At 70.7% G+C, this 57,671-nt stretch carries 44 protein-coding genes (1 of these 44 running past the window's edge); 22 read left to right on the top strand and 22 right to left on the bottom strand.

Annotated features, from left to right (window positions below; translation table 11 throughout):
* Positions 1 to 12: 12 nt before the first annotated feature.
* Positions 13 to 711: a PadR family transcriptional regulator gene (locus RM812_RS08935; RefSeq protein ID WP_311571870.1), complete on the bottom strand. Its 699-nt coding sequence runs from the start codon at positions 709 to 711 to the stop codon at positions 13 to 15.
* A gap of 68 nt (positions 712 to 779) precedes the next feature.
* Between RM812_RS08935 and RM812_RS08940 the strand changes: the two genes are divergently transcribed.
* The 4 genes from RM812_RS08940 to RM812_RS08955 all read left to right on the top strand — a co-directional run bounded on the left by RM812_RS08940 (position 780) and on the right by RM812_RS08955 (position 5,236).
* Positions 780 to 1,181: a nuclear transport factor 2 family protein gene (locus tag RM812_RS08940; protein ID WP_311571871.1), complete on the top strand. Its 402-nt coding sequence runs from the start codon at positions 780 to 782 to the stop codon at positions 1,179 to 1,181.
* 371 nt (positions 1,182 to 1,552) lie between these two features.
* Positions 1,553 to 2,692: a transcription termination factor Rho gene (gene rho, locus RM812_RS08945; RefSeq protein ID WP_311571872.1), complete on the top strand. Its 1,140-nt coding sequence runs from the start codon at positions 1,553 to 1,555 to the stop codon at positions 2,690 to 2,692.
* 119 nt (positions 2,693 to 2,811) lie between these two features.
* Positions 2,812 to 3,990 carry a D-alanyl-D-alanine carboxypeptidase family protein gene (locus RM812_RS08950; protein WP_311571873.1) on the top strand — a complete coding sequence of 393 codons (1,179 nt, stop codon included), beginning with the start codon at positions 2,812 to 2,814 and terminating at the stop codon, positions 3,988 to 3,990.
* Between the two features lie 187 nt (positions 3,991 to 4,177).
* Positions 4,178 to 5,236, top strand: coding sequence for a fatty acid desaturase family protein (locus RM812_RS08955; protein ID WP_311571874.1), 1,059 nt, complete (start codon positions 4,178 to 4,180; stop codon positions 5,234 to 5,236).
* Between the two features lie 39 nt (positions 5,237 to 5,275).
* On the opposite strand, the gene RM812_RS08960 is transcribed toward RM812_RS08955, so the two are convergent.
* From RM812_RS08960 to RM812_RS08985, 6 genes are all read right to left on the bottom strand, one after another.
* Positions 5,276 to 6,112 carry an undecaprenyl-diphosphate phosphatase gene (locus RM812_RS08960; RefSeq protein ID WP_311571875.1) on the bottom strand — a complete coding sequence of 279 codons (837 nt, stop codon included), beginning with the start codon at positions 6,110 to 6,112 and terminating at the stop codon, positions 5,276 to 5,278.
* Positions 6,113 to 6,219: 107 nt separating this feature from the next.
* A complete protein-coding gene (crcB, locus tag RM812_RS08965) occupies positions 6,220 to 6,594 on the bottom strand; it encodes a fluoride efflux transporter CrcB (protein ID WP_311571876.1) in 375 nt (124 codons plus the stop codon).
* Positions 6,591 to 6,980: a DUF190 domain-containing protein gene (locus RM812_RS08970; RefSeq protein WP_311571877.1), complete on the bottom strand. Its 390-nt coding sequence runs from the start codon at positions 6,978 to 6,980 to the stop codon at positions 6,591 to 6,593. Before RM812_RS08970 ends, crcB (RM812_RS08965) begins: the two co-directional genes overlap by 4 nt.
* Complete coding sequence (gene crcB, locus RM812_RS08975) at positions 6,977 to 7,441, bottom strand: fluoride efflux transporter CrcB (protein ID WP_311571878.1); 465 nt, start codon at positions 7,439 to 7,441, stop codon at positions 6,977 to 6,979. Before crcB (RM812_RS08975) ends, RM812_RS08970 begins: the two co-directional genes overlap by 4 nt.
* Positions 7,442 to 7,699: 258 nt before the next feature.
* The gene (locus RM812_RS08980) at positions 7,700 to 9,262 is read right to left on the bottom strand and encodes a glycosyl hydrolase 53 family protein (RefSeq protein WP_311571879.1); all 1,563 of its coding nucleotides are present in this window, start codon (positions 9,260 to 9,262) and stop codon (positions 7,700 to 7,702) included.
* A 55-nt stretch (positions 9,263 to 9,317) separates the two neighbouring features.
* The gene (locus tag RM812_RS08985; RefSeq protein ID WP_311571880.1) at positions 9,318 to 11,339 is read right to left on the bottom strand and encodes a beta-galactosidase; all 2,022 of its coding nucleotides are present in this window, start codon (positions 11,337 to 11,339) and stop codon (positions 9,318 to 9,320) included.
* A gap of 185 nt (positions 11,340 to 11,524) precedes the next feature.
* On the opposite strand from RM812_RS08985, the gene RM812_RS08990 reads away from it, so the two are divergent.
* The 5 genes from RM812_RS08990 (at position 11,525) to RM812_RS09010 (ending at position 16,232) form a co-directional block, all read left to right on the top strand.
* On the top strand, positions 11,525 to 12,844 hold the full coding sequence (locus tag RM812_RS08990; protein ID WP_311571881.1) for an ABC transporter substrate-binding protein: 1,320 nt from the start codon (positions 11,525 to 11,527) through the stop codon (positions 12,842 to 12,844).
* A complete protein-coding gene (locus tag RM812_RS08995) occupies positions 12,841 to 13,770 on the top strand; it encodes a carbohydrate ABC transporter permease (protein ID WP_311571882.1) in 930 nt (309 codons plus the stop codon). Before RM812_RS08990 ends, RM812_RS08995 begins: the two co-directional genes overlap by 4 nt.
* On the top strand, positions 13,767 to 14,672 hold the full coding sequence (locus RM812_RS09000) for a carbohydrate ABC transporter permease (protein ID WP_311571883.1): 906 nt from the start codon (positions 13,767 to 13,769) through the stop codon (positions 14,670 to 14,672). Before RM812_RS08995 ends, RM812_RS09000 begins: the two co-directional genes overlap by 4 nt.
* Positions 14,669 to 15,700, top strand: coding sequence for a LacI family DNA-binding transcriptional regulator (locus RM812_RS09005; protein ID WP_311571884.1), 1,032 nt, complete (start codon positions 14,669 to 14,671; stop codon positions 15,698 to 15,700). The genes RM812_RS09000 and RM812_RS09005 overlap by 4 nt, the downstream gene beginning before the upstream one ends.
* A gap of 112 nt (positions 15,701 to 15,812) precedes the next feature.
* Positions 15,813 to 16,232, top strand: coding sequence for a MarR family winged helix-turn-helix transcriptional regulator (locus tag RM812_RS09010; protein WP_311571885.1), 420 nt, complete (start codon positions 15,813 to 15,815; stop codon positions 16,230 to 16,232).
* Here the strand turns inward: RM812_RS09010 and RM812_RS09015 are convergent.
* Entirely contained in the window at positions 16,215 to 16,616 is a 402-nt protein-coding gene (locus RM812_RS09015; protein ID WP_311571886.1) for an SseB family protein, read from the bottom strand. The genes RM812_RS09010 and RM812_RS09015 overlap by 18 nt on opposite strands.
* 174 nt (positions 16,617 to 16,790) lie before the next feature.
* Here RM812_RS09015 and RM812_RS09020 point away from each other — a divergent pair, with 174 nt between their 5' ends.
* The 4 genes from RM812_RS09020 (at position 16,791) to RM812_RS09035 (ending at position 21,845) form a co-directional block, all read left to right on the top strand.
* Positions 16,791 to 17,117 carry a DUF2795 domain-containing protein gene (locus RM812_RS09020; protein ID WP_311571887.1) on the top strand — a complete coding sequence of 109 codons (327 nt, stop codon included), beginning with the start codon at positions 16,791 to 16,793 and terminating at the stop codon, positions 17,115 to 17,117.
* A 116-nt stretch (positions 17,118 to 17,233) separates the two neighbouring features.
* Positions 17,234 to 17,818 carry an AMIN-like domain-containing (lipo)protein gene (locus RM812_RS09025; RefSeq protein ID WP_311571888.1) on the top strand — a complete coding sequence of 195 codons (585 nt, stop codon included), beginning with the start codon at positions 17,234 to 17,236 and terminating at the stop codon, positions 17,816 to 17,818.
* Positions 17,819 to 17,959: 141 nt separating this feature from the next.
* Complete coding sequence (locus tag RM812_RS09030) at positions 17,960 to 19,414, top strand: glyceraldehyde-3-phosphate dehydrogenase (protein ID WP_311571889.1); 1,455 nt, start codon at positions 17,960 to 17,962, stop codon at positions 19,412 to 19,414.
* A gap of 178 nt (positions 19,415 to 19,592) precedes the next feature.
* On the top strand, positions 19,593 to 21,845 hold the full coding sequence (locus RM812_RS09035) for a PI-PLC domain-containing protein (protein ID WP_311571890.1): 2,253 nt from the start codon (positions 19,593 to 19,595) through the stop codon (positions 21,843 to 21,845).
* A 102-nt stretch (positions 21,846 to 21,947) separates the two neighbouring features.
* Here RM812_RS09035 and RM812_RS09040 read toward each other — a convergent pair whose 3' ends face one another.
* The 6 genes from RM812_RS09040 to RM812_RS09065 form a co-directional block, all read right to left on the bottom strand.
* Positions 21,948 to 25,331, bottom strand: coding sequence for a CARDB domain-containing protein (locus RM812_RS09040; RefSeq protein WP_311571891.1), 3,384 nt, complete (start codon positions 25,329 to 25,331; stop codon positions 21,948 to 21,950).
* Positions 25,332 to 25,743: 412 nt separating this feature from the next.
* Positions 25,744 to 27,189, bottom strand: coding sequence for an argininosuccinate synthase (gene argG / locus RM812_RS09045; protein WP_311572086.1), 1,446 nt, complete (start codon positions 27,187 to 27,189; stop codon positions 25,744 to 25,746).
* Between the two features lie 136 nt (positions 27,190 to 27,325).
* Complete coding sequence (locus RM812_RS09050) at positions 27,326 to 29,725, bottom strand: beta-xylosidase/alpha-l-arabinosidase (RefSeq protein ID WP_311571892.1); 2,400 nt, start codon at positions 29,723 to 29,725, stop codon at positions 27,326 to 27,328.
* Positions 29,722 to 30,540, bottom strand: coding sequence for a carbohydrate ABC transporter permease (locus RM812_RS09055; RefSeq protein WP_311571893.1), 819 nt, complete (start codon positions 30,538 to 30,540; stop codon positions 29,722 to 29,724). The genes RM812_RS09050 and RM812_RS09055 overlap by 4 nt, the downstream gene beginning before the upstream one ends.
* Positions 30,537 to 31,493 (bottom strand): carbohydrate ABC transporter permease, encoded by a 957-nt coding sequence (locus RM812_RS09060; protein WP_311571894.1) that lies wholly within the window; start codon positions 31,491 to 31,493, stop codon positions 30,537 to 30,539. Before RM812_RS09060 ends, RM812_RS09055 begins: the two co-directional genes overlap by 4 nt.
* Before the next feature lie 10 nt (positions 31,494 to 31,503).
* Positions 31,504 to 32,808, bottom strand: coding sequence for an ABC transporter substrate-binding protein (locus RM812_RS09065; RefSeq protein WP_311571895.1), 1,305 nt, complete (start codon positions 32,806 to 32,808; stop codon positions 31,504 to 31,506).
* Between the two features lie 180 nt (positions 32,809 to 32,988).
* Here RM812_RS09065 and RM812_RS09070 point away from each other — a divergent pair, with 180 nt between their 5' ends.
* Positions 32,989 to 34,071 (top strand): LacI family DNA-binding transcriptional regulator, encoded by a 1,083-nt coding sequence (locus RM812_RS09070; RefSeq protein WP_311571896.1) that lies wholly within the window; start codon positions 32,989 to 32,991, stop codon positions 34,069 to 34,071.
* A gap of 493 nt (positions 34,072 to 34,564) precedes the next feature.
* Positions 34,565 to 37,480, top strand: coding sequence for a glycoside hydrolase family 2 TIM barrel-domain containing protein (locus RM812_RS09075; protein WP_311571897.1), 2,916 nt, complete (start codon positions 34,565 to 34,567; stop codon positions 37,478 to 37,480).
* An 89-nt stretch (positions 37,481 to 37,569) separates the two neighbouring features.
* On the opposite strand, the gene RM812_RS09080 is transcribed toward RM812_RS09075, so the two are convergent.
* The 5 genes from RM812_RS09080 to RM812_RS09100 all read right to left on the bottom strand — a co-directional run bounded on the left by RM812_RS09080 (position 37,570) and on the right by RM812_RS09100 (position 43,396).
* Entirely contained in the window at positions 37,570 to 38,493 is a 924-nt protein-coding gene (locus RM812_RS09080) for a carbohydrate ABC transporter permease (protein WP_311571898.1), read from the bottom strand.
* Positions 38,493 to 39,377, bottom strand: coding sequence for a carbohydrate ABC transporter permease (locus RM812_RS09085; RefSeq protein ID WP_311571899.1), 885 nt, complete (start codon positions 39,375 to 39,377; stop codon positions 38,493 to 38,495). The genes RM812_RS09080 and RM812_RS09085 overlap by 1 nt, the downstream gene beginning before the upstream one ends.
* 19 nt (positions 39,378 to 39,396) lie before the next feature.
* Positions 39,397 to 40,737, bottom strand: a complete 1,341-nt coding sequence (locus tag RM812_RS09090) for an ABC transporter substrate-binding protein (RefSeq protein ID WP_311571900.1) — start codon at positions 40,735 to 40,737, stop codon at positions 39,397 to 39,399.
* A gap of 440 nt (positions 40,738 to 41,177) precedes the next feature.
* On the bottom strand, positions 41,178 to 42,266 hold the full coding sequence (locus RM812_RS09095) for a LacI family DNA-binding transcriptional regulator (RefSeq protein ID WP_311571901.1): 1,089 nt from the start codon (positions 42,264 to 42,266) through the stop codon (positions 41,178 to 41,180).
* Positions 42,267 to 42,382: 116 nt separating this feature from the next.
* On the bottom strand, positions 42,383 to 43,396 hold the full coding sequence (locus RM812_RS09100; RefSeq protein WP_311571902.1) for a hydroxyacid dehydrogenase: 1,014 nt from the start codon (positions 43,394 to 43,396) through the stop codon (positions 42,383 to 42,385).
* Between the two features lie 441 nt (positions 43,397 to 43,837).
* Between RM812_RS09100 and RM812_RS09105 the strand changes: the two genes are divergently transcribed.
* The 6 genes from RM812_RS09105 to RM812_RS09130 are packed head-to-tail and all read left to right on the top strand — an operon-like array spanning position 43,838 to position 53,258.
* Positions 43,838 to 45,184 (top strand): extracellular solute-binding protein, encoded by a 1,347-nt coding sequence (locus RM812_RS09105; RefSeq protein WP_311571903.1) that lies wholly within the window; start codon positions 43,838 to 43,840, stop codon positions 45,182 to 45,184.
* Positions 45,181 to 46,182 (top strand): carbohydrate ABC transporter permease, encoded by a 1,002-nt coding sequence (locus RM812_RS09110; protein WP_311571904.1) that lies wholly within the window; start codon positions 45,181 to 45,183, stop codon positions 46,180 to 46,182. Before RM812_RS09105 ends, RM812_RS09110 begins: the two co-directional genes overlap by 4 nt.
* A gap of 29 nt (positions 46,183 to 46,211) precedes the next feature.
* Positions 46,212 to 47,078 (top strand): carbohydrate ABC transporter permease, encoded by an 867-nt coding sequence (locus RM812_RS09115; RefSeq protein ID WP_394816436.1) that lies wholly within the window; start codon positions 46,212 to 46,214, stop codon positions 47,076 to 47,078.
* A 51-nt stretch (positions 47,079 to 47,129) separates the two neighbouring features.
* Positions 47,130 to 48,659 carry a glycosyl hydrolase family 28 protein gene (locus RM812_RS09120; RefSeq protein ID WP_311571906.1) on the top strand — a complete coding sequence of 510 codons (1,530 nt, stop codon included), beginning with the start codon at positions 47,130 to 47,132 and terminating at the stop codon, positions 48,657 to 48,659.
* Positions 48,656 to 51,991, top strand: coding sequence for an alginate lyase family protein (locus RM812_RS09125; protein ID WP_311571907.1), 3,336 nt, complete (start codon positions 48,656 to 48,658; stop codon positions 51,989 to 51,991). The genes RM812_RS09120 and RM812_RS09125 overlap by 4 nt, the downstream gene beginning before the upstream one ends.
* Positions 51,992 to 52,019: 28 nt before the next feature.
* Positions 52,020 to 53,258, top strand: a complete 1,239-nt coding sequence (locus tag RM812_RS09130) for an alginate lyase family protein (protein ID WP_311571908.1) — start codon at positions 52,020 to 52,022, stop codon at positions 53,256 to 53,258.
* A gap of 25 nt (positions 53,259 to 53,283) precedes the next feature.
* Here RM812_RS09130 and RM812_RS09135 read toward each other — a convergent pair whose 3' ends face one another.
* The 3 genes from RM812_RS09135 to RM812_RS09145 are packed head-to-tail and all read right to left on the bottom strand — an operon-like array spanning position 53,284 to position 56,353.
* On the bottom strand, positions 53,284 to 54,273 hold the full coding sequence (locus tag RM812_RS09135; RefSeq protein WP_311571909.1) for an aldo/keto reductase: 990 nt from the start codon (positions 54,271 to 54,273) through the stop codon (positions 53,284 to 53,286).
* Positions 54,274 to 54,278: 5 nt separating this feature from the next.
* Positions 54,279 to 55,040, bottom strand: a complete 762-nt coding sequence (locus RM812_RS09140; RefSeq protein WP_311571910.1) for an SDR family NAD(P)-dependent oxidoreductase — start codon at positions 55,038 to 55,040, stop codon at positions 54,279 to 54,281.
* Complete coding sequence (locus RM812_RS09145) at positions 55,037 to 56,353, bottom strand: enolase C-terminal domain-like protein (protein ID WP_311571911.1); 1,317 nt, start codon at positions 56,351 to 56,353, stop codon at positions 55,037 to 55,039. The genes RM812_RS09140 and RM812_RS09145 overlap by 4 nt, the downstream gene beginning before the upstream one ends.
* Before the next feature lie 1,140 nt (positions 56,354 to 57,493).
* Here RM812_RS09145 and RM812_RS09150 point away from each other — a divergent pair.
* Positions 57,494 to 57,671, top strand: the beginning of a protein-coding gene (locus tag RM812_RS09150; protein ID WP_311571912.1) for a zinc-binding dehydrogenase. Its footprint extends 866 nt past the window's final position; the window shows 178 of its 1,044 coding nt (coding positions 1–178); it begins with the start codon at positions 57,494 to 57,496; its stop codon lies off the right edge, out of view.

A 57,671-nucleotide genomic window follows, 5' to 3' on the forward strand; every position in this document is an offset into this window, starting at 1 on the left:
GTCAGCCGGGCATTACGGTGGGACACGAAGACCTCCGTGCGGTGCAGTCCTAGACAGCTCCACCACACCGGAGGTCTTCGCCATGATCAAGCACCGGCGAGTGTCAACAACGCTCGTGATCAATACACCTAGGGCCTGTCCGGTGGGCCCCGCCGGGGCGCGCCGCTGCTCCAGCACGGTGAGTACGCGCTCGCACCAGCGGGCGTTCTCCCGCTCGAACGTGATCCCGGCGAGCAGTGTGAGGTAGGGGCCGACGCGGTCGGCGGCGCGCAGGTGCTCCTCCTCCGTACGGCCGTCCAGCAGGCGCTCACGGACGCGCTCGTAGCGGGCGAGCTTGCCGAGGGCCCAGGCCCTGCGCTCCTCGACCAGCGCGTGGACCTGCTCCGGTTCCACGCCGTCCATGGCCTGGATCTTGATCAGGAACTCGTCGCGGATGGCGGTGGGACGCCGGGTCGGCTCGGCGGCGAAGGCGTCCAGCTGCTCCCGCCCGGCCTCCGTGAGCGAGAACAGCCGCTTGGTGGGCCGGCGCTCCTGCGGCACCGTCCGGGCCTCGATGAGTCCGTCCTGCGCGAGGCGCTCCAGCTCGCGGTAGAGCTGCTGCGGTGTGGCGGGCCAGAAGTTGGCCAGCGAGACGTCGAACACCTTGGACAGCTCGTAACCCGAGGCCTCGCCCTCCAGCAGGGCGGCCAGGACGGCGTACTTGAGAGACATGTCGACACGCTAGCAAGCAGACACTACTCTACTCCGCACCTATTCAATTAGTTTCATAAGGAGCCGCGATGCGGGCATTCCGCGCGGCGGTCGAGGCACACGACCTTGACGCCGTCGAAGCACTGCTGGCCGATGACGTGGTCTTCACCAGCCCGGTCGTGTTCAAGCCCTACCACGGCAGGGCCATCACGGCGGCGATCCTGCGCGGTGTCGCCCGCGTCTTCGAGGACTTCCGCTACGAGCGCGCCATCGGCGATGCCGAGGGCCGTGATCACGCGCTGGTCTTCCGAGCGCGGGTCGGCGACCGCGAGATCAGCGGCTGCGACTTCCTGCACCTCGACGAGTCGGGCCGGATCGACGAGCTCACGGTGATGGTGCGGCCGCTGTCGGGAGCGCAGGCCCTGCAGGCGGCCATGGCCGCGCAATTCGAGCGGATCGCCGAGGAGGCCCAGGCACGTTCGGGCGGCTGATCCGGCCCAGGCATGCGGATGACGGAACAAGCGCGGCGCGGGCCACGTTGACAGGGGCGGGACGTATCGACCGTGGCACGTGTCGACCGTCCCGCCCACCGTCGCTTCACCACCACTCGTGGTAGGCTTCGGTCAGCACTTGTGTAGGCCCCTTCATGGGCGCCGGTGCCAGTTCCCCTTCGGTCCGCCGACCCGCCCGTCCCCGTGCGAGCGGCGCGTCCGCTTCCCAGCACACCTCGTGAGCAGGGTTTTCCCCTCCGTACCCGAGGTGCTGTTCCCGCCGCCCGCAGGGCTGTCGTCCGAACCGTCGCGCGGCCTCTCTCCCTTCCTTCGTATGCCTCATGCCCGCGTCCGTGAAAGGACCGAACACCATGACCACCACACTCGAACACCCCCCTGTACAGCAGTCCCCGGCCGAGATCGCGAGCGGTGTCCTCGACATCGACGCGGGCGGGAAGGGGTACCTGCGGAGCGCGGGCCTCCTGCCCGAGCCGTCCGACCTCTCCGTCTCCCCCGCGCTGATCCGCCACCACGGCCTGCGCAAGGGCGACCTGGTCGAGGGCGTGCACGGCGACCGGCGCACCCTGACCGACGTGGTCCGGGTCAACGGCCGCACGCCCGACCGGCAGGGCGGCCGACGGCACTTCCACGACCTGACTCCCCTGCACCCGCACGAGCGGCTGCTTCTCGAACACCCGGCGGCCGGCCTGACCGGGCGGCTCACCGATCTGATCGCCCCGGTGGGCAAGGGCCAGCGCGGCCTGATCGTGGCCCCGCCGAAGACCGGCAAGACCGTCCTCCTGCAGCAGATCGCCGCCGCCGTCGCCGGCAACCACCCGGAGTCCCGGCTGATGGTGGTGCTGCTCGACGAACGGCCCGAGGAGGTCACCGACATGCGGCGTTCGGTGCGGGGCGAGGTCTACGCCTCGACCTTCGACCAGAGCGCCAAGCAGCACATCGCGCTCGCCGAGCTCGTCATCGAACGGGCCAAGCGTCTCGTCGAGGCCGGCGAGGACGTCGTCATCCTCCTCGACTCCCTCACCCGGCTCTGCCGGGCGCACAACAACGCCGCCTCCTCCGGCGGCCGCACCCTCAGCGGCGGCGTCGACGCCGGCGCGCTGCTCGGGCCCAAGCGGTTCTTCGGCGCCGCACGGCAGGCCGAGGAGGGCGGCTCCCTCACCATCCTCGCCACCGCCCTGGTGGAGACCGGCTCACGTGCCGACGACTTCTACTTCGAGGAGCTCAAGAGCACGGGCAACATGGAGCTGCGACTGAGCCGGGAACTCGCCTCCCGCCGGGTCTTCCCGGCCGTGGACATGACCGGCTCAGGCACCCGCCGCGAGGAACTCCTGCTGTCCTCCGCCGAGTCGACCGCCGTACGCGGGCTGCGGCGGGCCCTGCAGTCCCGGGACGGGCAGTCCGGTCTGGAGACGCTGCTGGAGCGGATGCGCGCGACACCGGACAACGCCACGTTCCTGCGGCGCGTCCAGCCGACACTGCCGGCCTGCTGACACTGCCGGCCTGCTGACTCCGCCCGTCGGGCGGGGTGCCCTACGGCATCCGAGTGCTTGCGAGCGCGACTCGGCCCGGGCAGCGTGGCGTTTCGGGGGCACCTTCCTAGCTTTGCGGTATGACTATCGGATTTGCATCCCGATCGGCTCGATCCACCTGCGTGCTGTGTGTGGCGGGGCTGCTGACGCTCATGCCCGCCGCGGCCGCCCGGTCCGGCCGGTCGGACCCCGGCCCACCCGACGGGACACGGACGGTGGCGCCGCAGCCGTCGCTGCTGTACCGCCCCGGTACGCAGGTCCGCCTCCACCGCGAGGCCCCGGAGGTTCCCGAAGTCTCGGCCCTGTCCTGGGTGGTGGCCGACGCCGACACGGGCGAGGTGCTGGCCGCCCACGACGCGCACCGCAAGCTGCCGCCCGCCAGCACGCTCAAGACCCTGTTCGCCCTCGCGGTCCTGCCGATCCTGCCGGGCGGCATCCGCCACGAGGTGAGTGCGGAGGAGCTGTCCGGGGTCGGTCCGGGCAGCAGCCTGGTCGGTGTCGTCGAGGGCGGCACGTACCGTGTCTCCGACCTGTGGAACGGCGTCTTCCTCAACTCCGGCAACGACGCCGTCCACATCCTGGCCGCGCTCACCGGCGGATGGAGCGCGGCGGTCGCCCGGATGCAGGCCGAGGCACACGCCCTCGGCGCCCGCGACACGCAGGTGCGCTCACCCGACGGCTACGACGCGCCGGGCCAGGTGTCGTCGGCGTACGACCTGGCGGTCTTCGGCCGGGCGGGGCTGCGCAACCCGGAGTTCGCGCGGTACTGCGCCAGGGTCGACGCGATGTTCCCCGGCCCGACCGGGGACTCGTACGGGATCATGAACACCAACCGGCTGCTCACCGGAGCGGACGGCGTGGAGCCGTACCCGGGACTGATCGGCATCAAGAACGGCTACACCAGCAACGCCGGCAACACCCTCGTGGCCGCTGCCCGCCGCGACGGGCGGACCCTGGTGGTGACGGTGATGAACCCCCAGGAGGGCGGCGGGCTCGCCGTGTACGAGGAGAGCCGCTCGCTGCTCGACTGGGGTTTCGAGGCGGCCGGGCGGGTCGATCCGGTGGGCTCGCTGGTGCCCGCGGGTCCGCGACCGCGGCAGGGCCCGCAGGCCCTGCCCACGGTGGCCGCGGCGGTGAAGCCGTCGAAGGACGCCCCGGGCTGGCCGGAGACCGCCGTGATCGTGTGCGCCGCCGGGCTCGGCGCGGGCGTCACGGCGCTGACCCTGCGACTCAAGCTCGTGCGGGACAACGCGAGTTGACGGCGACCGACCGCCCCACCAGAGGACCGACCAGTCCCCGTCGGCGTCGTGGAAGGGTCCCGGCGAGCACGGGGACGTGGTCGGCGGGCGGGGCAGGGACCCCCGGCTCCGAGGTGGTGCTAGCTCCACCCCTGTTCGGGGGCAGACGTCATTCCGCGGCAGGGGAAGCGTGCGCACACTGGAGTGCATGGCCAATCCAACGGTGCTCGTCGAAACCTCACCCACGCGCGGACAGACAAAGCGACGCGAAAAGGGGAGCGACTTTTCCGAACTGTCACGGCGCATAACCGACGCGGGGCTGCTTCGACGCCGCCCCCTCTATTACACGGTACGTTTCGGTGCCGTCGCCCTCGCGCTCGCGGGAGGCGTCGCGGCGTTCTACGCCCTGGGCGACAGCTGGAGCCAGCTGGTGGTCGCCGTGGCCCTGGCGGTCGTCTTCGGCCAGCTCGGTCTGGCGGCCCACGACCTCGCCCACCGACAGGTGTTCACCCGTCGGCGGCCCAGCGAGGCGGGCGGCCTGCTGGTGGCCAACCTGCTGCTCGGCATGAGCTACGGCTGGTGGATGAACAAGCACACCCGCCACCACGCGAACCCCAACCACGAGGAGAAGGACCCGGACGTCTCCCCCGACATCCTGGTGTGGTCACGGGGGCAGGCGAGCAGGGCGAAAGGACTTCCGCGTTTCATCGGAAAGCACCAGGCCGCCTTGTTCTTTCCGCTGCTGACGCTGGAAGGCCTCAATCTGAGTTTCAACAGCTTCAAGGCGCTGCGCAGCCCTTCCATGAAACGGCCCGTTCTGGAGGGGACGCTGCTCGTCGCCCATTTCGTCCTGTATTTCGGCGGCCTCTTCACCCTCCTCTCCCCCGGCAAGGCGCTCGCCTTCATCGCCGTCCACCAGGCCCTGTTCGGTGTCTACCTGGGTTCGGTCTTCGCCCCCAACCACAAGGGCATGCCGATGATCGAGGAGGGCACGCGGCTCGACTTTCTGCGCCGCCAGGTCCTCACCTCCCGCAACGTGCGGGGCGGCGCGTTCATCGACGCCTTCATGGGCGGCCTCAACTACCAGATCGAGCACCACCTGTTCCCCAGCATGCCGACACCGGCCCTCGGCAAGGCCCAGGTCATCACCGAGCGGTACTGCGCCGAGCTGGGCGTCCCGTACCACCAGACGGGGCTGCTCGCCTCGCACCGGGAGGCGCTGCGTCACATGCGCAGTGTCGGGGAGCCGCTGCGCGAGGCCCGCTGAGACGCACCCCCCGCTCGGAGCCCCTCGGGCGTGCGGCGGTCAGCTCTGCAGCACGCCCGTGCCCAACAGCCCGAAGAGCAGGACGCCGACCGCGAGCCGGTAGATCACGAAGGCGTTGAAGGAGTGCTTGGCGACGAACCTCAGCAGCCAGGCGATGGAGGCGTAGGCCACCAGGAAGGAGACGAGCGTGCCGACGGCCAGTGGCACCGCGCCCGCCCCCGTGCCCAGGGCGTCCTTCAGCTCGTACAGCCCGGCGCCGGTCAGGGCCGGGATGCCGAGGAAGAAGGAGAGCCGCGTGGCGGCCACCCGGTCGAGGTCGAGCATCAGCGCGGTGGACATGGTGGCGCCGGAGCGTGAGAAGCCCGGGAAGAGCAGGGCCAGGATCTGGGAGCCGCCGACCAGCATGGCGTCCTTGAACGAGGTGTCGTCCTCGCCCCGTTTGTGCCGGCCCGTCCGGTCCGCCACCCACATGACCCCGCTCCCGACGATCAGCGAGCCGGCGACCACCCACAGCGAGGCGAGGGGCCCCTTGATCAGCGGCTTGGCCGCGAGCCCCACCAGGACGATCGGGACCGTCGCGAGGATCACCCACCAGGCGAACTTGTAGTCGTGGTGGTAGCGCTCCTCCCGGTCGGTCAGACCGCGCAGCCACGCGGAGACGATCCGCACGATGTCCTTGGAGAAGTAGACGAGCACGGCGGCGATCGCGCCGACCTGGATGACGGCCGAGAACCCCACGACGGCGTCGTCGTCGACGGGGATGCCCATCAGCCCCTCGACGATCTTGAGGTGGCCTGTGGAGGAGACGGGCAGGAACTCGGTCACCCCCTCGACGGCTCCCAGGACGACGGCCTGACCGATGCTGATGACGCTCATGGGTTCCCGTTCTGCTCGGGGCGGGCGGGGCGTGAAGGCGACAGTCGTGCGCGAGGGCGACAGTCGCGGCGGGGCCAGTCCTACTACACGCAGGGCAGTGCCCCGTGTCACGCCCAGAGCGCGTCGGCCAGTGTCACTCCCGCGAACGCCGCCCCCAGGCCCGCCGCCACACTCGCCGCCACATTGACGACGGCCTGGAGGCGGGCGCCCGTCCCGGTCAGCCGGAGCGTCTCGTAGGAGAAGGTCGAGTACGTCGTGAGGGCGCCGCACAGCCCCGTCCCGAGCAGCAGCCGCAGGTCGGAGCCCACGGCCCCGGCCAGTGCCGCGCCGGTCAGCAGCCCCAGGACCAGACAGCCGACGACGTTCACCGTGAAGGTGCCCCAGGGGAAGACAGAGTCGTGCCGGGACTGCACCGCGCGGTCCGTGAGGTAGCGGAGCGGGGCGCCGACCATGCCGCCCACGACGACCAGCAGCCAGTTCACGACGGCCTCTCGCCCTTCGGGTCCGTTTCGCCGGCTGCGGTCGGTGTCGCGTTTCGACCGACGTACCTGATGACCTCGCAGTCGTCGAGGATCACCAGGCCCTCGGTGACGAGTTCGTCGAGCTGAGGCAGGAAGCCCCGTACGCGCTCCTCGGTGTCGACGATGACGACGGCCACCGGCAGGTCCTCGCTCAGGGACAGCAGCCGGGTGGTGTGGATCAACGAGGAGGCGCCGAAGCCCTCCACGCCGCGGAAGACGCTGGCACCCGCGAGGCCCGCCGCGTGGGCCCGGTGGACGATCTCCGAGTACAGGGGGCGGTGGTGCCAGGTGTCGTTCTCGCCGACGAAGACGGTGACGCGCAGGGCGCTGCCGGTCAGCCTTGTCATGGCTGCCTCCGCTTCAGGACGCGGCGCGTCGCCCACGCGGCGAGCCACACCGCCGTGAGTGCCGCGAGCGGGGTCGCCGCGAGGTGGACCAGGCCGGTGCGGACCTGTCCGGCGCCGAGCAGGTACCGGGTGTCGACGGCGTAGGTCGAGAAGGTGGTGAAGCCGCCGAGCACGCCGGTGCCGAAGAAGGGCCTGACCAGGCGGTGGGCGGCCCACACCTCGGTGATGACCACCATGAACACGCCGATCACGGCGCAGCCGACGACATTGACCCAGAAGGTCGTCCAGGGGAAACCGCCGGTCTGCGTCGGCCACCACAAGGAAGCCGCGTAGCGGGCGGCGGCGCCGGTGCCACCGCCGAGGGCCACGACCACGACGAGCGGTACCTGGGCGCGCCACCGCCGCGCCCTCGGGGTGGCGGGGCGGACATCGCCGAAACTCTCGGTCCTCGGGGCTGTCATGGTCGTGCGTCTCCTACTCGCCGGGCAGGGGGATGCCCCCGATTCGCAAGTAGGGACCGTTGGCGGCGTCCGTGCCGCGGTTCGGGTACGGCGGGCCCCACCGCCGCGCCGCGCGCACCGGCCGCGGCTGATGCTCAGCCTAACGCCGGGGCGGCACCCCGGTCACTTCGAGAGCGCCCCCTCGCGCCCAGCGCCCCGCGGACGCCGTGCGCGACGACGCCTGCGGGGTGCCGCGGCGGGAAGGGCTCACGTGCGCGGTCAGCGGTGGCGGAACCACGCCGTCGCCGGCAGCGCCCTGTCGTCGTAGCCGAACAGGGCCTGGTTCTCCCAGCCGTTGCCGGAGGACGGGTCGGTGGGGTCCCAGCCGTTGCCGTCGACGGCGGTCCAGGTCGCCTCCCAGTAGAAGACGCCGAGGCCGCGGCCGTTGGGAACGGCCTCCACGATGTCCGCCACCGTGTTCATCCACGCCGTCTGCCCGGCCGGGGTCGCCGGGTAGCCGGGAACGAGCTCACCGCCGACGTCGATGATGTTCTCGTGCGCGTCCTCGCTGTCCAGCCGGAACGGGTAGGCCGTCTCGGCGACGAAGACCGGCTTGCCGTAGCGGGCGGCCGCGTCGTCCAGGGTGGTCTGGAAGTCGGACAGCGGGCCGTGCCAGTAGCCGTAGTACGACAGGCCGATGGCGTCGAAGCGGACGCCGTGCCCGACGGCGTTGTCGAACCACCAGCGGGTGCCCGCCAGGTCGCCGCCCTTGGCGAGGTGCAGCGCGACGGGTGTGGCCACGTCGACCTTCTTGACCGCGTCGTAACCGCTGTTGATCAGCCCGGCGAGCTGCGGCCAGTTGTCCGTGGAGCCCTCGTTCCACAGCATGCCGCCGTTGATCTCGTTGCCGACCTGGACCATGTCGGCGCCGGTGCCCTGCTTCTTGAGCGCGCTCAGCACGTCGTGGGTGTGGCGGTACACGTCCGTCTTGAGCTGACCGTACGAGTGCCCCGACCAGGCGGCGGGCTTGCTCTGCGCGCCCGGGTCGGCCCAGATGTCCGAGTAGTGGAAGTCGACCAGCAGCTTCATGCCCTGCGCCTTGACGCGCTTGGCGGTCGCCAGAACCCGTGCCTTGTCGTTGTAGCCGTCGGCCGGGTTCACCCAGACCTTCAGGCGGGCGTAGTTCATGCCGGCGGACTTCAGGATGCCCAGCGCGTCGCCCGCGGATCCCGAACTCGTCCGGTAGGTGCCGCCCTTGGCCTCGCTCTTGGCGAGGGACGAGACATCGGCCCCCTTGACCGGCAGTCCGAAGGACGTGCCCGGCGTGAAGGTCAGGTCGTCGACATTGATCCAGTTGCCGGCGTTCGCGTCACTGTTGATGCTGACGGTGCACTGGTTGGCGGTCACGTCGACCGGCACGACGATCCGGACCCAACCACTGGCGGACACCGGAAGGTCGGTGCGCTGCTCGGCCGGGCCGCAGTTCTTCAGGGCTATCCAGGCGGCGTTCTGACCGCCGCCGGAGCGGACCCAGGCGGTCAGCCGGTAGCTGCCGTTGGTGAGTCCGGAAAGGTACTGGTACGTCTCGACCTTGTACGCGGACGACGACCAGTGGCTCAGCCGGTTGCTGCCGCCGTGGCCGCCCGCCTCGGTGTACGAGGCGCCGGTCGAGCCGTACTCCGACCAGCCGGCGGGCGTGGCCGTTCCTCCGCCGTCGGCCTCGAAGCCGCCGTTGGTGAGCGTGCTCGCCGCGTGGGCGCTCTGGGCCGGCAGCGCGGTGAGGGCGAGGCCGGCCACGAGAGGCGGCAGCAGGGCCTTGAGGGTGCGTCTGGGATGGAACATCGTCGTCCGTCGTCCCTTCGACTTGGGGGTGGGTAGGAAACAGCGAGAACGGCGGCTAGTCGTCGAGCCGTACGACCCGGACGGCGCCGGCCGGGACCGCGAGGCGGCCCGCGGCGCGTTCCCCGGTCAGCACTTCGGTGCCGTGTGCGTCCAGTGGCACCTTGGTGTCCGAAGCGGTGTGGTTGACGGCGAACAGGTAGGTGCCCGACTCGCCGGTGCGGCGCACCACTTCGACGTCGCGGGGCAGGTCGGCGCGGGGAGTGATGCGCGCGTCCTGAGCCGCCCGGCCGAGGACGGCGTCCAGGCCCTCGGCGCCGAGGCGGGTGGAGACGTACCAGGCGGTGCCCTCGCCGAGGCGGTGCCGGGTGACGGCCGGGCGGCCCGCGGTCAGACCGTCGGCGTACGTCCACACCGGCTCGGCGCCGCGCGGCACGACGAACTCCGTCCACACGTCGCCGGTCAACTCGTGGCCGTCCGGGCCGGTGATCCTCACCCGTTCGCCCGCCAGCAGGGGCGAGAACTCCTCGACGGTGAGGCCGAGCACGTCCCTGAGCGGGCCCGGGTAGGCGCCCTCGTGGACGGCGTCGTGCTCGTCGACGATGCCGGAGAAGTACGAGACGACGAGGGTGCCGCCCCTCTCCACGTACTCCCTGAGGTTGTTCCCGGCCGCCTGTGTCGTCAGGTACAGCGCGGGGACGACGACGAGGGGGTAGGCCGACAGGTCGGCTTCCGGGTGGGCGAAGTCGACCGTGAGGTGGCGGTCGTAGAGGGTCTCGTAGAAGGCGTCGGCGCGTTCACGGGGGTCGTGGTCCTCGCTGGGGCGCCACTGGAGGTTCTGCGCCCACCAGGAGTGCCAGTCCCAGACCATCGCGACGTCGGCCTCGGTGCGGGTGCCGCGGATCGGGGTCAACGAGTCGAGCGAGGCGCCGAGCCCGACCACCTCGCGCCACACGCGGGTGTCCGTGCCGCCGTGCGGCAGCATCGCCGAGTGGAACTTCTCGGCACCGCGCCGGGACTGGCGCCACTGGAAGAACATGGCGCCCTCGGAGCCGCGGGCCACGTGGGCGAGGGAGTTGCGGGCCATCTGACCGGGGGCCTTGGCCGGGTTGCGGGGCTGCCAGTTGACACCCGAGGTGGAGTGTTCGAGCAGCAGCCAGGGGGCGCCACCCGCGACGGAGCGGGTCAGGTCGGCGGCCATGGCGAGGTTGACGTGGGTGCGGCGGCCGTCGGTGATCAGGTAGTGGTCGTTGGTGACGAGGTCGACCTCGCGGCCCCAGGCCCAGTAGTCGACGGAGTCGCACTGGCTGAGCGCGGTCATGAAGTTGGTGGTGACCGGGACGCCGGGTGAGAGGCGGTGCAGGATGTCCCGCTCCGCCGTGAAGTTCTCGCGCATGGTGGCGTCGGCGAAGCGCCGGTAGTCCAGCGCCTGGGCCGGGTTGCCGACCGTCGGGGTCACGCGCGGCGGGTTGATCTGGTCGAAGCCGGCGTAGCGCTGGCCCCAGAAGGCGGTGCCCCAGGCCTCGTTGACGGCGTCGACCGTGCCGTACGTGGTCGCCAGCCAGCGGCGGAAGTGCGCGGCGCAGGACTCGCAGTAGCAGGCCGAGACGGGAACGCCGTACTCGTTGTGGACGTGCCACAGCGCCAGGGCCGGGTGGTTTCCGTAGCGCTCGGCGAGTCGCGTGGTGATGTTCGCCGCGGCGGCGCGGTAGTCGGCGTTGCTGTGGCAGATGGCGGCGCGGGAGCCGAACTCGTAGCGCACGCCCTCGGCGGTGACCGGGAGGGCCTCGGGGTGGGCCCGGTAGAACCAGGCGGGCGGGGCGACGGTGGGTGTGCCGAGGTCGACGCGAATGCCGTTCTCGTGCAGCAGGTCGAGGAGCCGGTCCAGCCAGCCGAAGTCGTAGGTGCCGGGGGCGGGCTCCAGCAGGGCCCAGGAGAAGATCCCGGCGCTCACCATCGTGACGCCGGCCTCGCGCATCAGCCGGACGTCCTCCTGCCAGACGCTCTCCGGCCACTGCTCGGGGTTGTAGTCCCCGCCGAAGGCGAGCCCGGTGAGGCCCCTGGGGGTGGTCTCCGGCATGGATGGTCTCCCGATGTGATCGATCAAATGGGAACGTGCACACACATGGTCGGTGGTGCAAGCCCAACATAACCGCACAGCAACAACCATTGACAAGTGTCCGGGATGTTTCTCTACTGTGAACGCTCACAGAAGCATGGCAGGTCTCCGCAGCAGGCGGAGACCCCAGGTCAGGGGAGAGATCCATGCCGTACACGAAGCGCCGCCGCCTGGTGACGTCCGCCGTCGCCGTCGCACTCGGTGCCACCGCCCTCGCCGCCTGCGGCTCGTCCGACGACGACAGTGACGCCCAGTCGGGCCCGGTCTCGCTGACGTACTGGACCTGGACGCCCGGCATGGACAAGGTCGTCGACCTGTGGAACAAGGGCCCGGGCAAGAAGGAGCAGATCACCGTCACGGTGAAGAAGCAGGCCTCCGGCGACACCCTGGTCACCAAGATCCTCACCGCGCACAAGGCCGGCAAGGCGCCCGACCTGGTCCAGGCCGAGTACCAGGCGCTGCCGACCCTGGTCAGCAACGACGCGCTCGCCGACATATCGGGCGAGGTCGGGGACGAGAAGGGCAGGTTCGCCGAGGGCGTGTGGCAGCAGACCACACTGGGCACGGACGCCGTCTACGCCGTCCCCCAGGACATCGGGCCGATGATGTTCTACTACCGCGAGGACCTGTTCAAGAAGTACGACCTGAAGGTCCCGGCCACCTGGGAGGAGTTCGCCGAGACCGCGCGCAAGCTGAAGAAGGCGGCCCCCGACAAGGACCTCACCACCTTCTCCGCCAACGACTCCGGCCTCTTCGCGGGCCTCGCCCAGCAGGCCGGCGCGCAGTGGTGGACCACCGAGGGCCAGAAGTGGAAGGTCGGCATCGACGACGCGGCGACGAAGAAGGTCGCCGAGTTCTGGGGCGGCCTCGTCAAGGAGGGCGCCGTCGACAACCAGCCGATGTACACCCCGGCCTGGAACAAGGCGCTCAACACCGGCGAGCAGATCGCCTGGGTCAGCGCCGTGTGGGCTCCCGGCACGCTGACCACCGCCGCGCCCGACACCAAGGGCAAGTGGGCCATGGCCCCGCTCCCCCAGTGGTCCGACAGCGAGAACCGCACCGGCAGCTGGGGCGGCTCCTCCACGGGTGTGACCACCGACTCGAAGCACAAGGACGCCGCCGCGAAGTTCGCCGCCTGGCTGAACACCGACCGCGACGCCCTGAACGCCCTGGCCAAGGAGGGCGGCATCTACCCGGCCTCCACCTCCGCCCAGCTCAGCGGCGCCTTCACCAACCCGCCGGCGTACTTCTCCAACCAGCCGGACTTCTACACCAAGGCCGCCGACATCGCGAAGACGACGGCGCCCGCCGCCTGGGGACCGAACGTCAACACCGCCTACACGACCTTCAAGGACGCGTTCGCCACCGCCGCCAAGAACAAGTCGGACTTCACCGCCGCCCTCGCCACCATGCAGGAGGAGACGGTCGCCGACCTGAAGAAGCAGGGCTTCGAGGTCGCTCAGTGACCAGCACGACGGCACGCCGGAGGTCGCACGGGGTCAAGGGCGCCCCCTATGCCTTCCTGGTCCCCGCGATCGCCCTGTTCCTGCTCTTCTTCGCGCTGCCCATCGGGTACGCGGTCTATCTCAGCTTCCGCAAGGTGGAGGTGTCCGGGCTGGGCCTCGGCGCCGGTGCGCGGGACGAGGTCTGGGCCGGCTTCCAGAACTACACCGACGCCCTGGGCGACAGCGAGCTGCTGGACGGCGCGCTGCGCGTCCTCGGCTACGGCTGCGTCGTCGTGCCCGTGATGCTGGGCCTCGCCCTGCTGTTCGCGCTGATGCTGGACTCCGACAAGGTGCGCTTCACCCCGGTCACCCGGCTCGCGATCTTCCTGCCGTACGCCATCCCCGGGGTGGTGGCGGCACTGCTGTGGGGCTTCCTGTACCTGCCGGACGTCAGCCCCTTCTACTTCGTGCTCGAAAAGCTCGGTCTGCCGCAGCCCGACCTGCTGGACGGCGGTCCGCTGTACCTCGCCCTGTCGAACATCGCGGTCTGGGGCGGCACCGGCTTCAACATGATCGTCATCTACACCTCGCTGCGGGCCATCCCGGCCGAGGTGTACGAGGCGGCGAAGCTGGACGGCGCCTCCCCGCTGCAGATCGCGCTGCGGATCAAGATCCCGATGGTGGCGTCGTCGCTGGTGCTGACCTTCTTCTTCTCGATCATCGCCACGCTCCAGGTGTTCAACGAGCCGACCACCCTCAAACCGCTCACCAACTCCGTTTCCACGACCTGGAGTCCGCTGATGAAGGTGTATCAGGACGCCTTCGGCAAGGGCGACATCCACGCCGCCGCGGCCCAGGCGGCCATCATCGCGCTCGTCACCCTGGCGCTGTCCTTCGGGTTCCTGCGGGTGGCGAACCGGCGCAACAAGCAGGAGGCAGCCCGATGAGTTCCCTTGCCGTCCGCAAGACGCAGCCGGCTGCGGGTACCACGCCCGGCACCGCGCAGGGGCCGCCGCTGCGCCGCCGTATCGCGCTGGTCCCCACGCTCACGCTGCTGCTCGGCGCGGCCTACTGCCTGCTGCCGGTGGCCTGGGTGGTGATCGCGGCCACCAAGTCGGGCAGTGAACTGTTCTCCACCTTCACCTTCCTGCCGGGCACCGGCTTCGCCGACAACGTGAGCGACCTGAGCGCCTACCGCGACGGCGTCTACTGGCAGTGGATGGCCAACTCGGCCCTCTACGCCGGTCTCGGCGCCCTGCTGTCCACGGTCGTGTCGGCGTTCAGCGGCTACGCGCTGGCGACCTACCGCTTCCGCGGCCGGGAGACGCTGTTCAACGTGCTGCTGGCGGGCGTGCTGATGCCGCCGGTGATCCTCGCGGTCCCGCAGTACCTGCTGCTGGCGAAGGCGGACCTGACGGACTCGTACCTGGCCGTGCTGCTCCCCCAGATCCTCTCCCCCTACGGCGTCTACCTGGCGCGGATCTACGCGGCGGCGGCCGTGCCCGCCGACGTGGTGGAGGCCGGGCGGATGGACGGGGCGGGCGAGTGGCGGATCTTCACCCGGGTCGCGCTGCCGATGATGGTGCCGGGGCTGGTGACGGTGTTCCTGTTCCAGTTCGTGGCGGTGTGGAACAACTTCCTGCTGCCGTACATCATGCTCAGCGACGACGAGAAGTTCCCGATCACGCTCGGTCTGTACACGCTGCTGGAGCAGGGCGCCAACACGCCGGCGCTCTACACCCTGGTGATCACCGGCGCCTTCCTCGCGGTGATTCCGCTGGTCGCCCTCTTCCTGGTCGTCCAGCGGTTCTGGAGCCTCGATCTGCTCTCCGGGGCCGTAAAGTCATGACCATGAGCAACACGGGGGGCCGGCGCCGACCGCCGACGATCCACGACGTGGCCCGCGAGGCAGGCGTCTCGCGGGGCACCGTCTCGCGGGTGCTCAACGGCGGGCACTACGTCAGCCCGGCCGCGCAGGAGGCCGTCAACGCGGCCATCCGCAAGACGGGTTACGTCGTCAACCGGCACGCCCGGTCGCTGATCACCGGGCGTTCGGACTCGGTGGGTTTCCTGCTCACCGAGCCGCAGGAGCGGTTCTTCGAGGACCCCAACTTCAACGTCCTGCTGCGCGGCTGCACCCAGGCACTGGCCGCGCACGACGTGCCGCTGCTGCTGATGCTCGCCGGGACGAAGGACGAACGGCGGCGCATAACGCGGTACATCACGGCGGGGCACGTGGACGGCGTGCTGCTGGTCTCCAGTCACTCCGGCGATCCGGTCGCCGAGGAGCTGCGCGCGGCGGGCGTGCCGCTGGTCGCCTGTGGCAAGCCGATCGGGCTGGGCTCGAAGGTGAGCTACGTGGCGGCCGACGACCGCGACGGCGCCCGGGACATGGTCCGGCATCTGCTGTCGCTGGGGCGGCGGCGCGTGGGCGTGGTCACCGGCCCGCAGGACACGCCGGGCGGCGTGGAGCGCCTCGCCGGTTACCGGGAGGTGCTCGCCGAGGCGGGCGTCGCCTTCGACGAGCGGCTCGTCGTCTCCGGCGACTACAGCCGGGCCAGCGGCGAGGCGGGCGCGGAGCGGCTGCTGGCGCAGGCTCCGGACGTGGACGCGGTGTTCGTGGCCTCCGACCTGATGGCGCAAGGTGTGCTGGCCGCGTTGCAGCGGGCCGGGCGGCGGGTGCCGGAGGACGTGGCGGTGGGCGGTTTCGACGACTCGCCCGCCGCCGTCGCGGCCAGCCCGGAGCTGACCACCATCCGGCAGCCCTGGGACCGGATCAGCGCGGAGATGGTCCGGGTGCTGCTGGCCCAGATCGGCGGGGAGGACCCGGCCACGGTGATCCTGCCGACGGAGCTGGTGAAGCGGGAGTCGGCGTAGCGGTCGCGACGGGCGGTGCCGGGATGGTGTCGGGTGGGGCGGCGGGGGAATTCGTTGCACGCGCACTAGTTGCGAGTTCAACGAATACTGGCTTCGGTGCTACCGTGCACGTATGGCAGTCATGACGGCCGGCGCGCGGCTCGAGGAACGGTGGCGGGGCATTCTCGCGGTGCACGCACGCACGATGTGCGAGATCGACCGCGTGCTGCACCCGCACGGTCTGGGCGCGAGCGACTTCGAGGTGCTCGACGTCCTCGCGACCGAGGGACCCGAGGAGGGCGCCCAGTGCCGGGTGCAGAACCTGGTCGGCAGGGTCCATCTGAGTCAGAGCGCGCTGTCCCGGCTCATCGCCCGCCTGGAGAAGGACGGGCTGGTGGAGCGCACCATGTGCGCGGAGGACCGGCGCGGCGTGTGGGTCACCCTGACCCGCCGGGGCCGCGACCTGCACGCCGAGGTGCTGCCCCTGCAGCGGGCCGTGCTGGCCCGCATGCTGGGCGACGACGACCAGCCGACCTCAGGGGCGGGCCAGTAGGGTGCGCACGCCGTCCGACGTGAGGGTGAGGCGGTGCTCCGAGCCGGCGTCGATGGACAGTGACAGGTCCTCGGCCGGCCACTGCGCGGCGAGGGCGCCCAGCGGCACCATCCGGTAGCGGGAGACGTAGGGCAGCAGGTCGGCCATCTCCAACTCCGAGGTGAACACGGGCACCACCTGCCCGCCGCCCTGCTGCTCCAGTACCGGCAGGGCCAGCGTCCCGGGGTCGGCGCCGTCCTGCTCGTTCGCGTCGTCGGGCACCGGGACGAGCACGTCGCTGCTAGCGAGCGTGTCGAGCGCCGCCGTGTCCCCGGTGTTCTCGGCGAGCGCGTCCAGCGCACGCTGGGCGGGCGAGACGGAGTTGTCGTTCGCGGGTGTTTCCATGGCAGATCCCTGGTAGCGGCGGTGGTGGGCCCGCCCCGATGATCGGCACGGGACGGTCCAACCTCGCGTACCCGATCAGCCGGGGCGCAATCCTGTTCGGGATGTGAGGACCGGGGCTCGTGCGGTTACCCGGGAGGTCCCCGGAAGTCGAGCCACGGACTGGGAGAAGTGCTCATGTCCCACACCACCAGCGCCCGCGAGGTGGTCGACGCCATCAAGGACGTCGACTTCCCCGCGGGCAAGGACGAACTGATCCAGGCGGCGCGCAAGGCGGGTGCCTCGCCCGACGCCGTCGCCGCGCTGCGCGGCATCCCGCCCGAGAGTTACGCCAACCGTGACGAGGTGGCCCGGTCGGTCCGCGTGGACCCCGCCTCCGACCTCGGCACCTCCCCCGCGCAGCGCGCCGAGCAGGCACGCGCGGGCGGCAAGCCCGGCCAGTCCCAGCATCTGCGCGAGGTACCCAAGCCGCCCGTGGAGGAGGAACTGGACCGGGACCGCTGACGACCGGGAGCGCGCCCTCCCCTCCTCGCTCCGGACACCCACCCCCGCACCGCAACCTTTCGGTCAATCCGTATGTCCCACCCGATAACGGAAACAGGCGCACTCCTGGGGACACCATGCGACGAAGCAGAGCGGTATGGGTGGCGGTCGTGCTCGCGGGCACCGCCTTGGCGACGGCCACGGTCACCGACGCACGGAGCACCGTGCGGAACACCGCGCACACCACGGCGTGTGCCACCGGCTGGAGCAGCCTCGACAAGACCCGCGCCGCGGGGACGACGACCCCGGTGACGAACGTCAAGGCCGGCCGCCACGCGTGCTTCGACCGGTTGGTCGTCGACGTGCCCGGCGCACGCGCCGGCCGTCTCGGCCACGTCGTCCGGTACGTCGACCGGCTCCACCAGGACGGCTCGGGCCGCCCGATCCCGGTCGGCGGCGGAGCCGTCCTGGAGGTCCGGATCGCCGCGCCCGGCTACCGCCCCGAGACCGGCGCCGCCACGTATCCCGGGCGGGCCGGCGGGCCTCTGCCGGGTGTGGACCTCACCGGGTACCGCACCTTCCGGGACACCCGGTTCGCCGGCAGCTTCGAGGGGGAGACGCAGTTCGGGCTCGGAGTCCGGGCCCGCCTGCCGTTCCGGGTGCTGGCGCAGGACGGCCGCGTCGTGGTGGACGTCGCCCACTCCTGGAGCGGCACCCGCTGACACCTGGGGCGAGACCCTCGCACCGAACAGTCGTCGACCATCACCGGCCACCGATCATCTGATCAGGGCGGGGCCCACTTGATCGATCAGAAGTGCGATCGGGTTAGCATATGAGCGCCGCCTAGCTCGAAAGATAGAGACGTGACTGTCAACGACGACTCGTTCACCAACTGGAAGCACCGCGAAGAGATCGCGGAATCGATGATCCCGATGATCGGGAAGCTGCACCGCGAGCAGGACGTCACGATCCTGCTGCACAGCCGTTCCCTGGTGAACAAGTCGGTGGTCAGCATCCTCAAGACCCACCGCTTCGCCCGCCAGATCGCCGGCGCGGAGCTGTCGGTCACCGAGACGATGCCCTTCCTGCGGGCCCTCACCACGCTCGACCTCGGCCCCTCCCAGATCGACATCGGCATGCTCGCCGCGACCTACCGCAGCGACGACCGCGGGCTGACGGTGGAGGAGTTCACCGCCGAGGCCGTCGCCGGGGCCACGGGCGCCAACAAGATCGACCGTCGCGAGCCCCGCGACGTCGTCCTCTACGGCTTCGGCCGCATCGGCCGCCTCGTCGCCCGCCTGCTCATCGAGAAGGCCGGTTCGGGCAACGGTCTGCGGCTGCGCGCCATCGTCGTGCGCGGTGGCGGTGAGCGGGCCGCCGAGGACATCGTGAAGCGCGCCTCGCTGCTGCGCCGCGACTCCGTGCACGGCCAGTTCCAGGGCACGATCACCGTCGACGAGGACACCAGCACGATCCTCGCCAACGGCAACGCGATCAAGGTGATCCACGCCGACGACCCGACGCAGGTCGACTACACGGCGTACGGCATCAAGAACGCCATCCTCATCGACAACACCGGCAAGTGGCGCGACCGCGAGGGCCTGTCGAAGCACCTGCGACCCGGCATCGACAAGGTCGTCCTGACCGCGCCGGGCAAGGGCGACGTCCCGAACATCGTGCACGGCGTCAACCACGAGACCGTCAAGCCGGACGAGCAGATCCTGTCCTGCGCCTCCTGCACCACCAACGCGATCGTCCCGCCACTGAAGGCCATGGCGGACGAGTACGGGGTGCTGCGCGGCCACGTGGAGACCGTCCACTCGTTCACCAACGACCAGAACCTGCTGGACAACTACCACAAGTCGGACCGCCGTGGCCGCAGCGCGCCGCTGAACATGGTCATCACGGAGACGGGTGCCGCCTCCGCCGTCGCCAAGGCGCTCCCCGACCTCGAGGCGAGGATCACCGGCAGCTCGATCCGCGTGCCGGTGCCGGACGTGTCGATCGCGATCCTCAACCTGCAGCTCGCCCGCGAGACCACCCGCGAGGACGTGCTCGACCACCTCCGTGAGGTGTCGCTGACCTCGCCGCTCAAGCGCCAGATCGACTTCATCAGCGCCCCCGACGCGGTCTCCAGCGACTTCATCGGCTCGCGACACGCCTCGATCGTCGACGCCGGCGCGCTCAAGGTCGAGGGCGACAACGCGATCCTCTACCTCTGGTACGACAACGAGTTCGGCTACTCCTGCCAGGTCGTCCGCGTCGTCCAGCACGTCTCCGGGGTGGAGTACCCGACGTACCCGGCCCCGGCGGTCTGATCCGGAGTTTCACGCGTAGGCGCGAGGGGCGGTGGGGCATGGTGTCCCACCGCCCCTCGCGCGTGCCCGGTCGGGACCAGAGGCCCGCATCGGCCGTACCGGCCGGGGCACGCGTGGGGTGGTGTTCGCCCCTCGGACGCCGTGTCGCGCGACGGTCGGCTGAAACGAGAATGGAGCCATGAACGGACTGGTTCGGCGCTCGCCCTGGGGCGAGGTGCTGATCTGGTGCGTGGCGGTGCTGAGCCTGACCGTCCTCGCCACGGCAGCCGTCGTGCGAAGCACCGTGCTCGACCCCGAGTTCTACGGCCAGGTACTGGAGGACGAGCGGGCCTACCAGCGGTTCTACGACGAGGTACTGGTCGACCCGGACAGTACGCCGCTGGCCCGCGATCTGCTGGACCGGCTGCCCGTTCCGCAGTCGACCATCACCTCCAACCTCAAGGTGGTGATCCCGCCGGAGACGCTGCGGGCCATGGGGGACCGACAGATCGCAGAGGTGGTCCACTACCTGGAGGGCGACAGCGACCGGCTGCGGGTCACGGTCGACCTCGAGCCCGTCGTCGCCAACGTCGAGCGGCTCAGCCGCGCCTACTTCGGCGATGCCGTCGCCGCGCTGCAGCAACGGTCCGAACCCGATTTCCAGGCCTTCGTACAACGCCTGTCCGAACTGGCGGCGCAGGTGGTGGCCGGCGAGGCGCCCCTCGAGGACCTGCCGTCGCTACCGCTCTCCCCCAGCCAGGCGGTCGCGGCCACGAACGCGCTGCTGCGTCTGGTGCCCACGGCCGCGCGCGCCGACCTCAGGCCCACCGTGCAGACCGCGCTCGACCGGGGCGACGTGGCCTCGGCGCTGGCCGCCCTCGCGCCGGTCGCCCTGACTGACCAGGTCCGGGCCGTCGCCGGGGAGCTGCTGCGGGAGGCGAACGCGGGGACGTGGGTCGTCACCGTCGAGCTGGACCCCTCGTACGAGGCGTTGGCTCCGGTGGACCGGGCGCGTTCCGTCACCCGCCTCTTCCAGGGGGTGGTGGAACCGGCGGCAGCGGTGCTCTGCGCCGCCGCGCTCACCCTGCTGTGGTTCTCCACGCCCTCCCCCGCCCGGCGCCGGCTGATGCCGCTGGGCTGGGTGCCCGCCGCGGCCGCCTCGCTGATGGCGCTGACGGTGTTCCTCCTGCGTCTCACGTCGGGCGGCGCCCTCTTCGGCCCGCCGGCGTCGTGGCCCCCGTCTGCGAGGACACTCCTCGGCGACATCCAGGGCGCCGCTCTCGACCGGCTCCTGACCACCGCGACGGTCGTCGCGGTGATCCTGCTCGCCGCCGGCGCCCTGCTGATCACGGTCGGCTGGGTCTGGCAGACCAGGCCCGGTGTGCCGGTCCTCACCGACCCCCGGCACGGCCCGGCCCTGACCTTCGCCGTCACGGCGTGCGCGCTCGTCGGCACGGTGGTGGCACCTGTGGCGATCACCGGGTCCGCGCCGCGCATCTGCCAGGGCAGCGCCGAGCTGTGCGACGCCCGCTACGACGAGATCGCCCAGCTCGCGGCGCACAACGCGATGGCCACGACGGCGGACCGGTTCATCGGCCCCCTGCAGGACCCCGACATCGTCGGCCAGCTGAACGCCGGGGTGCGCGTGCTGCTCCTCGACACGCACCGATGGGAACGGCCCGAGGAGGTCGCGGACCGGCTGAGCACCTCGGACTTCTCCCCGGAACTGCGCCGGCGGCTCACCCAGGTCCTGGAGCGGGTGAACCCTCCCCACCCGGGCCTGTGGCTGTGCCACTCGGTCTGCGGCGCCGGGGCCCTCGACCTGGTACCCACGCTGCGGCAGATCGGTGAGTGGCTGCGCGCGAACCCCACGGAGGTGGTCACCCTGGTGGTGCAGGACGGCGTCGACCCGGTGGAGACCCGGAACGCCTTCGAACGGGCCGGCCTCGCCGACCTGCTGTACGAGCCGGACGCGGACCCGGACCGCCCGTGGCCGAAGCTCAAGGACATGATCGACGGCGGCCGGCGTCTGGTCGTCTTCGCGGAGAAGGCGGACGGGCCGGCGCCCTGGTACCGCAACCTCTACCGGTACGGCATGGAGACGCCCTTCGCCTTCCGCAGCCCGGACGAGATGACCTGTCTGCCGAACCGGGGCGGTACGGACAAGCGGCTGTTCCTGATGAACCACTTCGTGACGGCCGGCGGCGGAGTACGGCTGGACGCCGGCGTCGTCAACTCCCGCGCGCGGGTGCTGGAGCGCGCCCGTGCCTGCGAGCGGCAGCGCGGCAGACCCGTCAACTTCGTCGCGGTGGACTACGCGACGGTCGGCGACGCGCTCGGCGCGGTGGAGCAGCTCAACGCCGAACGCCTCCAGGACGATTCCCGCTTCCCGGTGAGACGCTCACCGGACGGGCCGTCCGGCGCGCGGGGAGCGCGCGGGTCCCCGGGGTGAGCCGGCCCGGCGGACGACCGGCCCGCCCGGCGACGCGGAGGTGGTCCGTGCCGCCGGGCGGGCGGGGCGCCGCCGGCGGTCCGGGCGGACCGCCGGCCGGCGTCACCGGCTGATCGTGAACTGCGAGCCCGGTTCGATCAGTACGTCGCCCTGGGCCGAATCGGTGATCGTGACGTTCGTCAGGGTGGCGCTGCCGCGGGCACCGCTCATCGCGAGGATTCCCGAGCCGTTGTTCGACTTGTCGATGCGGACGTCGGTGATCCTGACGCCCGGCATCGCTCCCCCTCCCGTCTTGAACTGGATGCCGTCATAGGTCGAGTCGAGGATCTCGGTGTCCCGGATGGTCACGCCCGGGATGTCCTGCCCCTGCGCGAAGAGGGTGATGGCGCCGAACTCCTGCGCCTCGCCCCAGAACGCGCCACCCGTCCGGTGCAGGGCGTTGCCCGCGATGAGGGTCTGGCCGGAGAAGGGCAGCGGGTCGTGGTCGGTGGCGAGCATGATGCCCGGGTAGTTCATCGTGTCGGAGACGACGTTGTTCTCGATGGTGTTGCCGTGGCCGCCGTACACCGCGATGCCGTTGGCCCGCCACGGCAGCTGGATGGTGTTGTTGCGGAAGTGGTTGTCGTGACCGACGTCCACGGCGGTGTCCTTCACGTACTTGCTGGCCCACACCGCGAGCGAGTCGTCACCGGTGTTGCGGAAGGAGGAGTTGTGGACGGTGGAGTTGCGGGTGCCGTTGGCGAAGTTGATGCCGTCGGCGTAGGTGTTGCGAATGCGCATGCCGGTGAACTCCAGGCCGTCACCGGGCCCCCACAGCTCGGGGATGTTCGCGTAGTCGCGGCCGGCCCACACGCCGACGTTGGCGTGTTCGATCCACACATTGGTGATCCTGGTGTCCTTGCCGAAACGGCCGTTGAGCCCGACGCCGCCCTCGTGGTTCCCGTCGCCGCCGCGGATGGTGCCCGAGCCGAAGATGGCGATGTCGGAGATCTTGGTGTTGTCGTCGATGTCGAAGCCGAAGTTGCCCTCGTGCGGGTGGTTGATCCCGCCGGCCTCGTGCGGCGGGGTGAGGGTGTGCAGCTGAGAGTGCCACATGCCCGCGCCGCGGATGGTGACGTCGCGGATGCCGACCTGGTTGAACTGGCCGCGGTTCTGCGGGTCGTCGGTGAGGATCTTCTGCTCCTGGCGCCACTGCCCGGCCGGGATCCACACGCAGTCGATCCGGCCGTTCTGGTCGTCGGTGACGGCGCGCTGGATGGCGTCGGTGTCGTCGAGTCCGTCGCCGGGGACGGCGCCGTACTCGGTGATCGAGGTGCAGTTCGCCGGCTTGGCCGCCGGGGGTGCGACCTGCTCCAGGTCGATCAGGTCGATGACGTAGAAGGCGGCCGAGTCGCCCGCGTCGCGCTGGAGGCGGAACGTGGTGCCCTGCGGGTAGGTCTTCGACAGCAGCGCGTGGGACTCGTCGAAGAGTCGCCGCGCGTCGCCGCCCGGCCGGTTGGTGAGCCCTTCGGGGTCGTCGGTGTTCCCGTACAGCCAGCTGTGCTTGGAGGACAGGGTCAGCTTCCGCACGAAGGCGCCGTCGGCGTAGAGGCTGATCGTGGCCTGCGCTCCCCCGCCGCCGGGGGCGTCCGGGACGGAGTTGCGCACCACGACGGAGTTGGTGGGCGTGGTGGAGGTGAACTCGACGTACTGGCCGGTGGAGTTGAGCCGGACCGACCTGCGTCCGGAGGACTCGGTGGCGAAGTTGGTGTGGCCGAAGGTGCGCTTGGCGTCGGTGGTGAGCAGGGTGCCCTCGTAGCGGCCGTCCTCCGCCTCGTACTCGGTGTACGGCACGGCGGCGCCGCGGCCGACGACGAGGGACTTGGCGAGCACGTTGTTGTTCTCGTTGGTCTCGGTGACGACGCCGGTGGCGTCCGCGGTGGCGGTGAGTGTGACGCCGCCGTCGGTCGCCGTCCAGGTGCCGCTGATCGGGACGTTCACCGTGGCCCCGGGGGCCACCTGACCGGTCGTGCCGTTGAGCGTGCTGGAGCCGGCCTGGATCCGGGTCACCGATCCCGCCGCGGCGGCGCTGGTGCCGCGGTTGTGCACGGCGACGGTGAAGGAGACGGGTGCGCCGACGGCCGGGTTCGCCGGGTCGGTGGTGAGGGAGCGCACCTCCAGGTCGGGGCCGGGGGCCCGTTCGACGACCAGCCGGTCCGTGGCGGTGCGGCTGTTGTTGGAGTCGTCCAGTTCGGCGACCGTGTCACGCGGGTCGACCACGGCGGAGACCGCGTAGCTGCCGGCCGCGCGGTTGCCGGTGGAGACGGCGACCTCGGTGGACTGGCCGGGGTCGAGCGCGGGTACCTCCGCGCTGCCGGCGGCCGTGCCCTCCACGGTGACGTCGGTGGTCGTCGCGGCCGAGCGTGCGGTGCCGGCGTTGCGGACCGTGACGTTCACGGTGACCGGGTCCCGCTCGGAGGGAGCGGCGGGTGACCAGTCGAGGCCGGTGACCGTCAGGTCGGGCGCGGGTGCGGCGGTGCCCACGACCTGGAACTCGGCGACCTGGCCGCCCGGCGCGCCGGTGTTGGCGAAGAACCTGAGCCGCACGTCGGCCACCCGGCCGGTGACGGGGATGGTCACCGAGTTGCCCTGGCCCGGACTGAAGGCGTAGTCGGCGCGGTCGCGCAGCGAGGTGAAGGTGCTCGCGCCCTGCTCGCGGCCGAGCACCTGGATGCTCTGGGTCCGCGCGGTCCAGACGGGGTCGGGGTTGAGCTTGACCACCACGGCGCTCACGTCCGCGTCGGCGCCGAGCTCTACGGTGAGGTCGGCGGGGTGGCCGGCCGCTTCCCAGTAGGTGGAGGTGGAATCGTCGGTGGCGTTGGCCGCGACGTAGGAGTGCACCGACGAGGTGGCCTGAACCGGCTTGTTGCGGGCCAGGTTGGTGCCGGTGGGCGGCGGCCCGGTGTCCACGTCCTCGCCGTAGACCTCGAGCTCGGAGAGTTGCGCGGCGTTCCAGCCGGTGTTGCCGGTGACCTGGACGCGGACGTACCGCGCGTCGGAGGGGGAGGCCAGGTCGACGGAGACGGTGTTGGCCCGCGCCGGGTCGAACGCCCGTTCCGACGAGGCGGCGAGCGTGCGGAAGGTGGAGCCGTCGGTGCTGCCCTGGAGGGAGAGGGTCTGGCTGCGGCTCTCCCAGCCGGCGGGCAGTTTGAGGACCACCCGGTCGACGTCGCGGGCCGTGCCGAGGTCGACCTGTACCCACTGGGGGAACGAGCCGGCCGGACCCTCCCAGTAGGACGCCTGGGTGCCGTCGGTGGTGTTGGCGGCCGGGTACGCGCCGTGGGAGCCGCCTGCCGTGGCCGGGCGGCCGAGTGCGAGGTTGACGTCGGCGGCGGCCGTCGCGGCCCGCGCGGTGGTGGCGAAGGGCAGCGGCAGCAGCCCGACCGTCATCAGCCCGGCTACGACGGCGCCCGTCAGCGACCGTCGGCCGAGAGATCTCCATCTCATGGGGGTCCTCTGTTCCGTGGGGAAGGCGGGGAGCGCGACAGGTCGACGGGAAGGGGAGCATCGACCATGCGCGTCAATTGAGCAGGACAGTCGATTCTTTGCGGAAAGTGCGTCATCAGATTTCTAGTGCGTCACCAGTTTGTCAACGGTCCGCGTTTGGGCCGTAGTTGCCACGCAAACAGCTTGCACAGCTTGCGTGGAAATTGCGTTCACTGTGGCCTGGGATGTTTCTGCCACCGGGGTGCTGTGTGGCTTCGCGAACCTCGTCGTGTGCGCAAGTCGTGCACCGACGCGAGAAACAACAAGGGCCGGGCCCCCGCCCCCGGGGGGGGGGCCCGCCCCGGGCCGGGGGGGGGCCCCCCCGGGGGGGGCGGGCCGGCCCTTGCCGGTGAGGGTCCCCCTCGGGGCCCGGTCAGTCCGTGCCGGACTCCATGGCGGCGCGGTCCAGCAGTTCGTCGTCGCGGGAGACCTCGCCACGGGAGGCGATGGCCTGCGCGCCGCCCTCCGGCATGGCACCGATCAGCCCGGTCGCGGCGGCCTGCGCGGCACCGATGGCGGGGTTCGCCGTGCCGATCAGGCCGAGCCCGGCGTACTGCTCCAGCTTGGCGCGCGAGTCGGCGATGTCGAGGTTGCGCATGGTGAGCTGGCCGATCCGGTCCACCGGGCCGAACGCGGAGTCCTCGGTGCGCTCCATCGACAGCTTGTCCGGGTGGTAGCTGAACGCCGGGCCCGTGGTGTCGAGGATCGAGTAGTCCTCACCGCGCCGCAGCCTGAGGGTGACCTCTCCGGTGACCGCCGAGCCGACCCAGCGCTGCAGCGACTCCCGGATCATCAGGGACTGCGGGTCCAGCCAGCGGCCCTCGTACATCAGCCGGCCCAGCCGCCGGCCCTCGGTGTGGTACTGGGCGAGGGTGTCCTCGTTGTGGATCGCGTTGACGAGGCGCTCGTAGGCCGCGTGCAGCAGGGCCATGCCGGGCGCCTCGTAGATGCCGCGGCTCTTGGCCTCGATGATCCGGTTCTCGATCTGGTCGGACATGCCCATGCCGTGCCGGCCGCCGATGGCGTTGGCCTCCATCACCAGGTCGACCGGGGAGGCGAACTCCTTGCCGTTGACCGTCACGGGGCGGCCCTGGTCGAAGCCGATCGTGACGTCCTCGGCGGCGATCTCGACCGACGGGTCCCAGAACCGCACGCCCATGATGGGCTCGACGGTCTCCACGCCGGTGTCGAGGTGCTCCAGCGTCTTGGCCTCGTGGGTGGCGCCCCAGATGTTGGCGTCGGTGGAGTACGCCTTCTCCGTCGAGTCCCGGTAGGGGAGGTCGTGGGCGAGGAGCCACTCCGACATCTCCTTGCGGCCGCCGAGCTCGGTCACGAAGTCCGCGTCCAGCCACGGCTTGTAGATCCTGAGCTGCGGGTTGGCGAGCAGGCCGTACCGGTAGAACCGCTCGATGTCGTTGCCCTTGAACGTGGAGCCGTCGCCCCAGATCTGGACGTCGTCCTCGAGCATCGCCCGGACGAGGAGCGTGCCAGTGACGGCGCGGCCGAGCGGCGTGGTGTTGAAGTAGGCACGCCCGCCCGAGCGGATGTGGAACGCCCCGCAGGTGAGCGCGGCCAGGCCCTCCTCGACCAGTGCCGCGCGGCAGTCGACCAGGCGCGCGATCTCGGCGCCGTAGGTCTTCGCACGGTCGGGCACCGAGGCGATGTCGGGCTCGTCGTACTGGCCGATGTCGGCGGTGTACGTGCAGGGGACGGCGCCCTTGTCACGCATCCACGCGACCGCGACCGAGGTGTCGAGGCCGCCCGAGAAGGCGATACCGACGCGCTCGCCGGTGGGGAGGGAGGTGAGGACCTTGGACATAGGAAGAGTATGCATGATTACGCATGATCATGCAAAGCCTGTGGTCACCGGGAAAGCCCGTGCGGTCACCGGGTCGGAACGAGCGGTGGCGCCCGAGGAGTCATCGGGCGGCACCGCTCGTGGTAATGCCTGCGGATCAGGCGTCGGCAGCGGCTCCCGGTCCCCCAGCGGCGGACTGGCCGAAGACGGCGTGCAGGCGCCGCGTGTGGTCGACCTGGCGTTCCGGACCGGTCAGGGTGACCGTCGCCGTCAGGAGCGGGGCGGTGCTCGACGCGGCGAGCCGCAGCTCCAGGTCGCCCGCCTCGACGACGCGGCGGCCGTCGCGGCCGGTGAACGACGCGAGGTCGGCCGGGACGGTGACGCGCACCCGGCGTGCCTCACCGGGGGCCAGCGGCACCCGCGTGTAGCCGATGAGGCGCTGCACCGGCTGGACGACGGAGGCGACCGGGTCGTGCAGGTACAGCTGGACGACCTCCGTGCCGTGCCGTTCACCCGTGTTGCGCACGGTGAACGCCAGCGCGAACTCGCCGTCGGTGGACGTCTCCCCGGCGTCCACCACGAGGTCGCTCCAGGCGAACGTGGTGTACGTGAGGCCGTGCCCGAAGCCGAAGGCGGGCGTCGGGTCGATGTTGGACACCTCGCTGGCGTGGGCGAGCCGCGCGCCGAGATAGGTGGTCGGCTGGGCCCCGGCTCCGCGCGGCACGCTGACGGGCAGCCTGCCGGAGGGGCTGATGCGCCCGCTGAGCACCCCGGCGATGGCGGCGGTGCCCTCCTCCCCGGGGAAGAACGACTGCACGATCGCGGCGGACTGGGTCACGGCCCGGCCCAGGGCATAGGGCCGACCGGCGAGCAGCACCGTCACGACCGGCTTGCCGGTGTCCAGCAGCGCGTCGAGGAGGTGCTGCTGCGCGCCGGGCAGGGCCAGCGACTCGGCGTCGCAGCCCTCGCCGCTGGTGCCGCGGCCGAACAGTCCGGCGCGGTCGCCCAGGACGGCGACGACGACGTCGGCCTCCCGCGCCGCCCGGACGGCCTCGGGGATGCCGAAGACGTCGCCGTCGTCGACGCCCGTGCCGTGCGCGTGGGTGATCTCGGCGTCGGGGAACTCGGCGGCGAGGGTGTCGCGCAGGGTGGGCAGTTCGATGCCGACCGGGTTCTCGGGGTGGTGGACGCCGATGTGCTGGGGGAAGGAGTAGCAGCCCAGTACGGCGGTGGACTCGTCGGCGTTGGGTCCGACCAGGGCGATGCGGCGCGGCCTCTCGAGCGGCAGGGTGCCGTCGTTGCTGAGCAGCACGACCGCTTCCTCGGCGACCGCGCGGGCCAGCCCGCGGTTCTCCGGTGAGTCCAGGTCGATCCGGCCGCGCAGGGTGTCCGGGTCGTCCAGATCCGCCCCGTCGAGCGCGGCGGGCACCGGGTTCCAGTCCGGGTCGAGCAGGCCGAGCATCGCCTTCTGGGTGAGCACCCGGCGCAGGGCGCGGTCGATGAGCGGCTCCGGTACGCGGCCGTCGGCGACGGCCTCCACCAGGGGCGTGCCGAACGTCTTGACGGTGGGCAGTTCGACGTCGACGCCCGCCCGCAGCGCGGCGCCGGCCGCGCCCGCCCAGTCGGCGGCGATGCCGTGCAGCGTCTTCAGGAACGCGATGCCGAAGTAGTCGGCGACGACGGTGCCGTCGAAGCCCCAGGTGTCGCGGAGCAGCCCGGTGAGCAGGTCCTCGTCGGCCGCGGCGGGCATGCCGTCGGTGTCGGTGTAGGCGTGCATCACCGACCGGGCGCCGCCCTCGCGGATCGCCATCTCGAAGGGCGGCAGCAGGACGTCGGCGCGCTCGCGCGGGCCCACGGAGGAGGGGGCGAGGTTGCGTCCGGCGCGGGAAGCCGAGTAGCCGACCAAGTGCTTGAGGGTGGCGACGATCCCGGCGGACTCAAGGCCCCGCACATAGGCGGTGCCGATGGTGCCGACGAGGTACGGGTCCTCGCCGATGGTCTCCTCGACCCGCCCCCAGCGGGCGTCGCGCACCACGTCCAGGACGGGCGCGAGGCCCTGGTGGACGCCGACGGCACGCATGTCGCGGCCGATGGCTGCGGCCATGCGGTGGACCAGGTCGGGGTCGAAGGTGGCGCCCCAGGACAGCGGGACGGGGTAGGCGGTCGCGCCCCAGGCGGCGAAGCCGGCCAGACACTCCTCGTGCGCGAGGGCGGGGATGCCGAACCGGTTCGTGGCGGCGATGCGGTTCTGGGTGCGCATGAGGGAGAGCGCGCCGAGCGCCGGGTCGACGGGCGCGGTGCCGAAGGGGCGGGTGAGTTGGCCCAGTCCGGTGGGCAGGAGTGCGTCGAGGTCGACGGCCTCCTCCATGTCGTGCTGATGGGGGGCGACGTCTCCGCCCTCGTTGGACGCGCCGACCCATACGCCGTACAGCTGGGCGATCTTCTCCTCGGGGGTCATCGCTTCGATCAGCGCGGACACCCGGGCGGTGAGGGACTGGGCGGGGTCGTTCCAGAGGGGGATTTCGGGGGTGGTCTCAACGGCCACGTCGGCGATCACTTTCCTCCGACGCCCATCAGGCCCTGGACCAGGGCACGACGGGCGAACAGGTAGACGAGCAGGATGGGCACCATGGACAGCACTACGGCTCCCAGCAGACCGGGGATGTCGATCCCGTGCGCGGTCTGGAAGTTGTACAGACCCAGGGTGACCACCTTGGTGGACTCGGACTGGGTCAGGACGAGCGGGAACAGGAAGCCGTTCCACGCCTGGAGCGCGGAGAACACCACGATCGTGGACAGTCCGCCGCGCGACAGCGGCACGACGAGCTGGAAGAACATCCGCCGCGGACTGGCGCCGTCCATGGCCATGGCCTCGTACAGCTCCGGGGAGATGTCACGCATCGCGCCGCTCAGGATCAGCGCGGACATCGGCAGGCAGAACGCGGCCGTGGGCAGGATGACGCCGAGGAGGTTGTCGTACAGCCCGGCCTCGCTGATCAGGTAGAACATCGGCACGATCACGGCCTGGGCCGGGATGGCGAGGCCGAGCAGGAACAGCCGGAAGATCGCCGACGTGGCCCTGCCGCGACTGCGGACGATCGCGTAGGCGAGCGGCGGCACCAGCAGCAGCACGATGCCGATCACGCAGGCGGTGACGACCAGGGTGTTGAAGAAGTACTGGCCGAAGCCCGAGTCGAAGGCGCCGGTGTAGTTGTCCAGCGTGAAGCTGTCCGGGATCGAGACCGGGCCGTTCTCGGCGTAGTCCTGGCGGGTGCGCAGGGTCGCGGCGAGCATCACGTACAGCGGCAGTCCGACCAGGAAGAGCCAGAAGAGCGAGCCGACGCCGGCCACGTAGTTGGGTCGGCGCCTCATGACACACCCTCCGCGGAGCTGCGCATCTTGTCGTAGCCGGAGACCCGGACGACGATCAGCGAAATGATCGTGGCCGCGACGACCAGGGCCAGGGCGATTGCCGAGCCGATGCCGTAGTCGAAGCTCTTGAAGGCCTTGTCGTACATGTAGTAGGCGCTGATGGTGGTGTCGGTGCCGGGGCCGCCCTGGGTCAGGATGAGGACCGTCTCGAACGTGGTCAGGCCGCCGACGATCATCAGGATCATCGAGGTGATCATGGAGGTGCGCAGCTGCGGCAGGGTGATGTGGAAGAACTGCCGGTAGCGGCCGGCCCCGTCGATCTCCGCCGCCTGGTACAGCACCGGCGGGATCGCGCGGGCGGCGCCCTGGTAGATCAGCGTGTGGAACGGGGTGAACTGCCATGTGCTGACGAACGCCAGCACTCCGATGGCGGTGCTCTGTTCACCGAACAGGTTGCCGTCGCCGAACAGCCAGGCGGCTTCGGCCGGGATGCCGAAGTTGGGGTCGAGCAGCGCCCGCCACAGCACGGACACGGCCGTCGCGGAGAGCAGCAGGGGGATGAAGTAGATGACCGACAGGACGGCGCGGTTGCGCTGGTGACCGGCGGCCCAGACGCCGAGCAGGATGCTCAGCGGCGTCTGGAGGACCACGCCGAGCGCGGTCAGCAGCAGGGTCAGCCAGATGCTCTTGAGCATGACCGGGTCGTCGATGAGGCGCGACCAGTTGTCCGTGCCGACGAACTCGGGCGAGCTGATCCCGTCCCAGCTCATGAAGGACAGCACCGCCACCATGATCAGCGGGACGATCGCGAAGAGGGCGAAGAACACTGCGGCGGGCAGCGCCCAGGCGAAGCCGGGGCGGCCTACCTTCGTTGCGGACGAGGCGGGCGGCCGCCGCCGGGACCCCTTTCGGGGGCCGGCGGCAGGCCGGGCGCTCGTGATCTGTGTGGTCATGAGCCGTTCGTCACTCGGTGGGAAGGGCCTGCATGGCCTTGATGAAGCCGTCCGTGTCGAGCTGTCCGTTGAAGAACTGCTGGACGGCCTTGTGCATGTCCGAACTCGCCTTCTGCGGGTACGCCTGGTCCCAGGACAGCTGGAACGACGGGGCGTCGGCGACGAGGTCGTACTGGAAGCGCGAATACTCGGGGTTGCCCGAGCTGTCGATGAACTTGTCGGTGTTGGTCGTGGTCGGCAGGTTGCCGATCTCCAGGTGCGCCTTGACGAACTCGTCGGAGTACATGAGCTTCAGGAACTCGGCGACGGCCTCGGGGTGCTTGGTCTTCTTCATCACCGAGTAGTAGTTGTTGGTGTTGCCGGCGACGTTCTTCGGGTCGCCCTTGCCGCCCTCGACGGTCGGGAAGGCGGTGTAGCCGAGGTCCTTCTCGGCGAACTCCTTGTGGTCCGTCAGCTGCTGGGAGTAGTACCAGGAGCCCATCAGCTCGAAGCCGGCCTTGCCCGAGGCAACCAGCTGGACCGAACCGCCGTTGGTGTACTTGACGGAGTCGTAGTTCTTGCCGAAGGCGCCGGCGTCGACCAGCTCCTTGATCATGCCCAGGGCCTTCTTGCTGTCCGGGCTCTCCCAGGCGCTCTTGTCGCCTCCGACGGCCTTCGCGAACAGCTCCGGACCGGCGATGCGGTCGTAGAGGTACTGGAACCACATCTGGGTGGGCCACACATCGCCGCCGCCGAGCGCGATCGGCGTGACACCCTTGTCCTTGAGCTTGCCCACCGCGTCGAGCAGTTCGTCCCAGGTCTTCGGCGTCTCGACGCCGGCCTCTTCGAGGACCTTCTTGTTGTGGAAGAGCAGGACCGGCTGGGTGCCGCGCATCGGGACGCCGTACGGCTTGCCGTCGACGACGGCGCTCTCGAAGACGGACGGCAGGAACTTCTGCTTCAGGTCCGGGTTCTTCTTGATGAAGTCGTCGAGCGGCAGCAGCAGGTCCGCCTTGACGAACGGCTTGATGCTGCCGCCGCCCCAGTTGTAGAAGATGTCCGGGGCCTGCGGTGTGCTGATGATCGTCTGGAGCTTCTGCTGGTAGTCGGCACCGGGGATGGTGTCGAGGACCGCCTTGACCTTGGACGTCTTGTTGAAGGTGTCGACGATCTGCTGCTCGACCTTGTTGCTGGCGTCGCCGTAGACCAGGACATGGATCTTGCCGTCGTCCGACGACCCCCCGCCGTTCCCGTCACCGCAGGCCGACAGGCTCAGGGCCAGGGCGAGCGTCGCACCGGTGGCGACCAGTCTGGGCAAGCGCGCACGTGTCTTCATCGTTCGCCTTTCGAATGTTTCGGCGCCATCACCGAAAGTCCATGCTGTCGGACAGTAAAGTCAGTCGGGAATTTTGGTCAATGGCTCTGCACGTGCCGACTCAAAACGTTATCGACGGGCCAGGGTTGGCCGCCGGGCTCCGCACGTTCCGCCCAGCGTGCGCTGGCCTATCCTGCGGGTATGCACGATGAAGTTGAGGTGGGCGCCAGAGTGACCCTGGCCGAGGTGGCGAACGAGGCGGGAGTATCCCCTTCGACAGTTTCGAAGGTGCTCAACGGTCGTTCGGATGTCTCACCCAGCACCCGGGTCAAGGTCGAGCGCCTTCTGGAGGTCCACGGCTACCGCCGCCGGAACCCGGGCGCGTCGCGTTCCCCGCTCGTCGAACTCGTCTTCCACGAGCTGGACAGCGTCTGGGCGATGGAGCTCGTCCGGGGTGTGGAGAACGTCGCCAAGCAGCACCGGACGACGGTGGTGCTCACCCGGAGCGGCACGCGGCACGCCCCCGCGCCCGACTGGATCGACGGCGTGCTCCGGCGCAGGCCACTGGGCGTCGTGCTGGTCTTCTCCTCGCTTCCCGAGGAGGTGAAACACCTGCTCGGATCGCGGGACATTCCCTACGTCATCGTCGACCCGGCCGGCGACCCCGACCCCGACGTGCCGTCCGTGGGCTCCGCCAACTGGGCCGGGGGCCTCGCGGCAACCCGCCATCTCACCGACCACGGGCACGCACGCGTCGCGATCATCACCGGGCCGGAGGACATGCTGTGCTCACTGGCCCGCCTCGACGGGTACCGCTCGGCCATGAGCATGGCGGGCCTGCCCGTCGACCCGCGACTCGTCCGCTTCGGCGACTTCCAGGTGCAGAGCGGTTTCGAGCACGCCATGGACCTGCTCGGCGGCCCCGACCGGCCGACGGCGATCTTCGCGGGCAGCGATCTGCAGGCGCTCGGCGTGCTGGAGGCGGCCCGGATCACAGGGCTGAGCGTGCCGGCGGACCTCTCGGTGGTCGGCTACGACGACGTGCCGCTGGCCCAGTGGTCGAGCCCGCCGCTGACCACGGTCCACCAGCCGCTGCGGCACATGGCCGAGGAGGCGACCCGCATGCTCTTGCGCCCGGACGACCCGGGCCAGGCCGGCCGGCGCATCGAACTGGCGACACACCTCGTCCTGCGGCAGAGCACCGCGCCACCGGCAGGAGTGACCGACGACCGGCCGACGGCCGAGACCGCGACGCTGCCGGGGCCAACGGGTCGCGGGCGCTGACCGGTTCCGGTGGGTACGGCGGGTGGTGACAGGCCGCTCCGGCCTGCGCGGCCCCTCCCCTCCCATCGGCCCACCCTCACACCGGCCAACCGCCCATCAACCTGTGCGTTCGGCATGTCGAATGGCATTCGATCCCTTGACACCCGAGGACGCGGCAACCTAGCGTTCACCGAAGCTGCGGCCAACCGGTTCCCCTGGACCTTTTCTCACCCGATGTCACCTTTCGGTCGCGCACGTGAAGCGGCCCGGACACGACGCAGCGCATGCGCTCACGAGAATCCGAAAACGTCAGCCCATGCCCGGTCTTGCGACATCCACCGGCTCCTGCAGCCGGGCACCGGCGGTGACGACGGTACCGGGCTCGACGCCGTGCGATTCCGTCCGCGGCCAGGCACCCTGGCGCTCGCCCCGTGCCGGCACACCCCGCCGCGGTCTCGAACGACCACCGCCCTCCTCACCTCTGCGCCCTCGCCCTCACGGACCCAGGAGACCGATGCCTTCCAGCGAGTCCCCCCGCATCTCGCCCGCGCCCGAGCAGGGCACGGCCCTCTCGTCCCGGGTCGGCTACGTCGAGGACGTCGCGCCGGGCCACGGCACCCTGCCGCCGCGTGCCTGGTACGCGGCGTCCGACGCGCCGTCACTGTCCCTGAACGGCCGCTGGCGCTTCCGGCTGTCGCCGACCGCCGACGCCGAGGACGACGCGTTCGCCGCGCCCGGGTACGACGCCGAGAACTGGGCCCGGGTGTCCGTCCCCGGCCACTGGGTTCTCCAGGGCCACGGCACACCGGTCTACACCAACCACCTCTACCCCTTCCCCGTCGACCCGCCACGGGTTCCGACCGAGAATCCGACCGGTGACCACCTGTACGTCTTCGATCTGCCGGCCGACTGGCCGGACAGGGCCGCGGGCGGCGGTACGGTCCTGCGTTTCGACGGGGTGGAGTCCTGTGCCCGGGTGTGGCTGAACGGCACGGACCTCGGCGAGTTCAAGGGATCGCGGCTGCCCCACGAGTTCGCCGCCGGACACTTGCTGAAGCCGTCCGGCAATGTGCTGGCGGTCCGGGTGCACCAGTGGTCGGCGGGCTCGTACCTGGAGGACCAGGACCAGTGGTGGCTGCCGGGCATCTTCCGTGACGTCACGCTGCTGCACCGCCCGGCCGGCGCCGTGCTCGACTTCTTCGTGCACGCCTCCTACGACCACACCACCGGCGAGGGCACCCTGCGCGTCGACTCCGACGTCGACGGCCGGGTGACCGTACCCGGGCTCGGCGTCGACGTCGCGACCGGCGAGCCGGTGACGGTCCCCGTCCGGCCGTGGACCGCCGAGACGCCGGTCCTCTACGACGGTGTGCTCGCCACCGCGGGCGAGCGGGTGCCCCTGCGCATCGGCTTTCGGACCGTTGAGCTGGCGGACGGACTCATCAAGGTCAACGGCAAGGCGGTCCTCTTCAAGGGCGTCAACCGGCACGAGTGGCACCCGGAGACGGGCCGCGCCCTGGACCTGGAGACCATGCGGGAGGACGTGCTGCTGATGAAGCGGCACAACGTCAACGCCGTGCGCACGTCGCACTACCCGCCGCACCCGGCCTTCCTGGACCTGTGCGACGAGTACGGACTGTGGGTCGTCGACGAGTGCGACCTGGAGACGCACGGCTTCGTCGAGCAGGACTGGCGCGACAACCCCGTCGACGACGACCGCTGGACCCCTGCTCTGCTGGACCGGGCCGCCCGGATGGTCGAGCGGGACAAGAACCATCCCTGCGTCGTCGTGTGGTCGCTGGGCAACGAGGCCGGCACCGGCCGCGGTCTGACCGCCATGGCCGAGTGGATCCGGGATCGGGACCCGTCCCGTCTCGTGCACTACGAGGGCGACATCGACAGCCGCGACACGGACATGTACTCACGGATGTACGCCTCCCACGCGGAGGTCGAGTCCATCGGCCGGGGCCTGGACGGCGGTACCCGCAAGCGCCGCCGGCTCCCCTTCATCCTCTGCGAGTACGGCCACGCCATGGGCAACGGGCCCGGGGGCCTCGCCGACTACCAGCGGATCTTCGAGGCGTACGACCGGCTCCAGGGTGGCTTCGTCTGGGAGTGGATCGACCACGGCATCCAGGACGAGCGCCACGGCTACGCCTACGGTGGTGACTTCGGCGAGGAACTGCACGACGGCAACTTCGTCTGCGACGGCCTGCTCTTCCCGGACCGGGCGCCGTCTCCCGGTCTGGTCGAGTACAAGAAGGTGATCGAGCCCGTCCGCATCGAGGGCTCCGGCGCCGACGGCACCGTACGGATCACCAACGCCCACGACTTCGCCGACCTGTCCGCGCTCGCCTTCCTGTGGTCGTACCAGCTGGACGGCGAGTCGGTCGACGCGGGCGCCCTCCCCGTGCCGGAGCTGGCAGCCGGTGAGTCGGCGGACGTGAAGCTGCCGCCGCTGCCCGCGGGCACCCGGGGCGCGGAAGGGGGCTGGACGGTCCGGGCGGTGCTCGCGGCCGACGCCGCCTGGGCACCGAAGGGCCATGAGGTCGCGTGGGCCCAGCTACCCGTCACCGAGCGCACCGTGCCGAAGGTGTCCGCCACCGCCCGACCCGTGTCCCGCGATGGCGTGATCACCCTCGGCCCGGGAGTCTTCGAGGCCCGCACGGGCACACTGCGGACCGTCGGCGGGGTCGAGGTCACCGGGCTCCGACTGGACGTGTGGCGTGCCCCGACCGACAACGACGAGGGCGCGTCCTGGCAGGACGGCCTGCGCTACGGCCCGGCGTGGCGCACGTACGGCCTGCACCGCATGCGTCACCGGCTGGACGCGGTGGAGGTCGGCGACAACGCGCTGACGGTACGGACCCGGGTGGCGCCCGCCGCCCGGGAGACGGGCCTCACCACCGTCTACCACTGGACCTGTGACGGTGCCCGGCTGAAGCTGGCCGTGTCCGTGGTTCCCGAGGGCGACTGGAGTGTGCCGCTGCCCCGGCTGGGCGTGCGGTTCGGGCTCGCCGGGTCGGCGGACCGGGTGCGGTGGTTCGGCGGGGGCCCCGGGGAGGCGTACCCGGACAGCAGGAGCGCCGCCGTGCTGGGCCGCTGGGAGTCCACGGTGGATGCGCTGCAGACCCCGTATGTCCGGCCCCAGGAGAACGGTGCGCGGGCGGACGTGCGTTGGGCCGAGATCGGCGGGCTGCGCGTCGAGGGCGACCCGGAGTTCTGGTTCACCGCCCGCCGCTGGACCAGCGAGCATCTGGACGAGGCCGCCCATCGCACCGATCTGGTCCCCGGCCATGCGGTGTGGGTCAACCTCGACCACGGCCAGCACGGCATCGGTTCACAGTCCTGCGGCCCGGGCCCCTTGCCCCAGTACGTCCTGCGGGCCGAACCCGCCCGGTTCTCCTTCGTCTTCACGAAGACGAGCTGACCGACACGGGCCACGGGCAACCGCGGCGGCCGGCCCCCACCGACGCCGGCCGCCGTGTCCGCACTCTTGGGGTCCTCGACGTGCCCCGCTCACTTGAGGGCTCCCAGCGTGACCCCGGACCGCCAGTAGCGGCGCATCGCGACCATCATGATCGCCATCGGGACGACGGACAGCAGTGCGCCGGTCAGCACGAGGCTCGTGAGGTCGACGCCCGACTCCAGGCGCTTGCCCGACCAGTTGTACAGGCCCAGGTTGAGCGTCCAGTTCTCCTCGCCGCGCAGCACGGTCAGTGGCAGGAAGAAGGCGTTCCAGGTGTTGACGAAGGCCAGCAGGAACACCGTCGCGCCGCCCGTCGTCATCATCCGCAGCACGATGCTGAAGAAGATGCGCAGCTCACCTGCTCCGTCGATACGGGCCGCCTCCAGCAGCTCGAAGGGGACGGTCGCCTCGGTGTACACCTTGGCCAGGTACACGCTGAACGGATTGATCAGGCAGGGGATCAGCATCGCCCAGGGGGTGTCGACCATGCCGATCGCCGAGAACAGCAGGTAGAGAGGGAGCGTGAGCAGGGCGATCGGGATCAGGAACGAGCCCACCACACACGCGAACACGGCGTTGCGGCCCGGGAAGTCGAACCGGGCCAGGCCGTATCCGGTGGCCAGCGCGATCAGTGTGCCGCCGAGGGAGCCGACGCCCGCGTACAGCAACGAGTTGGCCGTCCAGCGCAGGAAGACGCCGTCCTCGTAGGTGAAGAGCTGCTGCAGGTTGTCCCACAGGTGCCAGCCGGAGAACCACAGGCCGTTGCTCTGGTACAGCCCCGTGCGGTCCTTGGTCGCGGCGACGATCAGCCACCAGACCGGGAACAGGCTGTAGACACTGGCCATGACCAGCCCGACGAGGAGGAAGCGCTGACCGCCTCGCCCGCGGGAGGCCGGGTCCGGGCTCGTCAGGCGCCGGACGCCCCGGGCGGGGGGCCGTTCGGTGGTGTGCTCGCGCTCGCCGGTCAGCGTCATCAGTCGGCCTCCTTCGAGGTGAACCGGTAGAAGAGGAAGGAGGCCACGCCCAGGATCAGGGCGAGCAGCACCGACAGGGCCGCTGCGTAGTGGTAGTTGCCGGCGTTGAACGCCTGGTTGTAGATGATCATGATCGGGGTGAAGCTGTCACTGACCGTCTGCGGGGTGACGTTCCGGAAGAGTGCCGGCTCATTGAAGATCTGCAGCATCTGGATGACCGACAGCAGACCGGTCAGGACCAGAGCTCCGCGCACATGAGGGATCTTGATGCTGCGGGCGACGCGGATCTCGGAAGCGCCGTCCAGGCGGGCGGCCTCGAACAGTTCGCGGGGCACGCCCTGCAGGGCCGAGTAGATGATGACCATGTTGTAGCCGATGCCGTGCCAGGTCAGCAGGTTGCCGATGGACGGCCACACCATGGACGGCTCGAAGAAGTTCCAGTCGAACCCGAAGAGTTCGCCGAGCGGGGTCAGTGGACCGACGTCCGGGCTGTAGAGGTTGACCCACACGATCGCGGCCACCACGCCGGGGATCATGTACGGGACCAGCAGCAGGATCCGGAACCGGCCCGCCACCCGGGAGGTGACCGCGTCCAGGAGCAGCGCCAGCACCAGGCTGACGAAGAGCATCACCGGGATCTGGACGCAGGCGAACAGCACCACGCGCAGGACGGAGGTCATGAACGCGGTGTCGGTCAGGCCCCGGGTGTAGTTGTCGAGGCCGGCGAACTCGGTCGTCGAGCCGCCGAGACCGAGGCCGGACCGCTGCTCCACGAACAGCGACTGGTGGACGGCGTAGCCGATCGGCAGCAGGTACAGGAAGGCGAAGCCGAGCTGGAAGGGGAGCGTGAAGGCGGCGCCCTTCCAGCGCAGGGAGCGAGTCATCAGTGGGTGTCCTCGGCCTCTAGCCCTTGACGCTGATGCCGCGGGACTTCAGGTCGTCGACCGTCCACTTCTGCATGTGCGCCAGCAGGTCGGTGACCTTCTGCTCCTTGTTGACCACCTTGGCCCAGCCGGCCTGGAGCTCGGTGAACATCGCGGTCCAGTTCGGTCCGTAGGTCCAGTCGGTGGTGACGGTGCCCAGGCTGTCCGAGACGACCTTCCGCGCGGACTCGTAGTTCGGGCCCAGCAGTTTCCGGGAGATCGACTCGCCCACGTACGCGTCGCTGTCGGCCAGCGCCGGCATCACGCCGTTGCCGGTCTCCGGACTCGCCATCGTCCTGACCGCATCGGCGTCGGTGGACATCCACAGGGCGGCCTCGGCCGCCTGTTCCTGGTGGTCGCAGCCCTTCGTCACCAGGGTGACACCGCCGGTGAGGTTGGTGCCCGCGGGGGTCTTGGGCGCCTCGCCCCGATACGTCGGCCAGGGGGCCAGGGCCCAGTCGCCGAAGGACTTGCTGAAGTTCTGGACCATGCCGGCCATCTGCCAGGTGGAGATCTGCCGGGTCACGGTGTCGCCGTTGTCGTAGTTGCGCTGCACGGCCGCGTAGTCGGCGAAGGAGAGCTTGTTGTTCAGGTCGTTGTCGATGATCTCCTGGATCACCTCGGCGGCCTTCAGGCTGCCCTCGTCCCGGAAGTCGATCTTCCACGAGTCGCCGTCGATGGCGTACCAGTGGGCACCGGCCTGCATGGCGAGCACCTCAAGGGTGCTCGGGTCCTCACCGGCGTAGTTGGTGATCTCGATGCCGTGCTTCTTCAGCTTCTTGCCCGCCGCGATGAAGTCGTCCCAGGTCGCCGGGGGCTTGATGCCGTACTTGTCGAAGACGTCGGTGCGGTAGGCCGTGAACTGCGGCGCCGAGCTGGTGGGCACGCCGTAGAGCCTGCCCTGCACCTGCGCGCTCACCCACGAGCCGGGGTTGAACTTGCCCTTGTCGGCCCCGACGTACTTCGTGATGTCGGCCAGCGCCCCCTGCGAGACCCAACTGGTCACGTATTCGGCGGTGTTCTGCACCAGGCAGGGCGCGTTGTCGGCCTTGAGCGCGTTGGTCAGCTGCTTCTGCATGGTCAACTGGTCGGTGACCTTCGTGTACTTCAGCCGGACGTCCTCGTGCGAGGCGTTGAACGCCTTCACGACGGCCTCCTGGCCGTTCGCCCAGCCCCAGAAGGCAAGGGTGACCGGGCCGGACGCGCCGGAGGCCCCGTCGTCTCCCGACTCCGAGCCACCGCAGGCGGAGAGCAGACCTGTCAGCGCCATACCCGCGACGGCGGTGGAGGCGAACCTTCTCCGGGAGGTAGTGAAGTTCATCGACCGTGGTCCTTTGACATAGGCACTCTCAGAACGAGAGGACGGCGGCTCGGGAGATGCTGGCCAGGAACGGCGGCCGGAACACCGTCGGCACGCGGCTGTGCGAATGGCCAGGCGCAAGCTGTAGTAAGCGGTTGTCGGGAGACCGTAGGCGGATCCCCAACCGTGGGCAAGGGGTCCGGAAGAATTCGTTACGCCGGTCCGGCGGCCGCGTCAGCGGCAGGCACCGGGGAGTACCACCGCCTGTGCCCACGTTCGCGCAGGTCAAGGACGGTTCGCCGGACGAGGGGCTGACGCGTGCGGACTTCCGGCCTGGGGGGGAGATGTGTGACGAGAGGGCAGAAAACGATTACGAAACACGACTCGACCGGCCGCTCGACATGCCGCGCGGCCGGTCGGGCATGGGCCCCCTCCCGGGCTGGGGGACCCATGCCCCGGGATCAGCCCTGCCGCTCCGGTGGCCGCACCGACTGCCGTACGACGACGTGGGTGCCCAGGATCAGGTGGGCCCCGTCACCGCCCCGGCGGCCGGTGCCACCGCCCTCGCGCCGGTCGGCCACGGCACGCAGGGCAACGCGGCCCATCTCTTCGTACGGCACGTGCACGGTGCTCAGTTTGGGGGTCAGCTGGGAGGCCAGTGGTATGTCGTCGTAGCCGACGACCGAGACGTCCTCGGGCACCCGCAGCCCGGCCGAGCGCAGTGCCTGCATGGCGCCGGCGGCGACCACGTCGGTGCCCGCGAGGATCGCCGTGAAGCGCGATCCCTCCCTCAGAACGGACTCGACCGCCCTGAGGCCGTGCTCGAAGTCGTAGGGCCCGTGGTGCACCATGTCCGGCGGGAACGGCACGCCGTAGGCCTCGAACGCCCGCCGCGCCCCGTTCAGACGCCCCTGTGCGGTGGTGAGTTCGGCCGGACCGGGCAGCACGAGGACACGTCGGTGACCCGCCGAGAGCAGATGGCTGGCCATCGCGTAGGCGCCGCCCTCGTTGTCGTAGTCGACCGTCGTCGCCGGGACGTCACCCTCCAGGGGCGGCCGGCCCACGAGGACGAGGTGCGAGCCCGCCGCGTCCAGGGACCGGGCGAAGCGGGCCATGCGCAACTGGTATTCCTCGAAGTCGTAGGCGCCGCCGAGCAGTACGACCGCGGTGACGCCCTGCTGGCGCATGAGGTTGACCAGTGCCAGTTCCCGTTCGGGGTCGTCGCCGGTGGTGCCGACCAGGGTCAGCCAGCCGCGCAGCGAGGCGGCGCCTTCGACGCCCTTGGCCACATGGGCGAAGGCGGCGCCGGTGATGTGGTTGATGAGAATGGCCACCGTCGGTGTGCCGCCGCCGGCAAGGGAGCGGGCGTGCGCGTTGGTGACGTAGTCCAGCTCCCGGACGACCTTCATGACCCGGCGGCGCAGATCGTCCGAGACCGGGTAGTTTCCGGACAGCACGCGCGAGACGCTGGCGACCGAGACGCCCGCCCGCTCCGCGACGTCCCGGATGGTGGCCGGACCGGCGTCCGCCGACGCCTTGCGCTGACTCACCTTGCGGCTCCTTCACCGTAGCGGTTCCCTCACCGGGCGGACCGGGCTGCGGGCCCGCCGGTGCCGGAACCGTATCCCATTGTTTCTTCGCGTCGGCCCTGGCCGGTGCCCGGGGCTCAGGCGACCCGGGCCAGGTCCCCGCGGCGGACCTCGCAGACCGGCGGCACGCCCGCCACCAGTCGTTCCAGCTCCTCGACGGCCGTGCGGCCGAGGCGCTCCAGCTCGTTGCCGAGCGAGCCCGCGATGTGCGGCGTCAGGAACACGTTGGGCAGTCCGTACAGCGGGGAGTCCGCGGGCAGCGGCTCGGGCTCGGTGACGTCCAGGACCGCGCGGATCCTCCCGGAGACCAGCTCGTCGGTGAGGGCGTCGTGGTCCACCAGGGCGCCCCGGGAGGTGTTGATCAGCACCCCGCCGTCCGGGATGAGGGCCAGCCCGGCGCGGTCGAGCATGTGGTGGGTCTCGGGGATGTCGGGCGCGTGCAGACTGACGATGTCGCTGCCGCGCAGGAGGTCTTCCAGCGTCCGCGACCGGGCGCCCAACGCGCCGGCCTCGACGGAGTCCACGTACGGGTCGTACAACGAGACGGCGAATTCGAACGGCCGCAAGAGCTCCAGCAGCCTCCGGCCCACGCGCGAGGCGCCGATGACGCCCACCCGACGACCGACGTTGCCGATGCCGGCGGTCTCGGCGGGAGAGGGCGGCAGATGGGTGGCGCGGAAGCGGTCGCGGTGACCGAGGACGTCCTTGCCGGCCAGCAGGATCATGGCCAGCGTGTACTCCGCCACCGGCCGTGCGTTGGCGGCCACCGCGCTGGAGACGGTGACTCCCCGCTGCCACAGCGCGTCGCCGACCAGGGAGCGCACGGAACCGGCGGCGTGCAGCACGGCGCGCAGTCGGGGGGCGGCGGCCAGAACCGCGTCGTCGAGGCGGGGGCAGCCCCAGCCGGTGATCAGCACCTCTGCCTGCGCCAGCGCCGGGGCCGTGGCGGGATCGGCGAAGTCCCGCACGACGAGCGACGGGTCGATCCGCGCGGACTGCCGCAGCCGCTCCATCAACGGAGGTGGAAACAGCAACGGGAGGTGCACGGGGTCCATGGCGAAGACGGCCCTGGGTTGCTCGGCTGTGGGCATGACGCTCCTGACGGAAGACAGCACAGGGGTAACGTTTTCTGAAAGCGCCTTCTACCGTAGGTGCCGCCTGAGCGACCGGTCAATCGACGGCCCGGCCCCGCCATCCTTACCGCTCCCGTTCCCCGGACCCTCGCCCCAGGTCTCGCCACGGCAGTCGACCGAGCTCCACACGCGCCCCGCGAGCGCTGGACGCCTGGCGTTGCTCCTCATCGGACCTTGCTGACCTGCCTCTTTGGTCGGCCATGGCGTGGTCGGCACCTCCAGGGCGTAGCTGCCACCGGTTACTCCCCGGTTTCTCGAAAGTTGGTCAGAGGCCTTGACGCCGCGCATGAGCCGCTGGAAGCTCTGGCCGTCACTCACAGAAATCGGTTGCTACCCAAACAGCTGGGTGGCCGAGCACGTCCCGCCACGAGCCGCTCCCCGAACGAAGGTGAGACATACATGCGTGCCCACGCCGGTGTCCCTCCCAGCCGTCGCAGGTTCTTCGCCCTGGCGGCCGGCGGTGCCGTCGGGGCGGCGGCGGCGAGCGGTTGCGCGATGCGGGTGTCCACCGGTGTCAGCGGGCCCGGGGAGACCGTCACGCTGATGGTCAAGCCCGACGACATCTCCTCTGACCTGCTCCGACAAGCCCAGAAGGACATCGGCGTCAAGATCGCCACGGTCTCGTACGACATCACCAAGCTGATCGCGATGATGACCAACGGCAACCCGCCCGACCTGGTACGCGGTGTCGGTGCCACGGACGCGCCCTACTTCGCGGCGCGCGACGTGATGGAGGAACTGGACCCGTACTTCGCCCGGAGCAGCGTGCTCGAGGTCACCGATCTGGACCCGGTGAACGATCTGTGGCGCTATGACGGACGGACCCAGGGCAAGGGCCCCCGCTACGGCATGGCGAAGGACTTCTCACAGGACTCCATGTTCTGGTACAACACCGCGCTCTTCGACAGGGCGGGGGTCGCCCACCCGGCGGAGCTGGAACCGGTCACCTACGAGGAGTGGCTGGAGGACGCCAAGCGGCTCACCCGGCGCCAGAACGGGCAGACCACCGTCTTCGGCGGCAGCTACAACGGCGTGAGCGCCCCCACTCTGCTGGCGAGTCTGGCCGTGGCCGCCGGAGGGAGCATCTTCAGCGAGGACTTCGCCCGCGTCGACTTCACCGCGCCGGCCGCCCGCAAGGCGCTGAACTGGTACGTCGAGTACGGAAGGACCGGGGTCGGGCCCAGCGTCCTCCAGCCCGACCCCAACGGCTGGGACGGCCCCACCTACCAGGCGAACCGGATGGCCATGTCGAACTCGGGTTACTGGCTGGGGGGTGTCATCAACGCCGACGCGAAGCTCGCGCCGCTCTCCCGCCTCGCTCCCGCTCCCGTCTTCCAGGGCGGCCGGCGGGTCAGTCCCTGTCAGGCGGGCACCGGCTTGTGGATGCCGCGCAAGGCCCGGAACAAGGACGCCGCATGGCGGGTTTTCGAGTGGTTCTTCGGCGAGGCGCCGGCCAGGGCCCGCGCCACCGGCGGCTGGGGCATCCCCACGCTGACGTCCCTGCGTCCGCTGATGCCTGCCCAGGAGGCCCACCACCAACGCGTACTGAAGGTGCAGGAGGCCGAGCTGAAGCACTTCTCCGTGATCGCCTTCACTCCCTACGCCACGGTGGACTCGCTCTCCGCCGTCTTCAACCGGTTCGCCCCGGCCGCCATGAGGGGCGAGATGTCCGTCGACACCCTCGCCCGGCACCTGAACTCGGCCATGAACGAGCAGCTCGAGCGTGGTAAGGAGCAGGTGGGATGACGGTCAGGAACATCACTCCCGCACCCGACCGGACCGGCCCCGCCTCCACCGGTCGCCCGGCACCGTCCGTGAACCGCACCACCCGGTCCTCGACGACCACGCGCAGGCACCGGGCGTTCTACATGTTCGTCTCTCCGTGGATCATCGGGTTCGCCCTGCTGACGATCGTCCCGATGGCCTATGCGCTGTGGCTGAGCTTCACCACGTTCGACGGCATCTCGCCCCATTGGCGCTACGTCGGTCTCGGCAACTACCGGGAGTTGCTCTCCGATTCCCAGACCTGGAGTGCCCTGGGCCGCACAGGTCTGTTCGCGGTGACCTCGGTTCCGTTGTCGATCACCGCCGGACTGGGGCTCGCGGTCCTGGTCAACCGGCCGCTCAAGGCACGCGGTGTGTTCCGCACCCTGCTCTATCTGCCGGCCGTGATACCGCCCGTGGGCGCGGGCATCGCCTTCAAGCAGGTCTTCGACCAGAACTCCGGTGCCGCGAACGGCGTCCTGAACGTCTTCGGCATCGACGCGCTGGGCTGGCTCACCGACCCCCACGCGCGCTACGTCCTGCTGATGACCGTGCTGTGGGGCGCCGGCAACATAATGATCATCTCGCTGGCCGGGCTCCAGGACGTGCCCCGCGAACTGCACGAGGCGGCCCGCATCGACGGCGCCGGCGCCTGGCGGACCTTCCGCAGCATCACCGTGCCGCTGCTCTCCCCCGTCCTGCTCTTCCAGACCGTGACGGGCGTGATCGCCTCGGTGCAGACCATCATGCCGCTGCTGCTGGCACCGGGCGGCACCACGGCCGCCGTGACCGCGATCCCGCAGTCCAACTACCTGTACATGATGCAGGTGTTCGCGGAGTACTTCGCCTTCGGCCGCTACGGCTACGCCTCCGCGCTGCTGTGGGTGCTCTTCGTCCTGATCCTCATCGCCACCGGACTCGTCTTCAGGTTCACGTCCGGCGTGGTGTTCTACAACGTCGACCCGGAGGCGAAGAAGTGACCGCCACCAGCCCGACCGCCCGTTCCCGGGTGCCCCGGGACGCTCCGGACTCCCCCACGTCGACGGCCCGGGTCCGGGTGCGGGTGAACCGCCTGGTCCTCTACACGGTCCTCGTCACGGTCACGGGACTCTTCCTCGGCCCCTTCGGATGGCTGATCGTCTCCGGTCTGAAGACCCCGGCCGAGCTGGCGGCCTCTCCCGTGCACTGGCTGCCCGCCGTCTTCCGGTGGGACAACTTCGCCGACGCCTACCACCTGATCGACTTCCTCGGCTACGCGCGCAACTCCCTGGTCATCGCCACGATCTACGCCACGCTCATCACCCTCAGCTCGGCCTGGGTCGGCTACGGCTTCGCCCGGCTGAACGCACCCGGCAAGAAGGTGCTGTTCGGCATTCTCATCGGTTCGATGATGCTGCCCCAGATGATCACCCTGCTGCCGACCTATCTGATCTTCGCCCGGCTCGGCATGGTCGACACCTACTGGCCGTGGGTGCTGTGGGGCCTGTCCGCGGCTCCCTATCTGGTCTTCCTCTTCCGGCAGTTCTTCGCCGGGCTCCCCCGCGAACTGGAGGAGGCGGCGATCGTCGACGGCTGCGGCTACGCCGCGATCTTCTGGCGGATCTTCCTGCCGCAGTCCTGGCCGGTTCTCTCCGCGAGCTTCATCATCGCCTTCACCTGGAGCTGGGGTGACTACCTCGCCCCGCAGCTGCTGCTGTCGTCCGACCGCTCCACACTCGCCGTGGCCGTCATGAGCAGCTACGTCACCTCGGCCGGCACCCCGGTCACCAACCTCCAGGCCGCCGCCTCGGTGATGTACGTCGTGCCCATCCTGCTGATCTTCCTGGTCGCCCAGCGCGGGTTCGTCGCCGGCATGTCGACCACGGGCCTCAAGTAGCGCCGCCTCTCACCCGACACCCACCGCCCCTTCGCTGGATCGGAGTTTCGCATGAACACGCCCCTGTCCCGTCGTACGGCCCTTCAGACGGCCGGCGTCACCGTGCTCGCCGCCGGTTTCACCCACGTCACGGCCACGGCGGCCGGCGCGCAGGAGTCATCGGGCGGCCGGCCCCGGCTGGTGACGTATCCGGTGCCGGCCGGTGCCCCGGTCAAGACCGACAGCTTCATCGTCAAGGCCCGTACCCCTGGCGGCCGTTGGCAGACTCTCGGCGTGTACCGGCCCACCCTCGCCGAGATCGACCCGGCCACGGGCAGAAAGAAGCAGTTCGACTCCTCCCTCGCCTACTTCGACTTCTCCGGCGAGGTGGAGGTCGAGGTGACGTACATCAAGGGCGGCGTGCAGAAGGTGCGGGTGCGGCCGGACTCGTACGGCATCACACCGGAGGTGCGCGCCGACACGTTGCGGTTCAGGCTGGACCGGCCGCGGAAGGTCGTCGTGCAGATCAACGACGACCTCTTCGACTGCCTCCACCTGTTCGCCCGTGCGGTCGAGCCGCGGCGGCCGAGGGAGAACGACCCCGACGTCCTCTACTACGGCCCCGGCGTCCACACCACCCCCGACGGATACCTCGACGTGCCCTCCGGCAAGACCGTGTACGTCCACGGCGGCGCCGTCCTCAAGGCGACGGTCCGCTTCAAGGACGTACGGAACGCCAGGCTCGCCGGCCGCGGCGTGCTCGCCGGCACCGCGGCGGGCGGCGTGCTCGTCGAGGGCTCGACGGACATCTCCGTCGGCGGCCTCACCATGCTCAACCCGAACGGCTACGCGGTCCAGGTCGGCCAGTCCAGCGATGTCACCCTCAAGGACATGGCGGCCTTCAGCTCCAAGGGCTGGGGCGACGGCATCGACGTCTTCTCCAGCACCGACGTCGTGATCGACGGCGTCTTCATGCGCAACTCCGACGACTGCATCGCGATCTACACCCACCGCTGGGAGTACTACGGCGACACCCGCAACGTCACCGTCCGCGACTCCACCCTCTGGGCGGACGTCGCCCACCCGATCAACGTGGGCACGCACGGCAACACGGCCGCCCCCGAGGTCCTGGAGAACCTCGTCTTCCAGAACCTCGACATCTGCGACCACCGCGAACCCCAGACGGGCTACCAGGGGTGCATCGCCCTCAACGCCGGCGACAGCAACCTGATCAGGAACGTGCGGGTCGACGGGGTCCGCGTGGAGGACTTCCGCTGGGGGCAGCTCATCCACATGCGGGTCATGTTCAACACGAAGTACAACACCTCGGTCGGCCGCGGCATCGAGAACGTCCACGTCAAGGACCTCTCCTACACCGGCAAGCCCCTCGCGTCCTGCATGCTGCTCGGCTACGACGCCGACCACCCGGTCAAGGACGTCACCTTCGAGAACCTCGTCGTCAACGGCACGGTCGTCGCGGACTCGATGCAGAAGCCGACCTGGTACCTGACCACCGACTTCGTCCCGATGCACGTCAACGAACACGTGACGAACCTGAGGTTCGTCACCACCGCCGAGGCCGAGGCGGCCGCCGCGTCATGAACGTCCCCGCGACCACCCGCCGCGGCTTCCTCGGCGGCACCGCCGCCCTGCTGCTGGCGTCGGGCGCGAGCGGACTGCTCGTGCCCGGCCCGGCCCGGGCCACCGGCGACGCAGCCCGCTCCCGTTCCTTCACCCACCCCGGCCTGCTGCACAACGCCGCCGACCTCGCCCGTATGAAGGCGGCGGTCGCCGCCGAGGAGTCACCCGTCCACGACGGCTACCTGGCCCTCGCGGCCGACGGCCGCTCGAAGGCGACGTACACCGTCCGCAACACCGGACAGGTCACCTCCTGGGGGCGTGGTCCCGGCGACCACATGAACGAGGCCGTCAGCGACTCGGCCGCCGCCTACCAGAACGCCCTCATGTGGTGCGTCACCGGACAGCGGGCGCACGCCGACAAGGCCCGCGACATCCTCGACGCCTGGTCCGCGTCCCTGACCACGATCACCGGCGCCGACGGACCGCTCGGCGCCGGACTCCAGGCCTTCAAGTTCGTCAACGCGGCAGAACTGCTGCGCCACAGCGGCTACGACGGCTGGACGGCGGCGGACATCGCCCGATGCGAGCGGTCCTTCCTGGACGTCTGGTATCCGGCGGTGTCGGGCTACATGCTCTACGCCAACGGCAACTGGGACCTCACCGCGATCCAGACGATCCTGGCCATCGGTGTCTTCTGCGAGGAGCGCGCCCTCTTCGAGGACGCCCTGCGCTTCGCCGCCGCCGGTGCGGGCAACGGCAGCGTCCGCCACCGCGTCGTCACCGCCGCCGGCCAGGGCCAGGAGTCCGGCCGCGACCAGGGGCACGAGCAGCTGGCCGTCGGCCTGATGGGCGACGCCGCCCAGGTCGCCTGGAACCAGGGCGTCGACCTGTGGGGCTTCGACGGCAACCGCATCCTCGCGGGCGCCGAGTACGCCGCCCGCTACAACCTCGGCGGCGACGTCCCCTTCGGTCCCGACCTCGACCGCACCGGCAAGTACATCAAGACGGCCGTGTCGGAGAAGGGCCGCGGCACCCTGCCCCCGGTCCACGAGATGTACTACGCCCACTACGCCGGTGTCCGCGGCCTCGACACCCCGCACACCCGGGCCGCCGTCTTCCGCGGTACCGACGGCGCCCGTGTCGTCGAGGCGGGCAGCGACGACCTCCCCGGTTTCGGCACCCTCACCCACGCCGGAACCAAGGCCCCGACACCGACGGTGCCCACGGCTCCCGCCGGGGTCACGGCGGTGGGCGGCGACCGCGCGGTCACGGTGGCCTGGCTGCCGTCCGCGTGGGCGACGACGTACACCGTCCACCGGGCCGACCGTCCCCGAGGGCCCTACGTGGAGATCGCCTCGGGGCTGGACGGGCCGGCGTACACGGACACCCGCGCACTGCGTCCCGGCCGGACCTACTACTACACGGTGATCGCCGCCCATTCCCTTGGGAAGGGGCCCGGTTCGAGTCCGGTCGCCGCGACCGCGGGCCTCCCCGGCCCCTGGGCCGGCCGCGACCTCGGCGAGGTGCGGATCCCGGGCTCCGCCGCCTTCGACGGCGAGCGCTTCGTGCTGGAGGCGAGCGGCACGGCCGACGGCCACCACCTGGCGTACCTGCCGCTGCGCGGCGACGGCACCGTCACCGCGCGGATCGTCTTCCCGCTCAGCTCCCAGTACGCCAAGACCGGCGTCACCCTCCGCGGCTCGCTCGCCCCGGACGCCGCGCACGCCTCGATGCTGATCCAGGGGCTGCCGCTGCACACCTGGAGCGGCGTGTGGACCGTACGCCCGAGAGCCGGTGCGGCCGTCTCCGCGACCGGCAGCACACCCGTGCCGCCGTCCCAGCGGCGGGCGATCACGGCGGACGCGTCCTTCCCGATCTCCGACCTGGGCGCCCTGCCCGACTCCGCGACCCCCATCGAGGCCCCGTACGTCGAGGGCGCGGGCGACGGCTACCGGCTGCGGGCGCCGTACTGGGTCCGGGTGACCCGCAGGGGCCGGCGCTGCACCGGGGCCATCTCCCCGGACGGCATCCGCTGGACCGAGGTCGGCACCACCGAGGTCGATCTCGGTCGCACCGTGTACGCGGGGCTCACCCTCAGCTCCTGCCTCGGCGTCGACGAGGAGTACGCCGAGACCGGCACCGGGGCCTTCGACAACGTCACCGTGGAGTCCGCGACCGGCGAGGTCTGGTCGGTGCGCCGCCCCGCCCACACCCCGAGCGGCCCGCACGCCATCAGCGGCGCCGACGCCGTCGAGCTGGCCTGGACCGACCCGGACCTCTCCGCCCGGTTCACGGTGCTGCGCGCCACGGCCGCCGACGGGCCCTTCCGCACGCTCGCGACCGACGTCGGCCCCGTCGGCTTCGGCACCCGGGTGCGGTACGCCGACGCGACCGGCAGCCCCGGGACGACGTACCACTACGCCGTCGCGAAGACGAACCGCTCCGGTCTCGGCCCCCGCTCCCCGTCCGTGTCCGCCCGCATGCCCCACCCTGCCGTCCCCGCGCTCGACTCCGCCGCGACGGCGTTCGCGAACAAGGGCGTCGCCTTCCGCCACCTCCTGCGCGCCACGCACGAGCCCGTACGGTTCACCGCCCACGGCTTGCCCGACGGCCTGCACCTCGACAAACGCACCGGCCTGATCTCCGGCACCCCCACGCGTACCGGCGAGTTCACGGTCAGGACGTCGGTGGGGAACACGGCCGGCACCAGCGCCGGCACCCTCGTCCTCACGGTCGGCACAGCTCCGCCCGCCCCCTGGACGTACGGCGACCTGGGCGACGTCGTCCTGGACGACCGCGCGTTCGCCACCCTGGGCGTGGTCGCCGTCCGCACGCCCGGCAGTACGGCGTACGAGGAGGGGACGTTCGTGGTGCGGGGCGCGGGGACCGACCTCGGCGTCAACAACCAGGGCATGACGGCCCAATTCGTACGGCGCCCGGTCACCGGCGACTGCGAGATCACCGCCCGGCTGCTCTCCCGGACCGGTGCGACCGGCGACCGGGTCGGTCTGCTGATGACCAAGTCCCTCAACCCGTTCGACCAGGCGGCCGGGGCCATCGTCACCGGCGGCACCACCGCCCAGCTGATGCTGCGCCCGACGGTGGCCGGGAAGTCGGCCTTCACCGGCGACGTCGCGGTCACCACCCCCTGTCTGCTGCGGCTCAGGCGCACCGGGAACGCCTTCGCCGCCCACACCTCCACCGATGACGGTGCCACCTGGACCGCGCTGGCCTCCGGCGAGATCCCCGGGTTCGGTGACGCCCCCCACCACGTGGGCCTCGTGGTCTGCTCCCGCAGTCCCCTGGCCCACAGCACCACCACGTTCGAAAGGGTGAGCATCACCCGGAACTGACAGTTCACAGGATGGGAGACGCACAGCGATGAGCCGCACTTCCCCCCACAGCAACCACAGTCGCGCGCTGAGCCGCCGAGGCCTGCTGGCGGCCGCCGGCGCCCTCGCCGCCGCCGGCGCGGGCGCCGCCTTCACCGACACCGCGGGCGCAGCTCCCACGGCCTTCGCCCACCCGGGCATGCTGCACAACGCCGGCGACATCAACCGCGCCAGGCTCCGCGTCGCCGCCGGAGCGGACCCCTGGCTGTCCGGCTGGAACAGACTGACCGCCAACTCCCACGCACAGTCCACCTGGACGCCCCGGGCGACAGCGACGATCATCCGCGGGGGAACCGGACAGAACTACGCCCTTCTCTACAACGACATCGCCGCCGCCTACCAGAACGCGCTTCGCTGGCGAGTCGGGGCCACCGAGGCGAACGCCCGGTGCGCCGCCGGAATCCTCAACGCCTGGTCGTCGACCCTCACGACCGTCACCGGCAACGCGGACCGGTTCCTCGCCGCAGGCCTCTACGGCTGGCAACTCGCCAACGCGGCCGAACTCGTGCGGGACCACCCGGCGTTCGACCTCGCGGCCTTCCAGGAGATGATGGCCAACGTCTTCTACCCGCTCAACAACCAGTTCCTCACCCAGCACAACGACGCCTGCATCACCAACTACTGGGCCAACTGGGACCTGTGCAACATGGCCTCGGTCCTGGCCATCGGCATCCTCAACGAGGACCGCGCCAAGTACGACCAGGCCGTCGCGTACTTCAGGTCCGGTGCCGGCAACGGCTCCCTCGCACACGCCGTCCCGTACCTGCACACCGACTCCGACGGCTACGCCCTGGGGCAGTGGCAGGAGTCCGGCCGCGACCAGGGCCACACCGTGATGGGCATGGGTCAGATGGGCGCCTTCTGCGAGATGGCCTGGAACCAGGGCGACGACCTGTACGGCTACGACGGCAACCGGTTCATGAAGGCCGCCCAGTACGTCGCCAAGTACAACCTGGGCCAGGAAGTGCCCTTCACCACGTACACGTGGGGCACGGGACAGAACTGCGCCCAGCGGTCCCACACCGTCGTCTCGTCGGCGAGCCGCGGCCAGGCACGCCCCGTGTGGGCGATGCTCCACTACCACTACAACCGGCGTAGGTACCTCGACGACAAGTACATCTCCCAGATGTGCTTCTCGGTCGCCCCGGAGGGCGGAGGAGGTGACTACGGCTCCGCCAGCGGCGGCTACGACCAGCTCGGCTTCGGCACACTGATGTACGCCAAGTAGCCGCCCTGAAGCACTCGGGCCCCTCCTACGGCGTCGGAGCCTGGGCGGGGAGCAGCCCCTCGCTCTTCAGTTCGTCCCAGACGGCCGAGGGCACGGGGCGGCGCATGAGGGCGGCGGCGTCCCCGACCTCTTCCGGGCTGCGGGCACCGATCAGTACGCCGACCACGGCCGGGTGGGCGAGTGGATAGTGCAGTGCGGCCGCCCGCAGCGAAACGCCGTGCCGCTCCACGACGGTCCGCAACCTCAGGGCCCGGGACAGGAGATGCCCGGGAGCCGGCGCGTAGTCGTAGCGCGCGCCCGGCCGGGGGTCGGCGAGCAGGCCGGAGTTGAAGACACCGCCGGCCAGGACCGAGACGCCGCGCTCCTGGGCGGCGGGGAGGAGGTCGCTCAGGCCGCTGTGGTCGAGCAGGGTGTGCCGTCCGGCCAGCAGTACGACGTCGACGTCGGTGTCGGTGACGAAGCGGGTGAGCATGCCCGTCTGGTTCATGCCGGCCCCGATCGCGCCGACGACGCCCTCCGAGCGGAGCCGCTCCAGCGCGGGGTAGGCCTCGTGGAAGGCTGCCTCGGCGTGGTCGTCGGGGTCGTGGAGGAGAGCGACGTCGAGCCGGTCCAGGCCGAGCCGGGTGAGGCTGTGCTCGATGGAACGTCTGACGCCGTCGGCGGTGAAGTCCCAGACCCGGGCGTGGTCGGCGGGGACGGCGAAGCCGTGGGCCAGGTCGTTCTCACCCGGCCGGTCGCAGGGCACCAGGATGCGGCCGACCTTGCTGGAGACGGTGTAGTCGGTGCGCGGCCGGCCGGCCAGGGCGCGGCCGAGGCGGCGCTCGGACAGGCCCAGGCCGTAGTGGGGTGCGGTGTCGAAGCTGCGGATTCCCGCCGCCCAGGCGGCCTCCACGGTCGCTTCGGCCTGGTCGTCGGCGACGGCCGTGAACAGGTTGCCGAGGGCCGCCGCGCCGAGGGTGAGGGGGGTGACGGGGACGGTGCTGCGCCCGAGGGTGCGTGCAGGCTGTACGGGCACGTCCCTCACCCCTGCTCGGGGCGCGGACGCAGTCCTTGCATGCCGCCGTCGACGGCGAGTGAGGCGCCGGTCACGGAGGCGGCTGCCGGACTGGCCAGGTACGCGATGGCCGCGGCGACTTCGTCGGCACGGACCAGACGCCCGGTCGGCTGCCGTGCCTCGAGGGCGGCGCGTTCGGCGGCCGGGTCCTCCGCGGCGTTCAGGAGGCGGTCGATCCAGGGGGTGTCCGCGGTGCCGGGATTGACGCAGTTGACCCGGATGCCCTCGCGCAGGTGGTCGGCTGCCATGGCGAGCGTCAGGGAGAGTACGGCGCCCTTGCTCGCCGAGTACAGGGCGCGCTGGGGCAGCCCGGCCGTCGCGGCGATGGAACAGGTGTTGACGATGGCGGCGTGGGCGGATCGCCGTAGGTGCGGGAGGGCGGCCCGGGAGGCACGGACGAGGCCGAGCACGTTGACGTCGAAGACCCGGTGCCACTCGGCGTCGTCGTTGTCCTCGACGGTCCCCTGGGCCCCGATGCCCGCGTTGTTGACCAGGATGTCCAGTCCGCCGAGCTGTTGCGCGGTGTCGGCGACGGCGTCCCGCACCGAGGCGTCGTCGGTGAGGTCCGCGTTCACGCCGCGGAGGGGGGCCGGCAGGCTCGTGGTGTCCAGGTCCAGGACGGCGACCTGGGCGCCGCGCGCGGCGAGGAGACGGGCGGTCGCCGCTCCGATGCCGGAGGCCCCGCCGGTGACGAGGGCCCTGAGCCCCTGGAGTTCCGGTGTGCTCACTGCGCGCTCTCCTGGAGTTCGGTGGCCCAGACGGGGCCGTCGGGGTAGGTGTGGTCGGCGGCCGAGCGGGCGTGGAGCCGGGCGCCGATTCCGGGGGCGGTGGGGGCGAGGTAGCGGCCGTCACGGAGGCGCACGGGGTCGGTGAAGTGCTCGTGCAGGTGGTCGACGTACTCGATCACCCGGTTCTCGGTGGTCGCGGAGACGGCTACGTAGTCGAACATCGACAGGTGCTGGACCATCTCGCACAGGCCGACCCCGCCGGCGTGGGGGCAGACGGGGACACCGAACTTGGCGGCCAGCAGCAGGATGGCGACGTTCTCGGTGACGCCCGCGACGCGGCTGGCGTCCAGTTGCAGGATGTCGATGGCACCGGCCTGGAGGAGCTGCTTGAACATGACCTGGTTGTGGCAGTGCTCGCCGGTGGCGACCTTGACCGGTGCGATGCCCCGGCGGATGGCCGCATGCCCCAGGATGTCGTCGGGTGAGGTGGGCTCTTCTATCCAGTACGGATCGTGGGCGGCCAGGGCGGCCATCCGCTCGACGGCCTCCTGCACGCCCCACGCCTGGTTGGCGTCGACCGCGATCCGGGTGCCCGGTCCCACGGCTTCACGGGCCAGGCGCAGACGGCGCTCGTCCGCGGCCGGGTCGGCGCCGACCTTGAGCTTGATCTGGGTGAAGCCTTCGGCGACCGCTTCCTTGGACAGGCGCACCAGTTTGTCATCGGTGTATCCGAGCCAGCCGGGGGTGGTGGTGTAGGCGGGATAGCCGCGCTCCAGCAGGAGCCGGGTGCGCTCGGCGCGGCCGGGTTCGGCCGCGCGCAGGATCTCCAGGGCCTCGGCAGGGGTGAGGGCGTCGCGCAGATATCGGAAGTCGACCAGCGCGACGAGCTGTTCGGGGGTCATCTCCGACAGCAGTCGCCATACGGGCTTTTCCTCGCGGCGGCCGTACAGGTCCCACGCGGCGTTGACGATCGCGGCCGCGGCCATGTGGATGGCGCCCTTGGCCGGGCCGAGCCAGCGCAGTTGGCTGTCGCCGGTCAGGCGGCGGGAGAAGGCACCGAGATCGCTCAGGAGCTCTTCGACGTCCAGGCCCACCACCAAGGAGGCAAGGGCCTCGATGGCGGCGACCTCCACTTCATTGCCCCGGCCGATGGTGAAGGCCAGGCCGTGGCCCTCGCCGCCTTCGCTGGTGCGGAGGGTGACGTAGGCGGCGGAGTAGTCCGGTTCGGGGTTCATGGCGTCCGAGCCGTCGAGTTCGCGCGAGGTGGGGAACCGGATGTCGGCGGCCTCGACGGCGGTGATCACTTCAGGCATGGCGGTCACCGTGGGCGATCGTGGTCCGGGACTGGGCGTGCGTCATCGTCGGTTCTCCTCAGTTTCGGGTCGAACTGCGGGACGGCCGCAGTCATCCACTCATAAAGATGGGATGTATTCAAGGGTTCGTGCGGTTGACCTCTGGCTGACCTCTACGGCAGTCCCCCTTGGTCGGCATAGACATCGGATGTCATGGGTGCGTTGCGTCTCTGATGAGCTGCTCCGGGACCGGCACGACGGTGTCCGGCCCGGGCGAACAGGCACGTGATGTGCGGGGAATTCGGCCACCTCCCGTCATGTCGTCCCGTCGCACCTTCCGGCGCGTCGCCGGCGCCGCCGCCGTGATCTCCACCTCGCTGCCGACGGCACACTCCCCCGCACAGGCGGACGGCGACGGCACCCACCGCGAGCGGTCGCGTCAGCACGGCGCCCTCGTCTACGGCGCCCGGGGCACAGCGCGCTCGGACCAGGGGGGGCAGGAGGGAAGTTGTCCGCGAGAACCTGGACTCCCAGGGACTGGCGGACCGTGTCGGCGTACATGCCGAGTACGGCCTGCGGGATGCCCCGGGTTCCCGAGGAGCTCAAGCTCCTCTTCGGCATCGGCGACGTGGGGCGCCCCGTACGTGCGGCATCGGCGACGAGACCTCACCGATGTACGACATCGGCATGGGCCGGCTCCCACTGCGGCAGAGCGTGGTACCGCACGACACCCCCGGAACGAGCTGAACGGGACACCTCGGGGCGGGGCCGCGGGCTCGGTCTGAAGACCCGGCGGAGCCTCAGAAGGCCGTGAGGGCACTGATCGACTTGCGGCCGCCGCTCTCACCCACATGGGACGGGTGGGGACGTCGATGCCTCCGGAGACGATCAGATCGTCGCCCGTTGTGCGGCAGGTGCCGTCGGCGGCGACTGCCACGGTCGGCACGGTGGCGGCCGCGCTGACGCTGATCCCCACGATCGCCCTCGCGTCCCTCCACCGCCGCAGCCGCAGGCCGGTCACCGTCTGCAGCGCCGCGGATGCCGCTCGTGCCCGCGCTGCCGATGCCGGGGCCCGTCGCGGTGAGCGCCGCCTGCGCCCGGTACGGGAGAGCTGCCCGCGGTACCCGGTCCGTACGTACCACCCGACAGGAGGAACGTTCCATGCGCGCAACCCTCATGTACGAGGCCGGTGACGTCCGGGTGGAGGACGTCCCCGACTCGGTCGTCAAGGAGCCCACCGACGCCCTGGTCCGTATCACCGCGTCCTGTATCTGCGGCAGCGACCTGTGGCCCTACGCTTCGATGCCCTCGGCGGACGGTCCGGTCCGGATGGGGCACG

Origin of the sequence: Streptomyces lancefieldiae (assembly GCF_031845825.1) — a bacterium.
GTDB classification, from domain to species: Bacteria; Actinomycetota; Actinomycetes; order Streptomycetales; family Streptomycetaceae; genus Streptomyces; species Streptomyces lancefieldiae.

What these genes read in the sequence shown, in the direction of transcription:
- RM812_RS08950 (WP_311571873.1), top strand. Translation starts at nt 2,812, where the DNA reads ATGACTATCGGATTTGCATCCCGATCGGCTCGATCCACCTGCGTGCTG.
- RM812_RS09080 (WP_311571898.1), bottom strand. Translation starts at nt 38,493, where the DNA reads ATGACGCTGACCGGCGAGCGCGAGCACACCACCGAACGGCCCCCCGCC.
- crcB (WP_311571878.1), bottom strand. Translation starts at nt 7,441, where the DNA reads ATGACAGCCCCGAGGACCGAGAGTTTCGGCGATGTCCGCCCCGCCACC.
- RM812_RS09100 (WP_311571902.1), bottom strand. Translation starts at nt 43,396, where the DNA reads ATGCCCACAGCCGAGCAACCCAGGGCCGTCTTCGCCATGGACCCCGTG.
- RM812_RS08990 (WP_311571881.1), top strand. Translation starts at nt 11,525, where the DNA reads ATGCCGTACACGAAGCGCCGCCGCCTGGTGACGTCCGCCGTCGCCGTC.
- RM812_RS09070 (WP_311571896.1), top strand. Translation starts at nt 32,989, where the DNA reads ATGCACGATGAAGTTGAGGTGGGCGCCAGAGTGACCCTGGCCGAGGTG.
- RM812_RS09060 (WP_311571894.1), bottom strand. Translation starts at nt 31,493, where the DNA reads ATGACCACACAGATCACGAGCGCCCGGCCTGCCGCCGGCCCCCGAAAG.
- RM812_RS09025 (WP_311571888.1), top strand. Translation starts at nt 17,234, where the DNA reads ATGCGACGAAGCAGAGCGGTATGGGTGGCGGTCGTGCTCGCGGGCACC.
- RM812_RS09015 (WP_311571886.1), bottom strand. Translation starts at nt 16,616, where the DNA reads ATGGAAACACCCGCGAACGACAACTCCGTCTCGCCCGCCCAGCGTGCG.
- RM812_RS08955 (WP_311571874.1), top strand. Translation starts at nt 4,178, where the DNA reads ATGGCCAATCCAACGGTGCTCGTCGAAACCTCACCCACGCGCGGACAG.
- RM812_RS08960 (WP_311571875.1), bottom strand. Translation starts at nt 6,112, where the DNA reads ATGAGCGTCATCAGCATCGGTCAGGCCGTCGTCCTGGGAGCCGTCGAG.
- RM812_RS08985 (WP_311571880.1), bottom strand. Translation starts at nt 11,339, where the DNA reads ATGCCGGAGACCACCCCCAGGGGCCTCACCGGGCTCGCCTTCGGCGGG.
- RM812_RS08970 (WP_311571877.1), bottom strand. Translation starts at nt 6,980, where the DNA reads ATGACAAGGCTGACCGGCAGCGCCCTGCGCGTCACCGTCTTCGTCGGC.
- RM812_RS09065 (WP_311571895.1), bottom strand. Translation starts at nt 32,808, where the DNA reads ATGAAGACACGTGCGCGCTTGCCCAGACTGGTCGCCACCGGTGCGACG.
- RM812_RS09130 (WP_311571908.1), top strand. Translation starts at nt 52,020, where the DNA reads ATGAGCCGCACTTCCCCCCACAGCAACCACAGTCGCGCGCTGAGCCGC.
- RM812_RS09145 (WP_311571911.1), bottom strand. Translation starts at nt 56,353, where the DNA reads ATGCCTGAAGTGATCACCGCCGTCGAGGCCGCCGACATCCGGTTCCCC.
- RM812_RS08980 (WP_311571879.1), bottom strand. Translation starts at nt 9,262, where the DNA reads ATGTTCCATCCCAGACGCACCCTCAAGGCCCTGCTGCCGCCTCTCGTG.
- RM812_RS09055 (WP_311571893.1), bottom strand. Translation starts at nt 30,540, where the DNA reads ATGAGGCGCCGACCCAACTACGTGGCCGGCGTCGGCTCGCTCTTCTGG.
- RM812_RS09040 (WP_311571891.1), bottom strand. Translation starts at nt 25,331, where the DNA reads ATGAGATGGAGATCTCTCGGCCGACGGTCGCTGACGGGCGCCGTCGTA.
- RM812_RS09020 (WP_311571887.1), top strand. Translation starts at nt 16,791, where the DNA reads ATGTCCCACACCACCAGCGCCCGCGAGGTGGTCGACGCCATCAAGGAC.
- argG (WP_311572086.1), bottom strand. Translation starts at nt 27,189, where the DNA reads ATGTCCAAGGTCCTCACCTCCCTCCCCACCGGCGAGCGCGTCGGTATC.
- RM812_RS09035 (WP_311571890.1), top strand. Translation starts at nt 19,593, where the DNA reads ATGAACGGACTGGTTCGGCGCTCGCCCTGGGGCGAGGTGCTGATCTGG.
- RM812_RS08940 (WP_311571871.1), top strand. Translation starts at nt 780, where the DNA reads ATGCGGGCATTCCGCGCGGCGGTCGAGGCACACGACCTTGACGCCGTC.
- RM812_RS09005 (WP_311571884.1), top strand. Translation starts at nt 14,669, where the DNA reads ATGACCATGAGCAACACGGGGGGCCGGCGCCGACCGCCGACGATCCAC.
- RM812_RS09120 (WP_311571906.1), top strand. Translation starts at nt 47,130, where the DNA reads ATGAACACGCCCCTGTCCCGTCGTACGGCCCTTCAGACGGCCGGCGTC.
- RM812_RS09085 (WP_311571899.1), bottom strand. Translation starts at nt 39,377, where the DNA reads ATGACTCGCTCCCTGCGCTGGAAGGGCGCCGCCTTCACGCTCCCCTTC.
- RM812_RS09090 (WP_311571900.1), bottom strand. Translation starts at nt 40,737, where the DNA reads ATGAACTTCACTACCTCCCGGAGAAGGTTCGCCTCCACCGCCGTCGCG.
- RM812_RS08935 (WP_311571870.1), bottom strand. Translation starts at nt 711, where the DNA reads ATGTCTCTCAAGTACGCCGTCCTGGCCGCCCTGCTGGAGGGCGAGGCC.
- rho (WP_311571872.1), top strand. Translation starts at nt 1,553, where the DNA reads ATGACCACCACACTCGAACACCCCCCTGTACAGCAGTCCCCGGCCGAG.
- RM812_RS09125 (WP_311571907.1), top strand. Translation starts at nt 48,656, where the DNA reads ATGAACGTCCCCGCGACCACCCGCCGCGGCTTCCTCGGCGGCACCGCC.
- RM812_RS09075 (WP_311571897.1), top strand. Translation starts at nt 34,565, where the DNA reads ATGCCTTCCAGCGAGTCCCCCCGCATCTCGCCCGCGCCCGAGCAGGGC.
- RM812_RS09010 (WP_311571885.1), top strand. Translation starts at nt 15,813, where the DNA reads ATGGCAGTCATGACGGCCGGCGCGCGGCTCGAGGAACGGTGGCGGGGC.
- RM812_RS09110 (WP_311571904.1), top strand. Translation starts at nt 45,181, where the DNA reads ATGACGGTCAGGAACATCACTCCCGCACCCGACCGGACCGGCCCCGCC.
- RM812_RS09000 (WP_311571883.1), top strand. Translation starts at nt 13,767, where the DNA reads ATGAGTTCCCTTGCCGTCCGCAAGACGCAGCCGGCTGCGGGTACCACG.
- RM812_RS09105 (WP_311571903.1), top strand. Translation starts at nt 43,838, where the DNA reads ATGCGTGCCCACGCCGGTGTCCCTCCCAGCCGTCGCAGGTTCTTCGCC.